Origin of the sequence: Streptomyces sp. NPDC056580, from assembly GCF_042793175.1 — a bacterium.
Classification (GTDB): Bacteria; Actinomycetota; Actinomycetes; order Streptomycetales; family Streptomycetaceae; genus Streptomyces.
This window is the reverse complement of the sequence record NZ_JBHTVE010000001.1, coordinates 398187-451548: the sequence shown is the minus strand read 5'-3', so window position 1 is coordinate 451548 and position 53362 is coordinate 398187. Positions and strand designations below refer to the sequence as shown.

58 protein-coding genes and 1 pseudogene (1 of these 59 running past the window's edge) are annotated in these 53362 nt (G+C 74.7%); 34 read left to right on the top strand and 25 right to left on the bottom strand.

What is annotated here, in order from left to right:
- The first annotated feature begins 249 nt into the window (after positions 1 to 249).
- A complete protein-coding gene (locus ACFQ9Z_RS02120; RefSeq protein ID WP_383009675.1) occupies positions 250 to 432 on the top strand; it encodes a hypothetical protein in 183 nt (60 codons plus the stop codon).
- A 175-nt stretch (positions 433 to 607) separates the two neighbouring features.
- Here the strand turns inward: ACFQ9Z_RS02120 and ACFQ9Z_RS02115 are convergent, their stop codons facing one another.
- Positions 608 to 1030, bottom strand: coding sequence for a pyridoxamine 5'-phosphate oxidase family protein (locus tag ACFQ9Z_RS02115; protein WP_383009673.1), 423 nt, complete (start codon positions 1028 to 1030; stop codon positions 608 to 610).
- Positions 1031 to 2254: 1224 nt separating this feature from the next.
- On the opposite strand from ACFQ9Z_RS02115, the gene ACFQ9Z_RS02110 reads away from it, so the two are divergent.
- The gene (locus tag ACFQ9Z_RS02110; protein ID WP_383009671.1) at positions 2255 to 4639 is read left to right on the top strand and encodes a phosphoketolase; all 2385 of its coding nucleotides are present in this window, start codon (positions 2255 to 2257) and stop codon (positions 4637 to 4639) included.
- A gap of 25 nt (positions 4640 to 4664) precedes the next feature.
- On the opposite strand, the gene ACFQ9Z_RS02105 is transcribed toward ACFQ9Z_RS02110, so the two are convergent.
- Entirely contained in the window at positions 4665 to 6353 is a 1689-nt protein-coding gene (locus ACFQ9Z_RS02105) for a GAF domain-containing protein (RefSeq protein ID WP_383010296.1), read from the bottom strand.
- A 155-nt stretch (positions 6354 to 6508) separates the two neighbouring features.
- On the bottom strand, positions 6509 to 6721 hold the full coding sequence (locus ACFQ9Z_RS02100) for a hypothetical protein (RefSeq protein ID WP_383009669.1): 213 nt from the start codon (positions 6719 to 6721) through the stop codon (positions 6509 to 6511).
- Between the two features lie 551 nt (positions 6722 to 7272).
- On the opposite strand from ACFQ9Z_RS02100, the gene ACFQ9Z_RS02095 reads away from it, so the two are divergent.
- A complete protein-coding gene (locus ACFQ9Z_RS02095; RefSeq protein ID WP_383009667.1) occupies positions 7273 to 8145 on the top strand; it encodes a universal stress protein in 873 nt (290 codons plus the stop codon).
- Between the two features lie 211 nt (positions 8146 to 8356).
- Here the strand turns inward: ACFQ9Z_RS02095 and ACFQ9Z_RS02090 are convergent, their stop codons facing one another.
- Positions 8357 to 9238 (bottom strand): universal stress protein, encoded by an 882-nt coding sequence (locus tag ACFQ9Z_RS02090; RefSeq protein ID WP_383009665.1) that lies wholly within the window; start codon positions 9236 to 9238, stop codon positions 8357 to 8359.
- Positions 9239 to 9528: 290 nt separating this feature from the next.
- Here ACFQ9Z_RS02090 and ACFQ9Z_RS02085 point away from each other — a divergent pair, with 290 nt between their 5' ends.
- A complete protein-coding gene (locus ACFQ9Z_RS02085; RefSeq protein ID WP_383009663.1) occupies positions 9529 to 10347 on the top strand; it encodes a universal stress protein in 819 nt (272 codons plus the stop codon).
- 14 nt (positions 10348 to 10361) lie between these two features.
- Here the strand turns inward: ACFQ9Z_RS02085 and ACFQ9Z_RS02080 are convergent, their stop codons facing one another.
- A complete protein-coding gene (locus ACFQ9Z_RS02080; protein WP_383009660.1) occupies positions 10362 to 10775 on the bottom strand; it encodes a cold-shock protein in 414 nt (137 codons plus the stop codon).
- Positions 10776 to 10957: 182 nt separating this feature from the next.
- Between ACFQ9Z_RS02080 and ACFQ9Z_RS02075 the strand changes: the two genes are divergently transcribed.
- The gene (locus tag ACFQ9Z_RS02075; RefSeq protein WP_383009658.1) at positions 10958 to 11575 is read left to right on the top strand and encodes a chloramphenicol phosphotransferase CPT family protein; all 618 of its coding nucleotides are present in this window, start codon (positions 10958 to 10960) and stop codon (positions 11573 to 11575) included.
- Between the two features lie 72 nt (positions 11576 to 11647).
- Here the strand turns inward: ACFQ9Z_RS02075 and ACFQ9Z_RS02070 are convergent, their stop codons facing one another.
- Positions 11648 to 11842, bottom strand: coding sequence for a DUF2795 domain-containing protein (locus tag ACFQ9Z_RS02070; protein WP_383009656.1), 195 nt, complete (start codon positions 11840 to 11842; stop codon positions 11648 to 11650).
- Positions 11843 to 12020: 178 nt separating this feature from the next.
- Between ACFQ9Z_RS02070 and ACFQ9Z_RS02065 the strand changes: the two genes are divergently transcribed.
- From ACFQ9Z_RS02065 to ACFQ9Z_RS02050, 4 genes are all read left to right on the top strand, one after another.
- Positions 12021 to 12167, top strand: a complete 147-nt coding sequence (locus tag ACFQ9Z_RS02065; protein WP_174266154.1) for a hypothetical protein — start codon at positions 12021 to 12023, stop codon at positions 12165 to 12167.
- Positions 12168 to 12276: 109 nt separating this feature from the next.
- A complete protein-coding gene (locus ACFQ9Z_RS02060; protein WP_383009653.1) occupies positions 12277 to 12600 on the top strand; it encodes a DUF2795 domain-containing protein in 324 nt (107 codons plus the stop codon).
- A gap of 400 nt (positions 12601 to 13000) precedes the next feature.
- On the top strand, positions 13001 to 13129 hold the full coding sequence (locus ACFQ9Z_RS02055) for a hypothetical protein (protein WP_383009651.1): 129 nt from the start codon (positions 13001 to 13003) through the stop codon (positions 13127 to 13129).
- 197 nt (positions 13130 to 13326) lie between these two features.
- Positions 13327 to 13728 (top strand): SseB family protein, encoded by a 402-nt coding sequence (locus tag ACFQ9Z_RS02050; protein WP_383009649.1) that lies wholly within the window; start codon positions 13327 to 13329, stop codon positions 13726 to 13728.
- Between the two features lie 74 nt (positions 13729 to 13802).
- Here ACFQ9Z_RS02050 and ACFQ9Z_RS02045 read toward each other — a convergent pair whose 3' ends face one another.
- The 3 genes from ACFQ9Z_RS02045 to ACFQ9Z_RS02035 all read right to left on the bottom strand — a co-directional run bounded on the left by ACFQ9Z_RS02045 (position 13803) and on the right by ACFQ9Z_RS02035 (position 14957).
- Entirely contained in the window at positions 13803 to 14201 is a 399-nt protein-coding gene (locus ACFQ9Z_RS02045) for a MarR family winged helix-turn-helix transcriptional regulator (protein WP_383009647.1), read from the bottom strand.
- Between the two features lie 72 nt (positions 14202 to 14273).
- Complete coding sequence (locus ACFQ9Z_RS02040; RefSeq protein WP_383009645.1) at positions 14274 to 14624, bottom strand: VOC family protein; 351 nt, start codon at positions 14622 to 14624, stop codon at positions 14274 to 14276.
- Positions 14625 to 14774: 150 nt separating this feature from the next.
- Positions 14775 to 14957 (bottom strand): hypothetical protein, encoded by a 183-nt coding sequence (locus tag ACFQ9Z_RS02035; RefSeq protein WP_383009643.1) that lies wholly within the window; start codon positions 14955 to 14957, stop codon positions 14775 to 14777.
- A gap of 277 nt (positions 14958 to 15234) precedes the next feature.
- Between ACFQ9Z_RS02035 and ACFQ9Z_RS02030 the strand changes: the two genes are divergently transcribed.
- The 12 genes from ACFQ9Z_RS02030 (at position 15235) to ACFQ9Z_RS01975 (ending at position 25942) form a co-directional block, all read left to right on the top strand.
- Positions 15235 to 15525: an ArsR family transcriptional regulator gene (locus tag ACFQ9Z_RS02030; protein ID WP_383009641.1), complete on the top strand. Its 291-nt coding sequence runs from the start codon at positions 15235 to 15237 to the stop codon at positions 15523 to 15525.
- A 6-nt stretch (positions 15526 to 15531) separates the two neighbouring features.
- On the top strand, positions 15532 to 16482 hold the full coding sequence (locus tag ACFQ9Z_RS02025) for an SMP-30/gluconolactonase/LRE family protein (protein WP_383009639.1): 951 nt from the start codon (positions 15532 to 15534) through the stop codon (positions 16480 to 16482).
- 68 nt (positions 16483 to 16550) lie between these two features.
- Positions 16551 to 17012: a fluoride efflux transporter FluC gene (locus ACFQ9Z_RS02020; protein WP_383009637.1), complete on the top strand. Its 462-nt coding sequence runs from the start codon at positions 16551 to 16553 to the stop codon at positions 17010 to 17012.
- Positions 17009 to 17389, top strand: a complete 381-nt coding sequence (locus tag ACFQ9Z_RS02015; RefSeq protein WP_383009635.1) for a DUF190 domain-containing protein — start codon at positions 17009 to 17011, stop codon at positions 17387 to 17389. The genes ACFQ9Z_RS02020 and ACFQ9Z_RS02015 overlap by 4 nt, the downstream gene beginning before the upstream one ends.
- On the top strand, positions 17386 to 17760 hold the full coding sequence (gene crcB / locus ACFQ9Z_RS02010) for a fluoride efflux transporter CrcB (RefSeq protein ID WP_383009633.1): 375 nt from the start codon (positions 17386 to 17388) through the stop codon (positions 17758 to 17760). Before ACFQ9Z_RS02015 ends, crcB begins: the two co-directional genes overlap by 4 nt.
- 75 nt (positions 17761 to 17835) lie before the next feature.
- Positions 17836 to 18672: an undecaprenyl-diphosphate phosphatase gene (locus tag ACFQ9Z_RS02005; protein ID WP_383009630.1), complete on the top strand. Its 837-nt coding sequence runs from the start codon at positions 17836 to 17838 to the stop codon at positions 18670 to 18672.
- Between the two features lie 172 nt (positions 18673 to 18844).
- Positions 18845 to 19522 carry a FadR/GntR family transcriptional regulator gene (locus ACFQ9Z_RS02000; protein WP_383010293.1) on the top strand — a complete coding sequence of 226 codons (678 nt, stop codon included), beginning with the start codon at positions 18845 to 18847 and terminating at the stop codon, positions 19520 to 19522.
- A 73-nt stretch (positions 19523 to 19595) separates the two neighbouring features.
- The gene (locus tag ACFQ9Z_RS01995) at positions 19596 to 20612 is read left to right on the top strand and encodes an asparaginase (protein ID WP_383009628.1); all 1017 of its coding nucleotides are present in this window, start codon (positions 19596 to 19598) and stop codon (positions 20610 to 20612) included.
- Positions 20613 to 20653: 41 nt separating this feature from the next.
- Positions 20654 to 22063 carry an aspartate ammonia-lyase gene (gene aspA, locus ACFQ9Z_RS01990; RefSeq protein ID WP_383009626.1) on the top strand — a complete coding sequence of 470 codons (1410 nt, stop codon included), beginning with the start codon at positions 20654 to 20656 and terminating at the stop codon, positions 22061 to 22063.
- Between the two features lie 46 nt (positions 22064 to 22109).
- Positions 22110 to 23048 (top strand): glutaminase, encoded by a 939-nt coding sequence (locus ACFQ9Z_RS01985; RefSeq protein ID WP_383009624.1) that lies wholly within the window; start codon positions 22110 to 22112, stop codon positions 23046 to 23048.
- 99 nt (positions 23049 to 23147) lie between these two features.
- A complete protein-coding gene (gene mptB / locus ACFQ9Z_RS01980; RefSeq protein ID WP_383009622.1) occupies positions 23148 to 24551 on the top strand; it encodes a polyprenol phosphomannose-dependent alpha 1,6 mannosyltransferase MptB in 1404 nt (467 codons plus the stop codon).
- The gene (locus tag ACFQ9Z_RS01975; RefSeq protein WP_383009620.1) at positions 24548 to 25942 is read left to right on the top strand and encodes a glycosyltransferase family 87 protein; all 1395 of its coding nucleotides are present in this window, start codon (positions 24548 to 24550) and stop codon (positions 25940 to 25942) included. Before mptB ends, ACFQ9Z_RS01975 begins: the two co-directional genes overlap by 4 nt.
- Before the next feature lie 59 nt (positions 25943 to 26001).
- Here ACFQ9Z_RS01975 and ACFQ9Z_RS01970 read toward each other — a convergent pair.
- Positions 26002 to 26835 (bottom strand): annotated as a pseudogene (locus ACFQ9Z_RS01970) (D-alanyl-D-alanine carboxypeptidase family protein); the annotation flags it as partial.
- A gap of 171 nt (positions 26836 to 27006) precedes the next feature.
- Positions 27007 to 28158, bottom strand: coding sequence for a transcription termination factor Rho (gene rho, locus ACFQ9Z_RS01965; RefSeq protein WP_383009618.1), 1152 nt, complete (start codon positions 28156 to 28158; stop codon positions 27007 to 27009).
- Positions 28159 to 28555: 397 nt separating this feature from the next.
- On the opposite strand from rho, the gene ACFQ9Z_RS01960 reads away from it, so the two are divergent.
- Positions 28556 to 29803: a cytochrome P450 gene (locus tag ACFQ9Z_RS01960; RefSeq protein WP_383009616.1), complete on the top strand. Its 1248-nt coding sequence runs from the start codon at positions 28556 to 28558 to the stop codon at positions 29801 to 29803.
- A gap of 19 nt (positions 29804 to 29822) precedes the next feature.
- On the opposite strand, the gene ACFQ9Z_RS01955 is transcribed toward ACFQ9Z_RS01960, so the two are convergent.
- Positions 29823 to 30221, bottom strand: a complete 399-nt coding sequence (locus ACFQ9Z_RS01955; protein ID WP_383009614.1) for a nuclear transport factor 2 family protein — start codon at positions 30219 to 30221, stop codon at positions 29823 to 29825.
- 72 nt (positions 30222 to 30293) lie between these two features.
- On the opposite strand from ACFQ9Z_RS01955, the gene ACFQ9Z_RS01950 reads away from it, so the two are divergent.
- Positions 30294 to 30857, top strand: coding sequence for a PadR family transcriptional regulator (locus ACFQ9Z_RS01950; RefSeq protein ID WP_383009612.1), 564 nt, complete (start codon positions 30294 to 30296; stop codon positions 30855 to 30857).
- A 4-nt stretch (positions 30858 to 30861) separates the two neighbouring features.
- Positions 30862 to 31608, top strand: coding sequence for a class I SAM-dependent methyltransferase (locus tag ACFQ9Z_RS01945; RefSeq protein ID WP_383009610.1), 747 nt, complete (start codon positions 30862 to 30864; stop codon positions 31606 to 31608).
- On the opposite strand, the gene ACFQ9Z_RS01940 is transcribed toward ACFQ9Z_RS01945, so the two are convergent.
- From ACFQ9Z_RS01940 to ACFQ9Z_RS01915, 6 genes are all read right to left on the bottom strand, one after another.
- Positions 31578 to 32321, bottom strand: a complete 744-nt coding sequence (locus ACFQ9Z_RS01940; RefSeq protein ID WP_383009608.1) for a GntR family transcriptional regulator — start codon at positions 32319 to 32321, stop codon at positions 31578 to 31580. The genes ACFQ9Z_RS01945 and ACFQ9Z_RS01940 overlap by 31 nt on opposite strands.
- Before the next feature lie 129 nt (positions 32322 to 32450).
- Positions 32451 to 33617 carry a serine hydrolase domain-containing protein gene (locus tag ACFQ9Z_RS01935; protein WP_383009605.1) on the bottom strand — a complete coding sequence of 389 codons (1167 nt, stop codon included), beginning with the start codon at positions 33615 to 33617 and terminating at the stop codon, positions 32451 to 32453.
- 146 nt (positions 33618 to 33763) lie between these two features.
- Positions 33764 to 34732, bottom strand: a complete 969-nt coding sequence (locus ACFQ9Z_RS01930; RefSeq protein ID WP_383009603.1) for an acetylxylan esterase — start codon at positions 34730 to 34732, stop codon at positions 33764 to 33766.
- A 205-nt stretch (positions 34733 to 34937) separates the two neighbouring features.
- A complete protein-coding gene (locus tag ACFQ9Z_RS01925) occupies positions 34938 to 35522 on the bottom strand; it encodes a hypothetical protein (RefSeq protein ID WP_383009601.1) in 585 nt (194 codons plus the stop codon).
- 191 nt (positions 35523 to 35713) lie between these two features.
- On the bottom strand, positions 35714 to 36481 hold the full coding sequence (locus ACFQ9Z_RS01920) for a ferredoxin reductase (protein ID WP_383009599.1): 768 nt from the start codon (positions 36479 to 36481) through the stop codon (positions 35714 to 35716).
- The gene (locus ACFQ9Z_RS01915; protein ID WP_383009597.1) at positions 36474 to 37079 is read right to left on the bottom strand and encodes a sulfite oxidase-like oxidoreductase; all 606 of its coding nucleotides are present in this window, start codon (positions 37077 to 37079) and stop codon (positions 36474 to 36476) included. The genes ACFQ9Z_RS01920 and ACFQ9Z_RS01915 overlap by 8 nt, the downstream gene beginning before the upstream one ends.
- Before the next feature lie 169 nt (positions 37080 to 37248).
- Here ACFQ9Z_RS01915 and ACFQ9Z_RS01910 point away from each other — a divergent pair, with 169 nt between their 5' ends.
- Together ACFQ9Z_RS01910 and ACFQ9Z_RS01905 are read left to right on the top strand one after the other, a co-directional pair.
- Positions 37249 to 38175, top strand: a complete 927-nt coding sequence (locus tag ACFQ9Z_RS01910; protein WP_383009595.1) for an NADP-dependent oxidoreductase — start codon at positions 37249 to 37251, stop codon at positions 38173 to 38175.
- Positions 38172 to 38924 carry a GNAT family N-acetyltransferase gene (locus ACFQ9Z_RS01905; RefSeq protein WP_383009593.1) on the top strand — a complete coding sequence of 251 codons (753 nt, stop codon included), beginning with the start codon at positions 38172 to 38174 and terminating at the stop codon, positions 38922 to 38924. Before ACFQ9Z_RS01910 ends, ACFQ9Z_RS01905 begins: the two co-directional genes overlap by 4 nt.
- A 27-nt stretch (positions 38925 to 38951) precedes the next feature.
- Here the strand turns inward: ACFQ9Z_RS01905 and ACFQ9Z_RS01900 are convergent, their stop codons facing one another.
- Complete coding sequence (locus ACFQ9Z_RS01900; RefSeq protein ID WP_383010291.1) at positions 38952 to 39359, bottom strand: MarR family winged helix-turn-helix transcriptional regulator; 408 nt, start codon at positions 39357 to 39359, stop codon at positions 38952 to 38954.
- A gap of 423 nt (positions 39360 to 39782) precedes the next feature.
- Here ACFQ9Z_RS01900 and ACFQ9Z_RS01895 point away from each other — a divergent pair, with 423 nt between their 5' ends.
- Positions 39783 to 40589: a putative protein N(5)-glutamine methyltransferase gene (locus tag ACFQ9Z_RS01895; RefSeq protein WP_383009591.1), complete on the top strand. Its 807-nt coding sequence runs from the start codon at positions 39783 to 39785 to the stop codon at positions 40587 to 40589.
- Between the two features lie 6 nt (positions 40590 to 40595).
- On the opposite strand, the gene ACFQ9Z_RS01890 is transcribed toward ACFQ9Z_RS01895, so the two are convergent.
- Positions 40596 to 42674, bottom strand: coding sequence for a SpoIIE family protein phosphatase (locus tag ACFQ9Z_RS01890; protein WP_383009589.1), 2079 nt, complete (start codon positions 42672 to 42674; stop codon positions 40596 to 40598).
- Between the two features lie 319 nt (positions 42675 to 42993).
- Here ACFQ9Z_RS01890 and ACFQ9Z_RS01885 point away from each other — a divergent pair, with 319 nt between their 5' ends.
- The 6 genes from ACFQ9Z_RS01885 to ACFQ9Z_RS01860 all read left to right on the top strand — a co-directional run bounded on the left by ACFQ9Z_RS01885 (position 42994) and on the right by ACFQ9Z_RS01860 (position 48254).
- Positions 42994 to 43881, top strand: coding sequence for a hypothetical protein (locus ACFQ9Z_RS01885; protein WP_383009587.1), 888 nt, complete (start codon positions 42994 to 42996; stop codon positions 43879 to 43881).
- Between the two features lie 118 nt (positions 43882 to 43999).
- Entirely contained in the window at positions 44000 to 44371 is a 372-nt protein-coding gene (locus ACFQ9Z_RS01880; protein ID WP_383009585.1) for a hypothetical protein, read from the top strand.
- A 176-nt stretch (positions 44372 to 44547) separates the two neighbouring features.
- Positions 44548 to 44736 (top strand): hypothetical protein, encoded by a 189-nt coding sequence (locus ACFQ9Z_RS01875; RefSeq protein ID WP_383009583.1) that lies wholly within the window; start codon positions 44548 to 44550, stop codon positions 44734 to 44736.
- Between the two features lie 58 nt (positions 44737 to 44794).
- Positions 44795 to 45358 (top strand): dihydrofolate reductase family protein, encoded by a 564-nt coding sequence (locus ACFQ9Z_RS01870; protein ID WP_383009581.1) that lies wholly within the window; start codon positions 44795 to 44797, stop codon positions 45356 to 45358.
- 257 nt (positions 45359 to 45615) lie between these two features.
- Positions 45616 to 47631 (top strand): FAD-dependent oxidoreductase, encoded by a 2016-nt coding sequence (locus ACFQ9Z_RS01865; RefSeq protein ID WP_383009579.1) that lies wholly within the window; start codon positions 45616 to 45618, stop codon positions 47629 to 47631.
- Positions 47632 to 47669: 38 nt separating this feature from the next.
- Positions 47670 to 48254, top strand: coding sequence for a PadR family transcriptional regulator (locus ACFQ9Z_RS01860; RefSeq protein WP_383009576.1), 585 nt, complete (start codon positions 47670 to 47672; stop codon positions 48252 to 48254).
- A 128-nt stretch (positions 48255 to 48382) separates the two neighbouring features.
- Here the strand turns inward: ACFQ9Z_RS01860 and ACFQ9Z_RS01855 are convergent, their stop codons facing one another.
- Entirely contained in the window at positions 48383 to 48922 is a 540-nt protein-coding gene (locus tag ACFQ9Z_RS01855; protein WP_383009574.1) for a hypothetical protein, read from the bottom strand.
- A gap of 193 nt (positions 48923 to 49115) precedes the next feature.
- Complete coding sequence (locus ACFQ9Z_RS01850) at positions 49116 to 50099, bottom strand: fibronectin type III domain-containing protein (RefSeq protein ID WP_383009572.1); 984 nt, start codon at positions 50097 to 50099, stop codon at positions 49116 to 49118.
- A gap of 375 nt (positions 50100 to 50474) precedes the next feature.
- Between ACFQ9Z_RS01850 and ACFQ9Z_RS01845 the strand changes: the two genes are divergently transcribed.
- Positions 50475 to 51173, top strand: a complete 699-nt coding sequence (locus tag ACFQ9Z_RS01845) for a glycoside hydrolase family 75 protein (protein ID WP_383009570.1) — start codon at positions 50475 to 50477, stop codon at positions 51171 to 51173.
- A 194-nt stretch (positions 51174 to 51367) separates the two neighbouring features.
- On the opposite strand, the gene ACFQ9Z_RS01840 is transcribed toward ACFQ9Z_RS01845, so the two are convergent.
- The 3 genes in view from ACFQ9Z_RS01840 to dhaK are tightly spaced (at most 46 nt apart) and all read right to left on the bottom strand, a layout consistent with a single transcriptional unit that may run on beyond the window.
- Positions 51368 to 51778: a PTS-dependent dihydroxyacetone kinase phosphotransferase subunit DhaM gene (locus tag ACFQ9Z_RS01840; RefSeq protein ID WP_383009568.1), complete on the bottom strand. Its 411-nt coding sequence runs from the start codon at positions 51776 to 51778 to the stop codon at positions 51368 to 51370.
- Positions 51771 to 52385 (bottom strand): dihydroxyacetone kinase subunit DhaL, encoded by a 615-nt coding sequence (gene dhaL, locus ACFQ9Z_RS01835; RefSeq protein WP_383009566.1) that lies wholly within the window; start codon positions 52383 to 52385, stop codon positions 51771 to 51773. The genes ACFQ9Z_RS01840 and dhaL overlap by 8 nt, the downstream gene beginning before the upstream one ends.
- A gap of 46 nt (positions 52386 to 52431) precedes the next feature.
- On the bottom strand, positions 52432 to 53362 hold the 3' portion of the coding sequence (dhaK, locus tag ACFQ9Z_RS01830; protein WP_383009564.1) for a dihydroxyacetone kinase subunit DhaK. 62 nt of this gene lie beyond the right edge of the window; only the last 931 of its 993 coding nucleotides appear in the window; the start codon falls outside the window, past its right edge; the stop codon is at positions 52432 to 52434.

Sequence of the window (53362 nt, the reverse complement as noted above, 5' to 3'; positions counted from 1 at the left end):
GCCCCCGGCCCGGCCGACCCTCTCTCCCGGAGCCCTCTCGCCCGGAGCCCTCTCGCCCGGGGCGGTCCCGCCCTGCGGTGGGTGAGTGATCGCCGGATCCGACGGAGGAGAACACGTGGAGATCGTTGCCTGCGGCGTCCCCGCCGACGAGGAGCCGCTGCTGAGGGAGGCGTTCGACAGCGCGTTCTCGGCCGCCACGAGCTGCGTTGCCTGCGGCTGTTCCTGGCCCAGGACCCCGCGCCGACCGCCATGGGCCACGAGATCGTGCTCAGCGGCGTCAGCGACTCCGGCAACGTCCTGGTCACCTCCCACCAGGCGCACTTCACCAGGGACGCCGTCGGGCAGATCGCCCGGACCACGGTGACCGACATCGAGGACTACGTCGCCGGCCGCTTCGGCGAGAACGTGCTCGTCGTTCCCGGCACGGACTGACCCGCCCCGGCGCGGCCCGGCCTCCGGGAGGGGACCGACAGGCCCTGGGCACAGGGCGGTTCGGCCCCAACTCGCCGTGACCGCCCCACCGTGATGATCGAAACGCCGGTCCGGTCCGCACCCCGGCCGGGACGGATTCCGGCCGGAGCACCCGGTGGCACGCGGCCGCTTCGCCTCAGTGCGCGCCCGGGCTGCCCGCCAGCTCCCGGCCGGTGACCAGTTCCGCCTCGATGCGCACGAAGACTCCGCCGCGGGTGACCACCCAGGAGCGCGGACCGGTGCGTGACAGGCGTTCGTGCTCGGCTGGCTCGGTCACCACCGTCGCGCGGCCGGTGACGACCACGCTCCACCCGGTTCGGACCTCGGCGTCGAAGTCGTCCGCCTCGAACGCCACCACCACCCCGTCGATGGCCCGGACGAGGTCCGAGTCCCCCGAGGTGCGCAGCACGACGGAGGAGTCCGTGTCTAGGGAGAAGTTGACCGGGAGCGCCGTGGGCAGCGCCCGGCGGGTGTACACGACCCGGCCCACCGGCACCCTGGCCAGCAGGCGCAGGCACTTCTGCCGGCCGAGCACGCGGAAGCCGTCGGTGGGGAACACCCGTCCATGGTCCCTCCCGGACGCCGAAGACCGTTAGGGCCGGACGGCCCTTGAGGCCGTACCCGGACCCGGGCGGCCACGGGGACCGCGCACGGCCGCCGGGTGCCTCCCCGCCGGACCCGCCCGTCGGTGCAGCCGGACGCCCGGCACCCGCAACCGGAGCCGGGACGCCCGCCGTCCGGTCCGCACGCCGGGGACGGACGGGCCCGGTGCGGGGGACGTTCGGCCCTCTCCGGCGAAGGGCCCGGGCGCGGACAGTGGAACGGGGCGACCGGCGCGCCCGCGCGGCGGGGGACCCCTCTGTTCTTGCCCGGTCCAGGCCACGACGAGGGGAACCGCGTGATGCGCGAGCACTGCGGCTGTCGGTTGCCGGCTGCCGAAGCGATGAGCCGGTTCCGCGTGACGCCCACCGGGACGGCCGCCTCACGCGGATGGCGGAAGCCGCCCAGGAGAACGCCGACGTGCCGGACCCGGCACCCCCGGAGTCGCGTAGAGGGGCCGTCGAGGCCGTACGCGCCCGGCCCGGCACCCGTTTGCAGCAGCAGCAGCCGTCCGCCCGGCCCGCCGTCCGCCCGGCCCGGCGTGCGCTCAGGGCATGGGCCGCACCCCGTGAAAGGCGCGGCCCGGGGTGTCGGTGCCGGGATTGTGGCAACACATGCGATGGCGTTCCCTGGACAGGGACCGAGGCGCACATCCGAAGGGCCCTCAGGTCCGGGAAGGAGCGAAGCGGTGGCCAGGAAGAGGGAGCCGGCGCCGCACGGGTCGTCCGGTGTTCTCCGCCACCACCCGCAACGACAAGGCCATGTACGTCTCGCTCGCCGCGACCGTCGTGCTGGGCCCGCCCGCCACCGTCGACGCCGCCACCGTCGACGCCGACATCGCGGGCGGGGGCACCGCTACTACGGGGCCGTCTCCGTCTGGTTCCGCTCGATCTTCTGCCTTGAACCGGACGCCGGCCTCGTGGCCGGCGCCCCGCTGCTGTACAAGCCGCACGCGGTCAGCGCGCTCGCGCTGTCGCGTTCCGGCCCTTCACCCGCCCGGTCCACGTGCTCACCGCGCCGGTCGGCCACCTCACCCGCTCTCACATCGTCCACCGCAGCCGCGACACCGGCACCCGCCCGCCCCGCCGCGGCTGGGCATGCCCCGGATGTCACCCCCTCAGCCGAGGACCAGGTCCGGGCCCGGCCCCGCCCCGGCCCCGGCAAGGAAAGGAAAGGACCCCCGATGTCCGTCGACACCCAGCAGGCGGCCGACCGCCTCACGCAGGACGAACTGCGGTCGCTGGACGCCCACTGGCGCGCCGCGAACTACCTGTCCGTCGGCCAGATCTACCTCATGGCCAACCCGCTGCTGACCGAACCGCTGCGTCCGGAACACGTCAAGCCCCGGCTGCTCGGCCACTGGGGCACCTCGCCCGGCCTGAACCTGGTGCACACCCACCTCAACCGCGTCATCAAGTCCCGCGGCCTGAACGCCCTGTGTGTCTGGGGACCCGGCCACGGCGGACCCGCGGTGCTGGCCAACTCCTGGCTGGAGGGCTCCTACTCCGAGACCTACCCCGACGTCACACGCGACGCCGCCGGCATGGCGCGGCTCTTCAGGCAGTTCTCCTTCCCCGGCGGAGTGCCCAGCCACGTGGCCCCCGAGACGCCCGGCTCGATCCACGAGGGCGGCGAACTCGGCTACGCGCTCTCCCACGCCTACGGCGCCGCGCTGGACAACCCGGATCTCGTCGTAGCCTGCGTCATCGGCGACGGCGAGGCGGAGACCGGACCGCTTGCCGCCTCCTGGCACTCCAACAAGTTCCTCGACCCGGTCCACGACGGCGCCGTCCTGCCGATCCTGCACCTCAACGGCTACAAGATCGCCAACCCGACCGTGCTCGCCCGGATCCCCGAGGCCGAACTCGACGACCTGCTGACCGGCTACGGCCACGACCCGATCCACGTCACCGGCGACGACCCGGCCGCCGTGCACCGCGCCATGGCCGACGCCATGGACACCGCCCTCGACCGCATCGCCGCCGCCCAGCGCGCCGCCCGCGAGGACGGCGCCACCGAACGGCCCCGCTGGCCGGTGATCGTGCTGCGCACCCCGAAGGGCTGGACCGGGCCCGCCGAGGTCGACGGACTGCCCGTCGAGGGGACCTGGCGGGCCCACCAGGTCCCGCTGGCCGCCGTCCGGGACAACCCCGAGCACCTGCGGCAACTGGAGCGGTGGCTGCGCTCGTACCGGCCCGAGGAACTCTTCGACGAGCGGGGCGTCCCTCGCCCGGAGGTACTGGCCTGCGTCCCCGAGGGCGTCCGCCGGCTCGGCGCCACCCCGCACGCCAACGGCGGCCTGCTGGCGCGCGAGCTGCCGCTGCCGCCGCTGGAGCGGTACGCCGTCGCCGTCGACAAACCAGGCGCCACGCTGCACGAACCGACCCGCGTCCTCGGCGACATGCTCGAGGACGTCATGCGGGCCACCGCCGAACGCCGGGACTTCCGCCTCGTCGGCCCGGACGAGACCGCGTCCAACCGCCTCCAGGCGGTCTACGCGGCCAGCGGCAAGGCGTGGCAGGCCGGCACCCTCGGCGTGGACGAACACCTCGACCGGCACGGCCGGGTGATGGAGATCCTCTCCGAACACACCTGCCAGGGCTGGCTGGAGGGCTACCTCCTCACCGGCCGGCACGGACTGTTCTCCTGCTACGAGGCCTTCGTCCACATCGTCGACTCGATGGTCAACCAGCACGTCAAGTGGCTGCGCACCACCCGCCGGCTGTCCTGGCGCGCCCCCATCGCCTCCCTCAACTACCTGCTGACCTCGCACGTCTGGCGCCAGGACCACAACGGGTTCTCGCACCAGGACCCCGGATTCGTCGACCACATCCTCAACAAGAGCCCCGAGGCGGTCCGGGTGTACTTCCCGCCGGACGCCAACACCCTGCTGTCCGTGGCCGACCACGCCCTGCGCAGCCGCGACTACGTCAACGTGATCGTCGCCGGCAAACAGCCCTGCTTCGACTGGCTGCCGATGGAGCAGGCGCGCGTGCACTGCGCGCGCGGCGCCGGCGTCTGGGAGTGGGCGGGCACCGAGGACGGCTCACGGGACCCGGACGTGGTGCTGGCCTGCGCCGGCGACGTACCCACCCAGGAGGTGCTGGCCGCCGCCCAGTTGCTGCGCCGCCACCTGCCCGAACTGGCCGTGCGCGTGGTCAACGTGGTGGACATCGCGCGGCTGCTGCCGAAGGAGGAACACCCGCACGGGATGACCGACTTCGAGTACGACGGGCTGTTCACCCCGGACAAGCCGGTCATCTTCGCCTACCACGGCTACCCGTGGCTGATCCACCGCCTGGCCTACCGGCGCACCGGCCACCGCCACCTGCACGTGCGCGGCTACAAGGAGATCGGCACCACCACCACGCCGTTCGACATGGTGGTCAGCAACGACCTCGACCGCTACCGCCTGGTCATGGACGTCATCGACCGCGTCCCCGGACTCGCGGTGCGCGCCGCGGCCGTACGCCAGCACATGGAGGACACCCGCCAGCGCCACCACGTGTGGGTCCGCGAGCACGGGACGGACCTGCCCGAGGTGGCCGACTGGACCTGGGACGGCTGAGCGCCGGCCGGCACGCCACGGGCGGCTACGGAGCCAGCGGCACGGTCCACTCGACGACCGTGCCGCTCGGCTCGTTCGCGGACAGCGAGAACGAGCCGCCCAGTTCCTCCGCGCGCCGGCGCAGGTTCGCCAGACCGCTGCGCCGGGTGGCCGCCGGATCGACGCCCCGGCCGTCGTCTGCCACCCGCAGCCTGAGGACGGCGTCCGTGACCTCGACGCCGACGTCGACCGCCGTGGCGTGCGCGTGCCGGGCCGCGTTGGACAGCGCCTCGCCGAGCACGGCGAGCAACTGCTCGCCCTGTTCCGCGGAGACGACGGTGTCCAGCAGCCCGGTCATGCGCAGCGCCGGGGCGAAGCCGAGCGACTCGGTGGCCCGCTCGGCGGCCGCGACGAGCTGGGAGCGCAGCCCGCTGCCACGGTGCGCCTGGTCGCGCTCGCGCAGCGCGTAGATGGTGGAACGGATGATCTTGATGGTGTCGTCCAGGTCGTCCACCACCCGCTGGATCCGCTCGCTCGCCTGCGGCCGGTCGGAGACCCGGCCCAGCGTCGACTGCAGCGACAGCGCCCCCGCGAACAGCCGCTGGATGACCAGGTCGTGCAGGTCCCGGGCGATCCGGTCGCGGTCGTCGAGCACCACCATCCGCTCGGTGTCCCGCCGGTGCTCGGCGACGTCGAGGGCCAGCGCGGCCTGGTTGCCGAACCCGGTCACCATGTCGCTCATGGCGTCCGCGAACGGGGCGCCGCCGGGCACGTTCGCCACCTGCAGCACCCCGCGGACGTGCTCCGGGGTGCCGAGCGGCACGAAGAAGGCCGGCCCGAGCTCCACCACCGAGGCGCTGCCGCCCTCCGAGCGCGGGTCGGCGCTCAGGGCGTCGCTGGTGATCGTCTCACCGGAGGTGAAGACCTTGGCGGCCAGTGCCGAAGGGGGCAGCACCAGGCCGCGGACCTTCTCCGCCCCCGTTCCCGAGGCGGCCTCGATGACCAGCTCACCGCGATCGCCGACCGGCACCGCGAGGGTGACCAGATCGGCGCCGGCCACCTCCCGCACCTTGCCGGTGAAGGACTCCAGCACCTCGCCGGGCTCGGCGCCGGACAGCAGGCTGCGGGTCAGTTCGTTGCTGGCCGCCAGCCACCGCTGCCGGCGCTGCGCGTCCTCGTACAGCCGGGCGTTGTCGATCGCCACGCCGGCCGCCGCCGCCAGGGTGCGCAGCACCGCCTCGTCGTCGGTGTCGAACTCCGCCCCGCTGCGCTTGTTGGTCAGGTACAGGTTGCCGAAGACCTGCTCGCGGACCCGGACCGGGGCGCCGAGGAAGCTGTTCATCGGGGGGTGCCCGCCGGGGAAGCCCACGGACGCCGCGTGCTTGTGCAGGTCCGCCAGCCGAAGCGGCTCCGGATGACGGATCAGCAGGCCCAGGATGCCCTCGCCCCGCGGGTAGTGCCCGATCCGGGCGATGGTCTCCTCGTCCATGCCGACCGTGACGAACTGCTTGATCGTGCCCTCGTCGCCCAGCACGCCGAGCGCCCCGTACTGGGCGTCCACCAGGGCGACGGCCGACTCCACGATGCGGTGCAGCACCACTTCCAGGTCCAGGTCCGAACCGACGGCCAGGACGGCGTCGAGCAGCGTGTGCACCCGGTCCCGTGCCGCCCGGACCTGCGCCACCTGGCTCTGCAGATCGTCCAGCAGCACGTCCAGGCGCAACTGCGGGGACATCCCGGACGCCGCCGCCTCACGCCCGTCCTGCGCGCGCTCGTCCACCACGGATCCCCTCACCGTATCGCCGACTCACCCTCAGGATGCCCGACGGCGCAGGCTCGCTCCACGGCAACCCGGGGTTCCGGCCGACGGCCAGGAACGCCGCTCGAACCTCAGCCGAACAGGCTCGGCACGCGGATCGTCCGGACGTGCCGCCAGGTGCCGCCGGGCAGCAGCATCCAGTCGCCCGAAGCGCCCCGGGACGTCCTGGTGCCGTGACCGTCCTTCGCGCGCCCGGCCGCGAGGCGCGCGTTGCCGCGGGACGGCAGCCGGGCGCCGCAGCGCTCGGACTCGATGCGGGGCAGGGTCAGGGCACGCTTGCTCACTTGTTCCTCCCTGGGCGTGCGCCGGACCGGTGTCACGCGCCCGCGTTTCGCCGCGGGCCGCCGTGCCGTACCGGGCGGTGGGGCATCCGGGAGCGGGGGAGAACCACCGCTCCTTCCATGGAAGTCCCACTGCGGCCGGGCTGCCAGTTCCCAGGGCCCCGGGTCGTGGCGCCGGGCGCGGAAAGGACTCAGGGGCCGGGAAGAAGGGCTGTTCGGCCCACGTGCGGCTCCGTCGCACGCGCTGCACTGGAGTTGTCGCCTCCGTCGGCGGCCGCCGGCGAGGCCACGGCGACGGGCGGCCGGCGCCCCGCGCTGCCGCTTGGCGCACCGGCGAGCGGCGCGCCGACGAGGACGACGTCAGGCCGGCCGTACCGGCGTCCGCGCCCACCGCCGGTGCGGGCCCGGACGCCGGGAAGGAGGAGGCACGTCGGGCTGCGGCGCGGCCGGCGCCGGCCGCGGGCTCCCGCCCCCCGTGGCCGTCGTCCCGCACACCTGACCGACCTGACTGCCGAGCGCACCCGCACGCCCGACACCGAGCGAAGGAGAGCCCGATGGACCTGCCGATCGTGGTCGGCGTCGACGGATCCGAGCCGAGCCTGCGGGCCGTCGACTGGGCGGCCGACGAGGCCGCCCTGCGCGGCGCGCCGCTGCGCCTGGTGTACGCCTCGCTCTGGGACCGCTACGAGGGCGCCCTGCTCGCCCAGGAGCTGAACCGCCCCAAGGAGGAGGTCATGGCGCAGGACGTGGTCGGCACCGCCGGGCTGCGCGCCCGGCGCCGCCGGCCCGAAGTGCCGGTCGCCACCGACGTGCTGCCCGAGGAGGCGGCGGAGGGGCTGGTACGGGAGAGCCACGTCGCGCTCGCGGTGGTGCTGGGCTGCCGCGGCCGGGGAGGCATGGCCGAGGCGCTGCTCGGCTCGGTGAGCCTCACGGTCGCCGGGCGGGCGCAGTGCCCGGTGGTCGTGCTGCGCGGCGGCCACGACGACCGGGACCCCTCCGCACAGCACGGCCCGGTCGTCCTCGGCGTCGGGGAGAAGCCGACACTCTCGGCCGCCGCGCGCTTCGCGGCCGAGGAGGCGCTGCTGCGCGGGGTGCCCCTGAAGGCCCTGCGGGCGTGGCGGCATCCCGCGCACGCGGCCGCCGGGCACCCCCCGCGCGCCGGTGAGCCCGCCCGGTTCGAGGAACAGCGGGCCGCCGAGGCGGCGGCGGAGGCCCTGACCGACACGCCGGCCGGTCTGCGGGTGGACCACCTCGCCGTCGAGGGCCACGCCCGGGACGTCCTGCTCACCGCCTCCCGCGAGGCCGGCCTGCTCGTCGTCGGCGCCCGGCGCCGGCACGGACCGTTCGGGCTCCACCTCGGCCGTGTCGTCCACGGCGTCCTGCACCACGCGGCCTGCCCGGTGGCCGTCGTCCCCGAAACCCCCTGACCGGGCCCGAACCCGTGAGGAGTGCGGCCCGCCCCGCCCGTCGGCCGGGGGGACCCGCGCCTCAGCGACCCCGGCCCGCCGGACGCCGCAGCCCGCGCCCTCGCCTGTCCCAGCCCCCGCCCCCGTGCCGCTGCCCCCGCCCAGGGCCTGCGTCCCCGCGGACCCGCCCAGCCCAGTGACGGCCCGGCCCCGCCGTGCTCCGAAACACCTGTCAGGACCCCGCAGGGCCCCGTACCACGGCGACCGGGCAGTGGGCGTGGTGCAGCAGGGCCTGGCTCACCGAGCCCAGCAGCAGGCCCGTGAAGCCGCCGCGGCCGCGGGCGCCGGCGACCACCAGTTGCGCCTCGCCGCTTGCCTCGATCAGTGCCGGGCGCACTCTGGAGAACTCCACCCGCCGCTCCACCAAGACGTCCGGATGCAGCTCCTGCCACGGGCACAGCCCCTCCTCCAGCGCCCGCTCCTCCAGCGACTGGACCCGATCGACGTCCACCACCACGTCCAGCGGATGAGTGAGTTCGTCGGCGGCCTCGGTCCAGGTGTTCCACGCCCGCAGCGCCACCAGGTCCGCGCCGCGCAGCGACGCCTCGGCGAAGGCGAAGCCGACCACCGCCCCGCCCGCCGGCGAACCGTCGAACGCCAGCAGCACCGGACCGTCCGGATCGGGCCGCCCGCGCACCACCAGCACCGGGCAGCGGCCGTGCGCGGCCAGGTGCACCCCGGTGGAGCCGAGCAGCAGGCCGCCGAACCCGCCCAGCCCCCGGCTGCCGACCACGACGAGCGAGGCGGTGTGCGACTCGATCTCCAGCACCATCAGCGGCTCGCCGACGGCCACTTCGCGGGCGACGGCCAGCTCCGGCACGGTCTCCCGGGCCCGCTGTTCGGCCTGCTCCAGAGTGCCGTCCACCATCTCGCGCATCCCCGCCGCCGCCGGACTCCACGGGGGCCCGCCGGGCGGCAGGCGCATCGACGGCCGGCCGAAGGCGTGCACCAGGCGCAGTTCCGTGCCGTGCAGCCCCGCCTCACGGGCGGCCACCTCGACCGCGACCAGACTCGACGGCGAGCCGTCCACTCCGACGACGACCGGGTTCGTCATGACACACCTCCGGACAGCCGGGTGTCCCTCCCGGCGCCGACCCCGGCACGGACGGAGCCGGGGGCCGCCCGCCTCTCGCGAACCCTGATCGCACGGCGTGCGGTTCCGCTCGCTTCACCGTGTCTCCCAGCGGCCTCCGGCTCAACTCCAGGACACCGCGTCCGCCCGCGCTCCCCGGGGCCGCGAGGCCCGGCCGGCCCGCGCCGCCGGTCGCGTGGCGGCCGTACTCCTCCCGTAAGAAGCTGGAGACCCGGGCGGCCGGTCCGCCGGCCCGAGAGGAGACGACGGCGGTGGCGATACCGCTGGTGGTGGGCGTCGACGGCTCCGAGGCGAGCCTGGACGCGGTCGACTGGGCCGCCGGCGAGGCGGTCCTGCAGGGTCTGCCGCTGCGTCTCGTGCACGTGGCGGCGAGGGACGAGGACGTCCCCGGTCCGCTCGGCACCGCGAAGGAGCGTGCCGGGCGGCACGCCCGCGCGGTGCCGGTCTCCGGCGAGGTGCTGCGCGGCGACCCGGCCACGGCCCTGGCCGGAGCGGGACGCGACGCCTTCGCGCTGGTCCTCGGCTCACGGGGCCTCGGCGACTGGGACGGAATGCTTCTGGGATCGGTCGGGCTGGCCGTGGCGGCCCGGGCGGACTGCCCGGTCGTCGTGGTGCGCGGCGGCGCCGGGCACCGGGGGACCGGGTTCGGCAGCGTCGTCGTGGGCGTCGAGGACGGGCAGGGCAGCGGCACGGCGGTGGCGTTCGCCTTCCGCGAGGCGCAGGTGCGGCACAGTGGGCTGGTCGCGGTGCACGCCTGGACCGCGCCGCTCGACGCGCACACCACGGCGCAGGCGCCCTCGTGGCCCCTCGAAGCACACCGGCGCCCGCCCGCGCAGGTGCTCGACGACGCCCTGCGCGAGATGACGGAGCGATACGCCGACGTTCCGGTGACCCGCAGGGTGACCGAGGGTCCCGCACGCCGGGAACTGCTCGACGCCGCCTCCGGCGCGGACCTGCTGGTCGTCGGCGCTCCCCGGAGGCACGCGCACCCGGGTCTCCAACTGGGCCTGATCAGCCACGCGATGCTCCATCACGCGCCGTGCCCGGTGGCGGTCGTACCCCGGGCGTGACCGGAGCCGGGACGTCAGTCCTCGGTCCACCCGTGGTTCCGGCCGAACTGCAGCAGCCCGAGCCGGACCTGGAGGATCTGGGCCCCGGTCAGGGTCGGCGCGGCGGCCAGCAGGATCTCGGTGACCTCGTGGAGGTACTCGTCCGGGGTGAGGACGTCGCACAACGAGTCGTCGCCGTCCGGCTGCCTTGCGGCGACCGGGAAGGACACCGCGCTCCCGGCCCTGGTCGCCGCCAGCTTCACCGCCGAGGCCTTCAGACCCCGATCGCCCTCCTCGACCTCGAACTCCACCGCGAGCCCCGGACGCAACTGCTGCTCGGGAATGAGCAGGTCGTTCACGTGCAGGAAGACGTCCTCGGTACCGTCGTCCGGAGCGATGAACCCATACCCCCGGGAACCGTCGAACCGCACCACCCGACCAGCGACCATGCCACCAACCCCCCCAGAGAACCCATCCCGTTGCCCGGGCCGTCACCAGCGCGAAGACTAGGCCACCCCGAGCCACCGGGGCGAGCCGAGCCCGGCCCCGCCCGCCCGCGCGGACCGCCTGCCGCAGTGCGATGATCATGGCGTCACGCCCGGCTCAGCCCTCGCGGACGGAAGGACGATCCATGGCCACCGAAGCGGCTCCGCACCCCGCCGACCCGGACCACGCGCGCATCCCGGACACCCCCGTCGGCGGCACGGTCGTCCTGCTCAACGGCACGTCCAGCTCGGGCAAGTCGAGCATCGCCCGGGAGTTGCTGAAGGTGCTCGACGGCACCTGGTTCCACATGCCCGTCGACGCCTTCCACGCCATGCGCGGCGGCCGGCCGGCCCCAGGCGCGGACCTCCAGGCCGAGATCGACCGCACCGTCAAGGGCTTCCACCGCGCCGTCGCCGGGATGGCGGCGGGCGGCAACAACCTCGTGGTGGACCATCCGCTCAGCCGTCACTGGCGCCTGCTCGACCTGCTCGGCCTGCTGGTGCCCGCCGACACCGTCCTGGTCGCGGTCCGCTGCCCGCTGCCCGAGCTGGAACGCCGGGAGCGCGCCCGGGGCGACCGGCAGCCGGGGCTGGCCGCCCTGCAGTACGAGCACGTCCACGCGCACGCACCGCACGACGTCGAGGTGGACACCAGCGTGCTGTCCCCGGGCGACTGCGCCCTGCGCATCGCCGGCTTCGTGCGGGACCGGCCGAGCCCCACCGCCTTCGAAAGGCTCCGGGCGGCGTCGCACCAGGGGGACTGACCCCGGCCGGCGGCCGGTGCGCGACGCGGCGGCCGGAGCGGGAGGCCCCGGCCGCCGCGCGCCCTCGACGGGCTACTCGTTGCGGAAGACCGCCTTGCTCACCTCGGCGGGATTGTGGAACTCCTTCTTCCCGAGGTGCGCGATGCGCTCGGTGACCTCCTTCGGCGCGTGGTTCTCCTCGGCGACCTTCCGGAGCTGGGTGGAGTCGCACGGGTACTCCGCGCCGGACAGGGCCTTCTGCAGATCGGTGGGGCTGACACCCGCCATGGTTCCTCCAGGGCGGCGAGAAGGGATCTACGGTTCGGCCGGCGTCCACTTCACGCCGGACCGCTCAGGTACCCCGTCGCAAGTGGCGGATTCATCACGATTTATCCCGTCATGGGATCCGGTGCGCGCGGGTACCCGGGATGCCCGAACAGGCTCGCGACAGGCGTGGAGGCACGGAATGACCGAGCAGACCCCCTCCCAGGCCGAGGGCGAACGGGACGACGACGACTTGACGCCCGGACCGCCGCACACCACTCCCTCGCAGGCCGAGGGTGAACGGGACGACGAGGAGAGCGAGCAGGACGTCTCCGGCGGCGGCGAGTGACGACGAAGAGGCCGTACGACGAAGAGGCCGTACGACGAAGAGGCCGTACGACGAAGAGGCCGTAGAAGGAGACCGCGGACCGGATGAGGAGACCGGAGGAGGAGACCCGATGGCCCACACCGGCGTTCCCGCGGTGCTGGCCGCGATCGAGGGCGTCGACTTCCCCGCTGGCAGGGACCGGCTGGTGACGGCCGCCCGTGCGTCCGGCGCGCCGGAGGAAGTGGTCGACACCCTGCGCGGCATCCCGCCCGGGAGGTACGCCGACCGCGAGGCGGTCGCCGGGTCGGTCCGTGCCGCGCGCGGCCAGGATCGCGGGCGCCACGTCGCACGACGGCCCGAGCGGGCACGGCCGCGGCACGGCGGCAGACCCGAACTGGTCCAGCACCTGCGCGAAGAGCCCAGGACGCCGATCCAGGAGGAGTTCGGCCGCTGACCCCCACACTCGTGCTGAACGCCCCTGGGCCGTGCCGCGCTGCGCCGGGGCTGCCGCTGGGGTGCGCCCGTCTGCTGCCGGCCTGCGGCGACCGCGTCGTCTTCACCCGCTTCCTGGCGCCCCGGCGGGCCGCCAGGGCGCCTACCCGGCGCCGGCGCGCCTACTGCGCCCGATGGCCCTTCGCCCTCCAGCCTCCGGGACGCGGCGTTGCGGGAGCTGACGGACGAGTCCGCCTGCCGCACCGCGCACGTCGTGGACGCCGCCACCTTCGGCAAGCGCGCCCCGCAGCTCGCGGGCCGGCTCGGAGCGGACGTCCGCCTTGGTCCAGGCCGGGATCAGCACCGACCGCTGAGCGCCGTCCACCGCCCTGGCCGCCGCCGGCGCCGGCGCCGAGGTCCTGGTGGTCGCGGACGCCTGCGCGGGCGCGGACGACGACTCGTACGCCCGGGCCCTGCCGGCGATGGACCTGTACCGGCCGCTGGTCCGGGTCACCACCAGCGGCGGACTGCTCGCAGAGGCCCCGCGCTGACCGGCGGCCTCACCGGACGCCGGCGGGGGGCGTGCGCCGGTGCGCGCCGCCCACCCGGAGGCGCGTCCTCACCGGCCGGCCGCCGGTCCTCCCCTGAATCCGCACGCATGGCCCGAATCGGAACCGGGTACGCGAGGCGGAAGCACGCCCGGGCCCCCCGGCCGTGTGCCCGTACCGCCGCTACCTGGGGATCTGCCATGGAGACACCCGCCCACGACGACCGACTGCCCACGCCGGCCCAGCAGGCGCTCGACGCGCTGGCCGTGAACGCCGAGGACCAGATCGCCCTGGACACCCTCGCCCACAGCGAGGTGCTCGTCCCGGTGCCGGACGAGGCGGTGGACGGGGAGGGCGCAGACGGCTCGACCCTCGCGCTGCCCGTCCTCGAACAGAGCGAAGGGGATCCGGTGGTGCCGGTGTTCACTTCCGAGGGGGCGATGGCCGAGCTGCTGCCGTTCGTCTCCCGCTACCGTCTGATACCGCTCGGCGCCCTGGCCTCGCAGTGGCCCGAGGAAGACCTCTCCCTCGCCATCGACGGCAGCTCCGCCCACGGGCTGACGCTGACCTCACAGGGCGTGCGCACGCTGCTGGCCCGCTGAGCGGCCCGTGCACGACGCGCCCGCGGGGCGCACGAGAGTGCCCCGCGGGCGGTGGAAGGGCCGGCCGGGACCGGTCACCCGGCCCGTTCGGCCAGCATGCGCTCCAGGACGGCCCGCTGCAGCGGCAGCACCTCGGCGTGCAGCTCTCGTCCCTTGCGGGTCAGCGCGACCCACACCCCGCGCCGGTCCTCCGCGCACACCGAGCGCTCGACCAGCCCGTCCTTCTCCAGCCGGCCGATCAGCCGGGACAGCGCGCTCTGGCTGAGATGGACCCGTCCGACCAGGTTCTGCACCCGGCACTGGTCGCCCTCCGCGGGCGACTCGGCGGCGAGGATGTCCAGCACCTCGAAGTCGCTGGCGCCGAGCCCGTGCGGATGCAGGGCACGGTCGATCTCGCACATCGTGCGCGCGTGCACCGCGAGGATGTCCCGCCAGCGTTCCTCGAGCCGGGCGTCGGCCGTCTTGACTGCCATACCCGCACGGTAGCACCGATCCGGCCAATCGTTGAGTGTGCAACTAGTACGGGTGCCGGGGCCGGTGGCGGCTCAGGCGGCCGGGTCCTGGAGCAGGCCCACCAGGTTGCCGTCGGCGTCCCTGACGAACGCGATCAGCCGGCCGCCGCCGACGTCCTGCGCGTCCTGCAGCAGCTCGGCGCCTGACGACACCAGCGCCGCCAGCCGCTCCCGAAGGTCGGTCACGTGCCAGTAGGGGACCGGACCCGTCATGCCCTTGGCATGTCCGTTCGGATCGAGACCGACGTCCTGCCCGGCGGCCTTGAAGCCCACGTAGTACGGCTCGTCCGCGTACGGCTCGACCCCCAGCAGCGCCGCGAACAGCGCCTTGGCCCGCTCCAGGTCCTTGACGGGGTAGATGATCGTCTGCACACCGGCGGTCATGGCACTCACTCCTCGAAGACGACGGTCACCGGCGGCTTCCCGCCGGTGACTCCCACGCTAGGGCGGGTGGGCCTGCCACCGCTTCTCCGATCCTGACCGGTTGACCGGGTCCCGGCCGGTGGCCGCGGGCGGGCCGCCGGGTGGGGACGCTCACTCGCCGTGCAGCACCTCCGCGAGGGTGAGGCGTGCCCCCCGCCGGGCGGGGACGTACGCGCCCATGACCGTGATCACGAGCCCCGCCGGCGCCGGACCGGCCGGCGTCGGAACGTGCCAGACGTCCCTCAGGTACGACGGCAGTGTGACGTCGATGCCCGCCGCCGTCCGCGGTACCACCAGTTCGCAGGCGCCGATGTCCAGGGGGCACCGAGGACGGAACCCACCGCGCCGAGCACCGCCGTCTCGGCCACGACGGCAGGCGCGCCGTCCCCGGCGGCCTGGTTCCGCCGCCGCCGGACCACGCCCGGCGGGCCCCGCCCCGCACCGGTCGACTCCCGCCGCGGCAGGAGCCGTTCGGTACCGGTCAAGGACCGGCGAGTTCCGCACGGGACGTGTCCGGCCGCGTCACAGTGGGAATGCCGCGCACGAGGAGACGGGGGACGGAGGCGGACGGATGACGGGGACTCCCTCGGGCCGCGTACGGCAGACCATCCTGGAGTGGCTGAAGGACCCGGCGGCGCACTTCCCGGCGGGGCGCGCGCACGGCGACCCGGCGGAGACGGGCGTCACCGCGCGGGCCGTGGCCGCCGGGCTCGGCGTGTCCCGCCGGACCGCCGCCGCCCACCTCGACCTCCTGACCCGCCTTGGCCTGCTGCGTACCCGGCGGATCCGGTGTCGCACCCACTACCGTCGCGACGAGATACGCATCGCCGAGGTGGCCCGCATGTTCGAGAAAGGCTGGTGAACAGGTATGTCCACGGCACTCGTCCCGCTCCACTGCGTCGCCCTCGGCGGCAGCGGCCCCGAGGACGTGGTGACCGACGCCCGGGGCGACGTCCTGACCGGCACGGCGGACGGCCGCGTCCTGCGGATCCGTCACCTCACGGACCCGCACACGGCCCGGGTCGAGACGGTGGCCCACACCGGCGGCCGCCCGCTCGGCCTGGAACCGCTGCCCGACGGCGGCCTGCTGGTGTGCGACGCCGAGCGCGGCCTGCTGCGGGTCGGCCCCGACGGCGCGGTGCGGGTGCTCGCGGACTCGGTGGCGGGGGAGCGGCTGCGGGTGTGCAGCAACGCCGTGGCGCAGGCCGACGGCAGCGTGTACTTCACCGCCTCCAGCCGCCGCTACCCCCTCGAACGGTGGATCGGCGACATCGTGGAGCACACCGGCACCGGTCGGCTGCTGCGCCTGCCGCCCGGCGGCGGCGGCCCCGAGGTGCTGCTGGACGGCCTCCAGTTCGCCAACGGCCTCGCGCTGAGCGGCGACGGTTCCTTCCTGGTGGTGGCCGAGACCGGCGCCTGCCGGCTCACCCGCTACCACCTCACCGGGCCACGCGCCGGACAGGCCGAACTCTTCGCGGAACTGCCGGGCATGCCCGACAACATCTGGCGGGAGGGCCCGGCCGGCCCGATCTGGGTGGCCCTGGCCGGGCCCCGCCTCCCCGCGCTCGACCTGCTGCACCGCGCCACGTCAGGCGTCCGCCGCGCCGCCGCCCGGGCGGCCGTCCGCGCCCCGTACCGCCCGAGCGGCACGATCGGCGTGCTCGCGGTCGACGACCACGGCCGCACCGTGCACCACCTGACCCGCCGGCGCTCGCGCTTCCGCATGGTCACCAGCGTCTGCACGACCGGCGGGCTTCTGGTCCTCGGCAGCTTCCGGGAGCCGGGCGTCGCCGTCTGCGCTGCTCCGGCCACCGGGTGACCCGGCGGTACCCTGGTGCCCGGCCGTGATCACCAGCCGTGGTCCGGCCGAACAGGAGATCCACGCGCATGACAGCCCCGGAAACCGAGAGCCTCCGCGCCCGCCCCGCGTCGCGGCGGCGGTCCGCGTGGCGCACCCAGGCCCCCGTCGTCGCGGTGGTCGCGGCCGGCGGCGCCCTCGGGGCGACCGTCCGCTACGCCTTCACCCTGGCCTGGCCCACCCCGCCCGGCGGCTTCCCCTGGGCCACCTTCTGGACCAACGTCACCGGCTGCGCCGTGATCGGCGTCTTCATGGTGCTGATCACCGATGCGTGGGCCGCCCACCGCCTGGTGCGCCCCTTCTTCGGCACCGGCGTGCTCGGCGGTTACACCACCTTCTCCACCTACGCCGTCGACATCCAGAAACTGGCCGACGGCGGGCACCCGCGCACCGCGCTCGCCTATCTCGCCGTGACCCTGCTCGCGGCCCTCACGGCGGTGTGGGCGGCCTCGGCCGCCGCCCGGGCCCTGCTCACCAGGAGGCAGCGATGACATCCCTCACCGGCCGGGCCCTGCGGCTGACCGTGTACATCGGCGAGGACGACACCTGGCACCACAAGCCCCTCTACTCCGAGATCGTGCACCGCGCGCACGCCGCCGGTCTCGCCGGGGCCAGCGTCTTCCGGGGCGTCGAGGGCTTCGGCGCCTCCTCGCGCATCCACACCTGCCGGCTGCTGTCGCTGAGCGAGGACCTGCCCGTCGCGATCGTCGTCGTGGACACCGAGGAGCGGATCCGGGCCTTCCTGCCGCAACTGGACGAACTCGTCGCCGAAGGCCTGGTCACCCTGGACGAGTGCGAGGTCGTCCGGTACACCGGCCGGACCCCGGAACCGGACGGAACGGGCCCCGAGGGTAAGAGGTCGTTGTGAACTGGCTGCTGGTCGTCCTGGGCGCACTGGTCGGGGCGCCGCTGCGCTATCTCACCGACCGGGCCGTCCAGGCCAGGCACGACTCGCTCTTCCCCTGGGGCACCTTCGTGGTGAACGTCACCGGCTGCCTGGCCCTGGGCCTGCTCACCGGCGCCGCCTCCGCCGGAGCCGCAGGTCAGCACCTTCAGCTGCTGCTGGGCACCGGCCTGTGCGGGGCCCTGACGACGTACTCCACCTTCTCCTACGAGACGCTCCGACTGACCGAGGCCGGTGCGAGCCTCTACGCTGCGGCCAACGCCGCGGCGAGCGTGGTGGCCGGCCTGGCGGCGGCCTTCGCCGGGGTATGGCTCGCCGGAGCCCTGTGGGCGTAGCGACCGGTCCCGCGGACCGGGCATAGTAGGGGCGTCTACAGCCTTGTCGACCAACTCTTCTCAGAACTGGATCCCATGAGCGCCATCTCCGTCGGTCAGGCCGTCGTCCTCGGAGTCGTCGAGGGGGTGACAGAATTCCTCCCCGTGTCGTCCACCGGCCACCTCAAGATCGTCGAAGGCCTCATGGACATCCCCGTCGACGACAAGTCCGTGGTCGGGTTCTCGGCCGTCATCCAGGTCGGCGCCATCGCGGCCGTGCTCGTGTACTTCTTCAAGGACATCAAGCGGATCGTCTCCGCCTGGTTCCGCGGGCTGACCAAGCCCGAGGAGCGCTACCACCACGACTACAGGTTCGCCTGGTGGGTGATCGCCGCCACCGTCCCGATCGTCGTCGTGGGCCTGGCGGCGAAGCCGCTGATCGACGGGCCGCTGGCCTCGCTCTGGGTCGTCGCCGGCTCCCTGATCGCCGGGTCCGGTGTGATGTGGGCGGCCGACCAGATGGGCCGGCACAAGCGCGGTGAGGACGACACCTCCTTCAAGGACGCGATGCTGGTCGGCTGCTCGCAGATCCTCGCGCTGCTCTTCCCCGGCTTCTCCCGCTCCGGCGCCACCATGTCCACCGCGCTCGTCCTCGACCTGGACCGGGTCGCGGCCACCCGGCTGTCCTTCTTCCTCGGCATCCCGGCCCTGACCGGCGCCGGCGTCTACGAGCTGAAGGACGCCCTCGGCGCCGGCGTGGGCGCCGCCCCGCTGGCCGTCGGCACGATCGTGTCCTTCGTCGTCGCCTACGCCTCCATCGCCTGGCTGCTGAAGTTCGTCGCCAAGCACTCCTTCAACGCCTTCGTGATCTACCGGATCGTGATCGGCGTGGCGCTCCTCGGTCTCCTCGCGACCGGCACGCTCAGCGGCTGAGCGCGGTCACCGGCCACCCGCGGGGTGCGGCAGCCCGGCCACGGGCGCCGCACCCCGTGTCCGTTCCCGGGGCCGGCCCGCCTTGACAGGCCGCTCCCGCTAAGCGCAGGATCGCTCCGTGAACCTGTCAGACAGCCAGACAGGTGGTTCCGGTCCGCGCCGCGTCAGCGCCATGGAGGCGGTCCTCGGCCACCTGCGCGGCGCCATCGAGAACGGCGAGTACGCGGTCGGCGACAAGCTGCCCTCCGAGGCCGAGCTGTGCCGCACCCTGGAGGTCTCCCGGCCCGTGCTCCGCGAGGCACTGCGCGCCCTGCAGACCATGGGCCTGACGGTCTCCCGGACCGGCAAGGGGACCTTCGTGGTCGCCGACGCCGTCGACGAGCCCACGTTCGGCGACTACACGGCCGGCGACCTGCTCGAGGTCCGCCGCCACGTCGAGATCCCGGTCGCCGGGTACGCGGCCGTCCGCCGCACCCCCGAGAACCTGGACCACCTGCACCGGCTCCTCGACCGCATGGAGCGGGAGACGGACACCACCGCGTGGGTCGCCATGGACAGCCTCTTCCACCTCGCCGTCGCCGAGGCCGCCCAGAACCCGGTGTTCCGCCGGGTCATCGAGGAGATCCGCGACGCGCTGGCACGCCAGTCCGCCTTCCTCAACGAGCTGGGCGGGCGCCGGGAGCAGTCCAACCGCGAGCACCGGGCGATCGTCGAGGCGCTGGTGGACGGCAGCGAACACGACGCCGTCCAGGCCATGAGCCACCACCTCGACCGCGTCGAGACGACCCTCACCGACATCGTGCGCGCCGGCCGCCCCGGCCCGTCCGCCGGCGGCGGCCCCGGCGCGTGACCCGCCTCCGGCTCGCCGGTCCCCGCCCCGGCCCCGTCCTCCCCGCCCGCACCGACCACCGATTCAGGCAGTGATGTACAGCAGCTCTCCCGCGCCCGCACCAGTCGTCCGTGAACCCCTGCACGCCCCCGTCGCCCACCTCGTGCGCGGTGGCGTGGTCGAGGGCGTCCACTACGGCTCGGTCGTCGTCCTCGGCGCCGACGGCCGCGTCCGGCTCCAGCTCGGCGACGTAGAGGCCGCGTTCTACCCCCGTTCGGCCCTCAAGCCGCTCCAGGCCGTGGCCATGCTGCGCGCCGGGCTCCCGCTGGACGGCGCTCTGCTCTCCCTGGCCGCCGCGAGCCACTCCGGCGAGGAGCGCCACCTCGCCGGCGCCCGGCGGATCCTCGAACTCGCCGGGCTCGGCGAGGACGACCTGCGCAACGTGCCCGACATGCCCTACGGCCCGCAGGTCCGGGACGCCTGGATCCGGGAGGGCCGGGGGCCCTCCCGGCTCGCCCAGAACTGCTCCGGCAAGCACGCGGCGATGCTGTGGACCGCGAAGGCCAACGGCTGGTCCCTGCCCGACTACCTGGATCCGGCCCACCCGCTGCAGCGGGCCGTCGCCGCCACGATCGAGGAGCTCACCGGCCAGCGGATCGCCCGGGTCACCGTGGACGGCTGCGGCGCGCCGCTGTTCTCGGTCTCGCTGCACGGCCTCGCCCGCGCCGCCGCCCGCCTCACCACCGCGGCGCCCGGCACCCCGGAGGGCCGGGTGGCCGACGCGATGCGCGAGCACGCCGAGATGGCCTCCGGCGCCGGCCGGGACGTGGCCGAGCTGATGCGGGCCGTGCCCGGTCTGCTCGCCAAGGACGGCTTCGAGGGCGTCCAGGTCGCCGCGCTCCCGGACGGCCGCGCCGTCGCCGTCAAGATCGCCGACGGTGCGAACCGGGCGCGGATACCCGTGGCCGCCGCCGCCCTGGCCCTGGCCGGCGTCGACCCGGCCCCGCTCACCGCGTTCGCGGGCGAGTCCCTGCTCGGCGGAGGGCAGCCGGTCGGCCGGGTGCGGCCGGTACCGGCACTCGACCCGGCGCCGCTCCCGACCTGCGCCTGACCCCCTCCCGCCCCCGCACCTCCGAAAGAGGGCCGCACCCCATGACCGCCGCCACCCGAAGCGAGCACGACCTGCTCGGCGACCGCGACGTGCCCGCCGACGCGTACTGGGGCATCCACACCCTGCGCGCGACGGAGAACTTCCCCATCACCGGCACCCCGATCTCCGCCTACCCGCACCTGATCGACGCCCTGGCCGCCGTGAAGGAGGCCGCCGCCCTCGCCAACGAGGAACTCGGCCTGCTGGAGCCCCGGAAGGCGGCCGCGATCATCGCCGCCTGCCGGGAGATACGCGCCGGCGAGCTGCACGACCAGTTCGTCGTGGACGTCATCCAGGGCGGCGCCGGCACGTCCACCAACATGAACGCCAACGAGGTCGTGGCCAACCGCGCGCTGGAACTGCTCGGCCACGGCAAGGGCGAGTACGCGCACCTGCACCCCAACGAGGACGTCAACCTCGGCCAGTCCACCAACGACGTCTACCCGACCGCCGTCAAGGTCGCGACGGTGTTCGCGGTGCGCGGCCTGCTCAGGGCCATGGCCGTCCTGCAGGACGCCTTCGCCAACAAGGCCGTCGAGTTCCGCGACGTGCTCAAGATGGGCCGCACCCAGCTCCAGGACGCCGTGCCGATGACCCTCGGCCAGGAGTTCTCGGCGTTCGCCGTCATGCTCGACGAGGACCGCGGCCGGCTCGCCGAGGCCGTGGAACTCATTCACGAGATCAACCTGGGCGCCACCGCCATCGGCACCGGCCTCAACGCCCCGGCCGGCTACGCCGAGGCAGCCCGCCGGCACCTCGCCGCCATCACCGGGCTGCCCCTGGTCACCGCCGCCAACCTGGTCGAGGCCACCCAGGACTGCGGCGCCTTCGTGCAGATGTCCGGGGTGCTGAAGCGGGTCGCCGTCAAGCTCTCCAAGAGCTGCAACGACCTGCGCCTGCTCTCCTCGGGCCCGCGCGCGGGCCTCGCCGAGATCAACCTGCCGCCGGTGCAGGCCGGTTCGTCGATCATGCCGGGCAAGGTCAACCCGGTGATCCCCGAGGTCGTCAACCAGGTCGCCTTCGAGGTCATCGGCAACGACGTCGCCATCACCATGGCCGCCGAGGCGGGACAGCTCCAGCTCAACGCCTTCGAGCCGCTCATCCTGCACTCCCTGTCGGAGAGCATCACCCACCTGCGCAGCGCCTGTCTGACCCTGGCCGAGCGGTGCGTCACCGGCATCACCGCCAACACCGAGCGGCTGCTCGCCGCCGTGGAGAACTCCATCGGGCTGGTCACCGCCCTCAACCCCTACATCGGCTACACGGCCGCCACCGACATCGCCAAGGAAGCCCTCGCCACCGGCCGGGGCGTGGCCGAACTCGTCCTGGAGAAGGGCCTGTTGCCCGCCGACCAGCTGGCCGGCCTGCTGCGCCCCGAGATCGTCGCGGGCAGCGGGGCGCCCGCCGCCTGATCCACGCGGGCACGCGACGGAGTGCCGGGACGGGCCCGGCGGCACAATGGCGGTCATGGCAACGACGTCGCCCCCCGCCTTCCTGCCGGTCCTGGAGCGCATCGCCCAGGAACTGGGCCGCACCCCCGGCCGCGGGCGCCCCGCCGACTACATCCCGGCCCTCGCGGCCCGCGATCCGCGCAGCTTCGGCATGGCGGTCGCCGAACTGGACGGCACGGTGTACGGGGTGGGGGAGTGGCGGCAGCCGTTCTCCACGCAGTCCATCACCAAGGTGTTCACCCTCGCCCTCGACCTGGCCCGCGAGGGCGACGAACTCTGGGAGCACGTGGGCCGCGAGCCGTCCGGCAACCCGTTCAACTCCCTGGTGCAACTGGAGTACGAGAACGGCATCCCGCGCAACCCGTTCATCAACGCGGGCGCGCTGGTCGTCACCGACCGCCTGCAGACCCGCACCGGGGACGCCGCCGGCGAACTCCTCGCCTTCCTGCGCGCCGAGAGCGGCAACCCCCGGCTGGACCTCGACCTGGAGGTCGCCGCCTCCGAGACCGCGCACGGCGACCGCAACGCGGCCCTCGCCCACTTCATGGCGTCCTACCACAACATCGACAACGAGGTGCCGGTGCTGCTCGACCAGTACTTCCGGCAGTGCTCCGTCGCCGCCTCCTGCGCCGACCTCGCCCTCGCCACCGGCTTCCTGGCCCGGCACGGCATCCGCGCCGACGGCACCCGGCTGCTCACCCGCAGCCAGGCCAAGCAGGTCAACGCGGTGATGCTGACCTGCGGCACGTACGACGCGGCCGGCGACTTCGCCTACCGGGTCGGACTGCCCGGCAAGAGCGGCGTCGGCGGCGGGATCATCGCGGTGGTCCCGGGCCGCTGCACGCTGTGCGTGTGGAGCCCGGGCCTCGACGAGCGGGGCAACTCGGTGGCGGGCGTGGCGGCCCTGGACCGGTTCACCACGCTCACCGGCCTCTCGGTGTTCTGACCCGGCGGCGCCCGCTTCGCACACGCCGGTCACGCAGGGGCCGCCCGGCGGTGCCGGAAGCGTCGCTCCCCGGCCACCCGGCGTTGCCAGGCTGACCGCGTGCCGGCCCTCACCGCTCCCCTCGATCTGCGCCGCTGCCGGCTGCTCGGGCTGGCCGGCACCGCCGTCCTCGCGCTGGGCGGCAAGACGGCGGGCGCCCTGCCCGTGCGCGACCTGCTCGCCCCTGCCTCCGCGCGGGCCGCGCTGGGCCTGGTCGGGGTCTACTGCGGCGTCGTGCTGCTCACCGCGGCCTGGGCCCTCCTCGGCCGGCTGGTGCGCGGCCCGCGACCGCCCGGCGTGCGCGCCCTGCTGACGGTGCTCGCCGTCTGGGCGGCCCCGCTGCTGCTCGCGCCCCCGCTCTTCAGCCGGGATGTCTACAGCTATCTCGCGCAGGGCGCCATGGTCGACGCCCACATGGACGTCTACGCCCACGGGCCGGCCCGGCTCGGCGGCCCGCTCGCCGAGGAGGTGGCCCCGGTGTGGCGGCACACGGCCGCCCCCTACGGCCCGGCGTTCCTGGGTCTGGCCTCGGCGCTGTCCGCCCTCACCCGCGGCGAACTGCCCGCGGGCCTGGTCGGCATGCGTCTGGTCGCCGTGCTCGGGGTGGCCCTGATGGCGGCGGCGCTGCCCCGCCTCGCCCGGCACAGCGGCGCCGACCCGGCCGCGGCACTGTGGCTCGGCGCCCTCAACCCGCTGGTCCTGCTGCACCTGGTCGCGGGCGCCCACAACGACGCGCTCATGCTCGGCCTGCTCGGGCTCGGCCTGGTCGCGGCCCTCGGCCGGTGGCCCCTGCTCGGCACGGTGCTCATCACCCTCGCCGCCCTGGTCAAGGCGCCCGCCGCGCTGGGCCTGCCGGCGGCGCTGCTCCTCCAGGTCCACTCCGGCCGCGGCCCGCTGCGCGCCACGCTGACGACGGCGGCCGGCGCCGCGGCGACCACGGTCCTGGCCACCGCCCTGGCCGGCACCGGATACGGCTGGATCGGCGCCCTCGACACCCCTGTCTCCGCGCACAACTGGGCCCTGACCAGCCTGCTCGGCCGGGCCACCGGCGCCCTGCTCGAACACCTCGGCAGCGGCCTCGCCCCGTTCGCCGTGCCCGCCTGGCACCTGCTGGGCCTGGTGGCCACCGGCGTCGCCGTGACGCTGATCTGGCTCCGGCTGCGCCCGCTGCCGGTCTACGCGCTCGGACTGAGCCTGCTGACGGTCGCCGTGCTCGGCCCGGCGATCCGGCCCTGGTACGTCCTGTGGGGCCTGTTCCTCGTCGCGGCCGCCGCGCCCAGCACGCCGGTACGGCACCGGGTGGCCGCCCCGACCGCCGCCCTGGCCCTCGCGGTGCTGCCGAGCGGCGGCCCGCCCGGCCCCGGCCAACTCGCCCTCGCCGTCTGCGGCGCGGCCCTGGGGCTGGTCCTGCTGGGACAGGCGCGCCTGGCGGCCGGGGCGCCGGCGGCGGGACGCACGGCATGAAGGGCCCCGCGCTGCCGCGCACCGACCGCGGGCGCCTGCTGCTGGTGGTGGCCCTGGCCGCCGCGGTGACCGTCTTCACGGCCACCGTGCCCCTGCTGCGGGACTTCTTCGACCTGCGCGTCTACTACGGGACCGTGCACACCTGGGCCGCGCACGGCGGCCGGATCTACGACTACCGGGTGCCGGGGACGTCCTACGGCTTCACCTATCCGCCGTTCGCCGCGCTGGCCATGCTGCCGCTCGCCCTGGTGGGCCGGCACACCGCGATCGCCGCCTCGCTCCTGGTGAACCTGGCCGCGCTGGCCGTGGTCCTGCGCGTCCTGGCCGGGCCCGGTTGGCGCCGGCACGGCTGGTTCCGCTGGTCGCTGGCGCTGTGCGCGCTCGCGCTGTTCGAGCCGCTGCGGGACACCGTCAGCTTCGGGCAGGTGAACCTGGTGCTGCTGGCCCTGGTGCTCGGCGATGCCTGGCTGCTCGGGACCGGCCGCGGCCGGTGGGCCGGCGCCGGGATCGGGCTGGCCGCGGCGGTGAAGCTCACGCCCGCCCTGTTCATCGCCCTGCTGCTGCTCGCCCGGCGGTGGCGGGCGGCCGCCGTGTCCGGCTGCGTGGCACTCGCGGCGACCGGGCTGGCCGCCTGGGCGGACCCGGGCGCGTCCCGCTTCTACTGGACCGGGGCGCTGTGGGACACGAGCCGCGTAGGCCGGCTCGACTACGTGTCGAACCAGTCGCTGCAGGGCGTCCTGGCCCGCCTCGGCGAGCCGGACCGCGCCCTGTGGGCCGGCGCTGTGCTGCTGGTGCTGTGCGGGTGGGCGTGGCGGGCCCGCAGGGCGGTGGCGGCGGCCGACTGGCCCGCGGCCTTCGCGCTCACCGGCGCGGCGGCCTGCCTGGTCAGCCCGGTCACCTGGGTGCACCACCTGGTGTGGCTGCTGCCGTCGCTGGTGGTGCTGGCGCGCGCCGGGCGCCCGCGGCTCGCGGGAGCCCTGTACGCGGTGCTGTGCACCAGCGTGGTCTGGCTCTGGGTACGGGATGCCTCCGGCCCGGGCGGCTTCCTGGGCGGCAGCGCCTACACCTGGGTCACGCTCGGTCTGCTGCTGGGCCTGCCGGCCGGTCAGCCGCGGGCGCCCCGGCTGATCCTGGCCCGCAGCACCAGCGCCAGCGCCGCCGCGCCGAGCCCGGAGAAGCCCACGACGGCCGCGGTGGGCGCCCAGTCCGAGTCGTCGTCCGGCGCGGGGGAGGCGGGCGCGGCGGCGGCGGGGGCGGCGGCCGCGGCGGGGGCGGCCGGGGGGCGCAGCGCGTCCAGCGATCCGACCGGGTCCACCCATCCGGCCGCGGCGAAGCCCCAGTCGAGCAGTTGCCGGGCCTCCTCGTACACGGCCAAGCCGCCGCCTTCCTGAGGGTTCATCACGGTCACCACGAGGGTGCGGCCGTCCCGGCGCGCCGCGGCGACGAGGGTGTTGCCCGCGTTGCTGGTGTAGCCGTTCTTGATCCCGATCAGCCCCGGGTACGGGGTCACACCGTCCTCGCCGGTCAGCAGGCGGTTGGTGTTCTGGATCTGGTACGGGTATCCGTCGCCCGGGAACTCGGACCGGGCGGTGGAGCAGTACCGGGCGAAGTCGGCGTTGCGCAGCCCCGCCCGTCCGAAGACGGCCAGGTCGTACGCCGAGGACACCTGGCCGTCGGCGTCGTAGCCGTCGGGGGAGACGACATTCGTGTCCAGGGCGCCCAGGGACCGCGCCTCGGCCTGCATCTTCCTGGCCGTGGCCTGCCAGCCGCCGCCGCCCAGCGAGGCCAGCACGTGCACGGCGTCGTTGCCCGAGCTGAGGAAGACCCCGCGCCACAGGTCGGCCACCTGGTAGCTGTGCCCCTCCTCGACGCCGACCAGGCTGCTGCCCTCGCCGACGTCCTCCAGTTCCCGGTAGTCGACGGTGTGCCGCATGCCGGCGGGCAGGCCGGGCAGCAGGGTGAGGGCGAACAGGGTCTTCATGGTGCTCGCGGGCGGCAGTGGGCGGTGCGCCTCGTGCGCGGCCAGCACCTTGCCGCTGTCGGCGTCGGCGACCAGCCAGGACAGCGCGGAGACGGCCGGCAGCCCGGGGGCGCCCCGCTGGGGTCTGACCTGTGTGCCGGAGTGCTGGAGCAGGGACGGCGGCGGCACCGTGGTGCGTGGACCGGGCGGTGCGGGATCCTCCGCACGGTGTGCGGCGGAGGCGGCCGGTGCGAGGGCGAGGACGCCCACCGCACACAGGGAGCAGGCCGTGACGGCGACCCGACGAGAGAATCCGGTGATCATAAGATCAACATAGGAAGGCGGGGCGGCCTCGGCGGGCTGCCCGCGCCGGACGGCCTACGGGAGCAACCCGGATGCCGCACCGGCGGGTGGGTCGGGAGCGGTTCGGCCGCCGGGCGCGCGGGCGGGCGGGGAGCGATCCGGCCGTCGCCCTCGGTGGTGGTCCCGAGCGGCTCAGCCGACGGCGGGCAGGGTCGGCTGGACGCGGCGCAGGAACGTGGCGTTGTCAGGGGTGTCCCGCATCCGCCCGAGCAGCGTCTCCAGGGCGGCCGGTCCGCCGTCGCGGGAGCGCAGGGCCCGGCGCAGGCCCCGGGTGGCCGCCGACTCCGCCGGGGTGAGCAGGAGTTCCTCGCGCCGGGTGCCCGTGGCGTCGATGTCCACGGCCGGGAAGAGCCGGCGGGCGGCGAGTTCGCGGTCCAGCCGCAGCTCCATGTTGCCCGTGCTCTTCAGCTCCTCGAAGAAGTAGCCGTCGGCGCGGGAGCCGGTGTCCACCAGGACGGTGGCGAGGATGGTGAGCGAGCCGCCCTCCTCGGCCTGCCGGGCGGCGCCGAAGAACCGCTTGGGGCCGAGCAGCGCGCCCGCGTCGACACCGCCGCTCAGGGTGCGGCCGCCGGCGGCGGAGGCGTTGTTGTGAGCCCGGCACAGCCGGGTCAGCGAGTCCAGCAGGACGACGACGTCCTCACCGGCCTCGACCAGCCGCTTGGCCCGTTCCACGACCAGTTCCGCCAGGGCGATGTGCTCCCTGGCCGCCCGGTCGAAGGTGGAGGCGTACACCTCGCCGCGCACCGAGCGACGCATCTCGGTGACCTCCTCGGGGCGCTCGTCCAGCAGCAGGACCATCAGCCGGCTGCCGGGGTGGTTGCCGGCGACGGCGGCGGCCAGTTGCTGCAGCAGCACGGTCTTGCCGCTCTTCGGCGGTGCCACGATCAGCCCGCGCTGGCCCTTGCCGACCGGCGCGAACAGGTCGGTGACCCGCCCGGCCAGTCCGGACGCCGGGTGTTCCAGGCGCAGCCGCTCATGGGGGTGCACCGGCGTGAGGTCGTGGAAGTGCGGGCGGGAGCGGAGTTCGGCCGGGGTGCGGCCGTCGACCAGCGTGATGCCGGTCAGGCCGTGCTGCGCCGTGCTCTCACCCTGCACGAGGTCGCCCCGGCGCAGGCCGTGACGGCGGATCAGCGCTGGGGAGACCTGGGGGTCGGTGGGGGAGGGCAGCAGGTGCGCGGCCCTCAGGTGCCCCTTCCCGCGCGCGTCGACGTCCAGGACGCCGGTGACGGGCCGGGTGGTCCGGGGCCGCTGTGCGACAGGGGGGTGTTCGAGTGTGGTGGTCATGCCGGGAGGTCCTTTCACGGACGGACGAAGGAGACAGGAGGGGAACGGGCCGCGAGCGGGAGACGGACACACGGGTGTCTCCGGGCGGCGGGAACGGCACCTCGGGTACGTCGAAGAGGCCTGGTCACGAGGTGGCGCCGGGAAGCCGGTGCGCCGGGAGCCGGAGAGACCGGCGGGCGGATCGGCGCGATGAGGGAGAACTGGCACCGGCGTCCGCGGAGGGACGTGCACGGGTGCTGTCGGCACAATACCACCCGGTGGAGCGGCCTGTCCGTGACCGAGTCAACACGCCGCCGCGGCCGGACATTCCCGCCGGTGCGAAACCCCAGGCCAAGCGGCCTCGGGAGGCCTACGATCGTCGGCGTCACCCTCGTCGTACGAGCGTCAGGAGCTGCCGGTGGAGACCTCGCCCGCCATGCCGCCGCACCGTCTGGACCCCGCCGGCGGCTGCCCGCACGCCGGCAACGCGCGACTGCTGGCCCGCGGCGCCGTGACCCCGGTCGAACTGCCCGGCGGCATCGTGGGCGCGGCCGTGCTCGGGCACGAGGCGCTCAGGGAGTTCCTGCAGCATCCCGACGTGGCCAAGAACGCGCGACACTTCACGGCGCTGCGCGAGGGGCGGATAGCGCAGGGGTGGCCGCTGCTCACCTTCGCGACCGTGGCGGGCATGACCACCGCCGACGGGGCTGACCACCGGCGGCTGCGCTCCCTGGTCAGCCGCGCCTTCACGCCGCGGCGCGCCGAGGAACTCCGGCCGCGCGTCGAGGAGTTGACCGAGTCGCTGCTGGACGCACTGGCGGTGGCGGCCACGGCGGGCGGAGGCGTCGCGGACCTGCGCCGCCACTTCGCGCTGCCGCTGCCGATGGGCGTCATCTGCGAACTCCTCGGCGTGGAAGCCGGGTTCCGGGACCGGCTGCACCGTCTCAGCAGCCGGATCGTGGCCACCGACACCGAGCCCGCCGAGGCCGTCGCGGCCAACCGCGAACTGCTCGCCGTGCTCGGGGAGATCGCCGCCGCGAAGGCCGCCGCCCCCGGGGACGACCTGACCAGCGCGCTCATCGCGGCCCAGGACGAGGACGGCGACCGGCTCAGCCCGCAGGAGCTGATCGGCACGCTCGTCCTGATGATCATCGCCGGGCACGAGACCACGCTCAACCTGATCACCAACGCCGTACGCGCCCTGTGCGGCCACCGCGACCAGCTCGACCTGGTGCGCGCGGGCGGTGCGAGCTGGGCCGACGTCGTCGAGGAGACCCTGCGCTGGGACGCGCCGGTCAGCTACTTCCCGTTCCGCTATCCGGTGCGCGACCTCACCCTGGCCGGCACGCTCATACCCGCCGGCACCCCGGTCCTGGCCGGCTACTCCGCCGCGGGCCGGGACGAGGCGGCGCACGGCCCGGATGCCGGCCGGTTCGACGTCACCCGGCCCGCCCGCCCCGGCTCCGTACGCCACCTCTCCCTCGGGCACGGCGCCCACTACTGCCTCGGCGCACCGCTGGCCCGCCTGGAGGCGACCGTCGCGCTGGAGCGGTTGTTCACCCGCTTCCCCGGACTCGAACTCGCCGTCCCCGACGCGGAACTGAGCCCGCACGCCGGGTTCGTCGGCAACAGCGTGCGCGCCCTTCCGGTGCGTCCGGCGCCCTGAGGCGCGGCGGCCGCCGCGGTCAGACCGGACGCGTCCGGGCCTCCCGCTCGATCGAGTCGAACCGGGCGCCCATGGCCGCGGCGAGCGCCTGGGCGCCCGAGAGCGGACGCACCATCACCGTGAGCCCGTCGATCAGGCCCTCGTCGTCGAGGTGGATGAAGTCGCAGCCGGTCAGCTCCCGGTCGCCCACCCGCGCGCGGAACACCAGAGCGTGGTCGCGGCCGTCCGCACCGGCCAGCTCCCGCTCGTAATGGAAGTCCTCGAAGACCTGGGAGACCCCGCGCAGGATCGCCGCGGTGATCGCCCGGCCGGAGTACGGCTTGAAGACGACGGGACTGGTGAAGACGACGTCGTCGGCCAGCAGCGCCTCGACGGCGTCCAGGTCGCCCGACTCGACCGCCTCGCGGAACGCGCGCATCGGATCTCCCCGCATAGTCAACTAGTTGAATAGGTGCGGATGAGGGTAATCACCTGCTGCTAGCGTGTCCACATGTCGCTCAAGTACGCCGTCCTGGCCGCCCTGCTGGAGGGGGAGGCCTCGGGCTACGAGCTGTCGAAGGTGTTCGACGTCTCGCTCGCGAACTTCTGGCCCGCCACCCCCCAGCAGCTCTACCGGGAGCTGGAGCGCCTCGCGCAGGACGGGCTGGTCGAGGCCCGGACGGTGCCGCAGGAGCGGCGGCCCACCAAGCGGATGTTCAGCCTCACGGAGGCGGGCCGGAGCCGGCTGCGGGCGTTCGCGGACGAACCGCCGAAGCGGCCCACGGCCGTCCGGGACGAACTCCTCATCAAGATCCAGGCCATGGACGGCGGCGATCCCTCGGTGGCCCGCGCACTCGTGGAGGAGCGCAGGGGCTGGGCCCGCGGCAAGCTCGACCGCTACGAGCGGGTGCGCGCCCGTCTCCTCGACGGGCGGACCGAGGAGGAGTACCTGCGCACCGCCGACCGGATCGGCCCGTACCTCACGCTCATGGCCGGCATCGCCTTCGAGGAGGAGAACCTGCGCTGGTGCGAACGCGTTCTGCGCGTCATCGAGCAGCGTGTGCCCCTAGGCTGAGGCGATGTTCAGCCCCGAAGGCCCCAGCCTGCGCGAACTCGCCGTCCAGGCCTTGTCGTCCGTCGAGCACGGCTACGACCTGCTGGCCCCGAAGTTCGACAGCACCCCCTTCCGCACGCCCCGCTCCGTGCTGGAGTCCGTCGCCGAGGCGCTGGGCCCGCTCGGGCCGTTCGAGGACGGCCTCGACCTGTGCTGCGGCACCGGAGCGGGCACGGAACTGCTGGCGGGGCTGTGCGGCCGGAGCGTCACCGGTGTCGACTTCAGCGCCGGCATGCTCGACGTCGCCCGCCGCCGGGAGCCGTCCGGCGGCCCGGACGTCGCCTGGGTCCGCGCCGACGCCCGGGCGCTGCCCTTCGCACCCGCCTTCGACCTGGTGGTCAGCTTCGGCGCGTTCGGCCACTTCCTGCCCCGCGAACTGCCGGGGCTCTTCCGCGGGGTCCGCTCGGTGCTGCGGCCGGGCGGCAGCTTCGCCTTCCCGCTCTTCGCGCCGCCCCGTCCCGGCAGTCCCGCGTTCTGGACGCTGCTCGGCTTCGACTCGGTGATGCGGGTGCGCAACGCCCTCTGGCGGCCGCCGTTCGTCATGTACTACCGGACCTTCCGGCTCGGCGACGTCCTCGGCGGGCTGGCCCGCGCCGGCTTCGCGGTCGGACTGCGTCCGCTGCCTGAGTTCGGCCGGCGCGGTGACGGCGCCCCGAGGGCACGTCTCGTCGTGGCCCGCGCTCAGCCGGCCGCCGGCAGCGTGAACTCGTAGACCAGCGCGTCCCGTCCGGAGTCGACCACCAGGTCGGTGATCTCCAGCGGGCGCGCGTACTGGTCGTGCACCCGGCGCGTCACCCGGACCGAGGAGGCGTCGCCGGTCTGGGAGATGGAGTCCCGGTGGTGCAGGGTGAGCCCGGCCTTGCGCATCCAGTCGTAGGCCCGGCGCAGCTCCGCCGGGGTGGCCCCGTCCGCCCGGTCGCGGTAGCGGCCCAGCTCCGCGACCTCGCTCAGCGCCACCGTGGAGAACGTTGTCACCGCCGTGCGCAGCGAGTGGCCGTCGGGCGCGGCCGACCGGTAGTGGTGCACCAGCGTCGGCCGGTGCGGGGCCAGCCCGAGCGCCCGCGCGTGCTCCGGGGACGGCGCCTCCCAGGTCACCGTCGCCCGGTCCACCGCGCACGGGTCGGCCGGCCGGGCGCCCACGGGGAAGGTGAGCGAGAGCGGGTCCTCGACCGGGCGGCCGGGCAGCGTGGCGTGGCTGCCCCGCCGGTCCGTGGCGACCTGGCCGTCACGGCGCAGCACCTCGAGCGCCTGCCGTACGGTCTCGCGGCTGACGCCGAAGTGCCGGGCGAGGTGCCGCTCGCTCGGCAGCCGGCCGCCGGGCGGGACGGTGCCGTCGTGCAGCTCGGCGAGGAGCAGAGCCGCGACCCGCCGGTACAGCGGCAGGTCGTCGGTCTGCGGGGGGTCGAGCGGGGTGGTGCGGGCCATGCCGCGCCTCCTGTTGGTGACAAGACGTAGCCGGATGGGCTCATTGCGCGACCACATCTAGCATTGGTCTAAACCACAAGGGAAGAGCGGCCTGCCGGTTCGGCCGAAACCCACCCGCCCGGCCTGTCCTCACAGGGCGCTGTAGACCGCCTTCACCAGGGCGCACTTGCGCGGGTCGTCCGCGATGTGCGGCCCCATCCGGTTCATCACGTAGCCGAGCGAGACCCCCGCCTCCGGGTCCGCGAGGCCGCAGGAACCCCCGAACCCGTCGTGTCCGAAAGCGCGCGGGTTCGGTCCGTAGGAGCCGTGCGGTCCGCTCAGCCACACCCCGAGCCCGACCTCCGTCTCACCCCCGAGGCCCGCCCCCAGCACCAGGTCGCGGCAGCGGCCCTGCCCCTCGCGCACCTGCTCGACGGCCCGCTGCGACAGGACGCGCCGGCCGCCGTGGGAGCCCCGTCCGGCGAAGACGCCGTACAGCGCGGCGACCGCACGGGCCGTGCCGTGCCCGTTGGCCGCGGGAATCTCCGCCGCCCGCCACTCGGCCGTGTTCGCCTGCGCCGCGCCCACCGGCGGATTGGCCAGGGCGGCGATCGCGGCCGGCGGCAACCGGGCGAAGGCGGCGGCCCGTTCGCCGTCGTCCCCGGACCGCGCGTGGACCAGCTCGGCCGCCCGGCCCGCCTCCTTCTCCGGCAGGCCGATCGTGAAGTCCAGCCCGAGCGGCCCGGTCACCTCCCGCTCCAGGAGTGCGCCGGGCAGCAGCCCCGACACCCGCCGCATCACCTCGCCGATCAGGAAGCCCCAGGTCAGCGCGTGGTATCCGGACCGGGTGCCCGGCTCCCACCAGGGCTCGGTGGCCGCCAGCCGCGCGGTCGTCAGCTCCCAGTCGTAGAGCTGCTCGACGGAGTGCGGCTCCCGCAGGCCGGACAGCCCGGCGCGGTGCGAGAGCAGGTCCCGCACCCGGACGTCCGCCTTACCCGCGGCCGCGAACTCCGGCCAGTACGCGGCCACCGGCCGGTCCAGGTCGAGCAGGCCCCGGTCGGCGAGCAGATGCGCGCACAGGGCCACCGGCCCCTTGGTGGTGGACCACACGTTGACGAGGGTGTCCCGCTCCCAGGGCCGGGTGCGGGCGGCGTCCGCCCAGCCGCCCCACAGATCGGCCACCGTCTCGCCGCCGACGGTCACGGTCACGGCGGCGCCCAGTTCGTCCCGCTCCCGGAAGTTCTCCTCGAACGCCTCCCGCACCGCGGTGAAGCGCGGATCGCAGTGGCCGTGAACCGGTGCCTCGTGCGCGGACATCCAGCCTCCGTCGTCGTCGCCGGGAACCCGGGACGGCGGCAGCACGGCCCGGGGCGCACCCGAACGTACCGACTGGTCGGACCGGAGGGAAGACGGCGGGCGTCGCCGGTCCGGCCCGTGCCGGCCAGGCCCGGCGCGACCGCAGGTCAGGCGTACGCGCGCAGCCAGCGCAGCTTGCGCTCCTCCTGGAACGGCCCGCCGCCCTCATGGTCGTTGAAGTCGTACACCTCGATCGCCTTGTCCTGGTGCGCCCAGGCGTTGAACGCCGCGAACACGGTCGACGGCGGGCAGGTCTGGTCCTCCAGCGCGGCCGAGAAGAGGGCCGGGGCCCGGCCGCGGGCCGCGAAGTGCACGCCGTCGAAGTAGGCCAGCGTGCGCAGCGCCTCCTCGGCCCGGCCGCGGTGCGTCTTCAGGAACAGGCCTATCTCGCGGTAGGGATGACGGTCCGTCAGCGTCGTGGCGCGCGGGAAGTCGCACAGGAACGGCACGTCGGGGGCGACCGCGACCAGGTCGGGCAGCAGACCGCCGACGGCCAGCGAGATGCCGCCGCCCTGGCTCCCGCCGGTCACGACGGTCCGCGCCGCGTCGGCGAGCGGATGCGAACGGGCCGCCTCCACCGCGCGCACGGCGTCCGTGAACACCCGGCGGTAGTAGTAGTTCTCGGGTGCGTCGATGCCCCGCGTCATGTACCCCGGGAAGGCGGGCGCGGCGCCCACCGGGTCCGCCGTGCCGCCACCGCCGCCCCAGGCGCTGCCCTGGCCGCGCGTGTCCATCACGAAGTGCGCCCGGCCCGACGACGCCCACAGCAGGTCCTGGTGCGCGAGGCCGCGCCCGCCGCCGTAACCGATGAACTCCACCACCAGCGGCAGCGGTTCCGCGGCGCCGGCGGGCAGCCGCAGCCAGCCCTTGACCGGGTGGCCTCCGAAGCCGGCGAACGTCACGTCGTACACCTGGACCGTGGACAGCCCGGTGTCCACCGGCTCGAACCGGGCGTCCAGTTCGTACCCGCGCGCCTCCTGGAGGGTCTTGTCCCAGAAGGCGTCGAAGCCCTCCGGCGCGGTGGACGCGCCGCGGTACTCGCGGAGTTCGTCGAGGGGGAGGTCGAACAGGGCCATCGGGAACCGCCTTCGCCAACGGGAGGACTGCGTCGGCTCACGGTACGAGGGTGGTCGGAGGACTGGCCAGGCCCGTTCGGGACACGGTTTCCCGATGCCCGCGCGACGATCGGTCCCTGTGCAGGTCACCGCGGTGAAAGCGGTTGCCGCCGCGGTCGGTTCACGGCGGTACGGACGGCCGAGGCGGCCGGGTCACCTCACCCGCTCAGGTGCGCGGCCGGGTCCACTTCGGGCCGGTGCGCGCCCATTCCCGCTCCCACTCGTCCATCCGGTGGCGCAGCGCCGACCGGCGCTGCACGGCGTATCCGAGGAGGACCACGGCCACCGAGCCTCCCGCCGCGCACAGGCCCACCGTGACGGTGTGCTGCCAGACCGCGACGTCGTTCGGCGGCGGGGCGACGGCGCGGCCCCGGGCGTCGAACCACACGGTCACCACGTCACCGGCCCTGCTCCCGGCGGGTACGCGGGCCACGGCGGTACGCGTACCGGCGCCTGGCTCGGTCCAGCGGACCTTGGCCTGATAGGGGTGCCCGCGGTCGCCCTCGACCGGGCGCGGCCGCCGGGACACGTCGCCGGTCAGCGTGGCGCGCACCTCGTGCCGCTCGGTCCGCAGCGCCGTCGCGCGCGACCGTGCCTGGTCGTGGGCGTACAGACCGGCCGCCACCCCGGCCAGCGGCGTGACGACGAACAGCAGGACGGCGACGACCAGGACCGTCCAGGCCTCCATGACGTCCGACCTGCGCCGCAGCGGATTGTGCCGCCAGCGCCAGCCGCGCACCCGGGTACGCATGCTCCACCTCCTCGCCGCAGCCGGAGGGCCACCGGGCCGGGGGCACCGGCGGGCCGCCCTCCGTCGCCTCCCGCGAGGCGTCCGCACCCGTCTGGTACCCCGCTACGGTGCGCCCCGCGCACGCCGCCCACCGCGAGTTCAAGCCCTCTTGGAGCCCGGCGCGGCGCGCCCCTCGCCGCCGTGCGGGCGGCTCAGCCGAAGCGCTCGATACGGATCCGCTCGACCGGCTGGCCCGCCGCGACCAGCAGCCTGGAGGCGTGCTCGGCGAAGCCGTTGGAGCCGCACACATAGGCTTCCCAGCCACCCGGAGGCTGCCCGGCCAGGAGCGGCGCCACATGGGCGGCGGCCATACGACCCACCGGCGTCCCCGCGTGGGCGCTCCGTGTGAACACGGCCGTCGTCTCCTCGCCCAGTTCCCCGGCGTAGATCAGCTCCTCGGGGCTGCGCGCCGAGACCAGCATCCGCAGCGGCACATCGAGACCCCGTGCCCGGTGGTGGCGCACCATCGACATCAGCGGCACGACGCCGGAGCCGGCGCCGAGCAGCAGGGCGGGCCGGTCGCCCGGCCAGGCGAAGAAGCCGCTCAGCGGGCCGCGCATCTCCACCGTGTCACCGGGCCGGGCCGTCGTGTGGAACCAGCCCGAGACCTCGCCGTCCCGCACGTGGTCCAGGGTCAGCTCGATGTGGCCGGAGTCGTCGGGGGCGGACGCGATCGAGTAGTGGCGCTGGGCCACGTAGCCGTCCGGCGCGGTCAGCCGCAGCAGCAGGTGCTGCCCTGGCAGGTGCCCCGCCCAGTCCGGCACCGCGAACCGGAAGGTGGCCGCGTGCGGGGTCTCGCGGCGGATCCCGGTCAGCGTGGCCGTCTGCCACACCGACGCGGCCCGCTCGCTCACCGCGATGCGCCCGGGCACGGCGAAACGCGTCGCGGGGACGCGGGCCGCGGTCACTGTCTCAGTCACCGGAGTACCGCTGCTCCTCCCAGGGGTTGCCCCGCTCGTGGTAGCCGTTGCCCTCCCAGAAGCCCGGCTCGTCGTGGTCGAGCAGCGTGATGCCGGCGATCCACTTGGCGCTCTTCCAGAAGTACAGGTGCGGCACCAGCAGCCGCGCCGGGCCGCCGTGCTCCGGCGCCAGCGGCTCGCCGTCGGACTCCCAGGCGATCCAGGCCCGCCCGCCGGTCAGATCGGCGAGCGGCAGGTTGGTGGTGTAGCCGGTGTGCGAGTAGGCGACCGCGTGGGTGGCGCCCGCGTCCGGCCGCACCGCGTCGAGGAACGCGTCCAGCGAGACGCCTCCGAAGCGCACCCCGAACTTCGACCAGCCGGTCACGCAGTGGATGTCGCCCTCGTACACCGAGGCGGGCAGCGCCCGGGCCTCCTCCCAGCCCCACGTGTGCGGCCGCTCCACCAGCCCGTCGACGCGGAAGGACCAGTCGGCGGGGGCGAGGTCCGGGGTGACCTCGGCGGACAGGACGGGCCACTCGTCCCGCGCGTCGTACTGCCCCGGCGGCAGTCCCGGATCGGTGACGCGCGGACGACCCGTGAAGCCTCGGGTGACGTTCATGGTTTCCACCGTACGCTGTCCGCGCGCGTGCTCCGCCCCAGGTCAGTACCCCGTTCGTTACAGCCGTGCGAACTCCTTCCGCGGCCGGGAATAGCCTCGGTCCGCTCCGTCTTGCCGCTGAGTGCCGGCCGGTGCGCCGGCGACGGTACGACGGAGGAGAGGACACACGATGCCCAAGGCGTACGTCTTCACGCGGTACGGCGGCCCGGAGGCCGAGGCGCTGACCGACGTGGACCGGCCGAGCCCCGGTCCGGGCGAGCTGCTGGTCGCGGTGCGCGCGGCCGGGGTGAACCCCGTCGACTGGAAGCTGCGCGAGGGCCTGCGCCGCCCCGGCGACCCCGCGGAGCGCGCCTTCCCCGCGGTGTTCGGCAACGAGGCGGCCGGCGTCGTCGAGGAGACCGGGCCGGGAGTGACCGGGTTCGCCGCGGGCGACGCCGTGTTCGGCAACACCGTCGACGGGGGGTACGCCGAGTACGCCCTGCTGAGCGCCGCCGTGACCGCGCACAAGCCGGACGGGCTGTCGTTCACCGACGCCGCCACCCTGCCGGTCGCCGCGGCCACCGCCTACGACGGCCTGAGCCAGCTCGCCCTGCCCGAGGGCGCGACGCTGCTGGTGACCGGCGCGGGCGGCGGGGTCGGCGCCGCGGCCCTGCAGCTCGCCCGCGCCTTCGGGGTGCGGGTGGTCGGCGTGGCGGGCGAGGCCAAGAAGGACTTCGTCGAGTCGCTGGGCGCCGTGCACGTGCCGGGCGGCCCGGGCCTCGCCGAACGGGTGCGCGCCGCCGCTCCCGGCGGGGTGGACGCGGTGTACGACCTGGTGGGCGGCGGCACGCTCGCCGAAGCGGCCGGCCTGCTCGCCGACCGGACGAGACTGATCACGGCGGGCGCCCCGCCCGCGCAGGCCGCCGCGCTGGGCGGCTCCCGCGTCGCCCGGGCCCGCACCGCCGCCGTGCTGGACGAGCTGGCCGACCTCGTGCTGCGCGGCGTCCTGGCCCCGCACGTCACCCGCACCTTCCCACTGGAGCGCGCGGGGGCGGCCCTGCGCGCCGTGGAGGACGGGCACGCCCAGGGGAAGATCGTCATCGAGGTGGGCGGATGAGCGCCGCGACCGGCGCGGTCCCGGAGGCGTCCGCGGCCCGGCACGTCCTCGACAATCCCGCCCTGGCCTCCCTGACCGGCCCGCACGCGCACTTCGCCGAGCGGCGCGGCCGTGTGCTGCGCTACCCGCTCGACGTGTCCCCGTGGCTGGCGATGCCCGACGACCCGGACGCGGACGACTGGGCGGACCTCGCCGCACTGGCCGGTCCGGGCGCCGAGGTGCCCCTGTCGGGCTACATCGGGGAGCTCCCGGACGGCTGGGAGGTGACCTTCTGGACGGAGGGCGTGCAGCTCGTGGACGACGGCCTGGCCGCCGCGCCGGACCCGGAGGCGGTCCGCCTCGGCCCGCGCGACGTGCCCGAGATGCTCGACCTGGTGCGGCGCACCCGGCCGGGCCCCTTCCTGGCGCGCACCGTCGAACTGGGCACCTACCTCGGCATCCGCCGCGAGGGCGCCCTGGTCGCCATGGCGGGGGAGCGGCTGCGTCCGCCGGGCTGGACCGAGATCAGCGCCGTCTGCACCGACCCGGCCCACCGGGGCGAGGGCCTGGCCGGCCGGCTGATCCGCGCCGTCGCGCACGGCGTCCGGGAGCGGGGCGAGATCCCGTTCCTGCACGCGAGCGCCCGGAACACCGGCGCCCTGCGGCTCTACGAGGCGCTCGGCTTCCGGCTGCGCCGCGGCACGGCGTTCCTCGCGGCCCGCGTGCCGGAGCGGATGACGGACGGCCGGGCGGCCATACCGGTGCCGTAGGGCCGGCAGGCGCTGCCGGGGCCGGCCCTATGCGCCGCCGGGGCCGGCCGCCGGGGCCGGCCCAGCGTTGTACCGCTCCAGGTAGCGTGCGAAACGGACCAGGTCCTCCTCGGGCCACTCGGCGAGCCGCTCCCGGAAGGCGGCCCGGCGGCTGCGCGTGACCTGGGCGAGGATCGCCCGGCCGGCCTCCGTCAGGTCCAGCACCTGGACGCGGTGGTCCTCCGGGTCGGTGCGGCGCTCGATGAGCCCCGCCCGCTCCAGCGCGGCCACCTGGCGGCTGACCGTGGACTTGTCCAGGGCGTAGTGCGCGGCCAGATCGGTGGCCCGGCAGCCGCCGCTCTCCTCCAGATGCCCGAGCAACGTGTACGACACCAGTGACAGTTCGGGATGCATCCGGCCCGCCGAGGCCCGAGCCCGGCGGGCGAAGATGGTCATCTCGCGCTGGATGGTCTCGACGGCCGTCTGCGCTGCTGCAGTCACGGAATACCTCCTGCGTTCCAGTTGCACAGTACAACTCGGGGAAGAAAGTTGCCTAGGTCAACCTTTGGCCCGCCGGGTGCCGGGACACCGAGGAAGGGGCGGAGAAAGGGGGCGAGGAAGGGGCGGAGGAAGGACCCCAGGGAGGGGCGGACGAAGGGCCCAGGAAGGGGCGGAGGAAGGGGGCCGAGGGGGCGGTGGGGGTCCGAACGGGCTGGGGTAAGGTGGCCGTCCGGTCGCGGGATGTCCGCGGCCTGACGGTTGTTGAGGAGGTGAGACCCATTACCGCTGTGTCAGCCCGGGTGCTCCCTCCCCGTGACCGCTTGCTGTGAGCGTGGGAGCGCCCTTCGGCTCCGGTTCTCCGAAAGGCTCTCGGCCCGCATGTCCTCGCTGCCCTCCCTTCCCTCCTCGTCTCCGCTCTCCCGTCCCGCAGTCGTCTCCGCGTTGCGCGCCGCCGGGTGCGTCTTCGCCGAGGAAGAGGCGGAGTTGATCCTCGGCACCGCCCGCACCCCCGCCGAACTGGCCGCGATGGTGGACCGGCGGGCCGCCGGCCTCCCGCTCGAGCACGTCGTCGGCTGGGCGCGGTTCCACGGTCTGCGGATCGCCGTGGAGCCGGGTGTCTTCGTGCCGCGCCGCCGTACCGAGTTCCTGGTCGACCAGGCCCTGGCCCAGGCCCCGGACGCCACGGTCGTGGTTGACCTGTGCTGCGGATCCGGTGCGCTCGGCGCGGCCCTGGCCGACGCGCTCGGACCCGTCGAGGTGCACGCCGCCGACATCGACCCGGCCGCGGTGCGCTGCGCCCGCCGCAACCTCGCCCCGTACGACGGCCGGGTCCACGTGGGCGACCTGTTCGACGCCCTGCCGCCCGCGCTGCGCGGCCGGGTCGGCATCCTCACCGCCAACGTGCCCTACGTTCCCAGTGCCGAGGTGCCGCTCCTCCCGGCGGAGGCCCGCGACCACGAGCCGCCGGTCGCGCTCGACGGCGGCGCGGACGGACTGGACGTTCTGCGCCGGGTGGCCGCCGCGGCCGCCGGCTGGCTGGCGCCGGGCGGCTGCCTCCTGGCCGAGACCGGCGAGCATCAGGCCCGGACAGGGGTCCAGGCGTTCGCCGACGCCGGTCTGACGGCCCGTACGGCGGCGTCCGAGGAGCTGTACGCGCACGTGGTGATCGGCGTGCGGGAGCGGTGACGCGGCCTACGGCAGCTCCTGCGCACGGGCGATGAGCAGCGCCACGTCGTCGTGGTTGTCCGGGTGGTGCAGCGTGCGCAGGAGCAGGTCGCAGGTCTCCTCCAGCGGGCGGCCGGGGTCGTCCAGCAGGGACAGCAGCAGGTCCAGGCGCTCGTCCAGCGAATGACGGCGGGTCTCGACCAGGCCGTCGGTGTAGAACACCAGCTCGTCGCCCGGCTCGAAGTCGACTGTGACGGTCGAGAACCCCACCCCGCCCACCCCCAGCGGCACCCCGGTGGGCAGGTCGAGCAGCTCCGGCGGCCGGCCCGGGCGCACCCGGGCCGGCGGCAGGTGCCCGGCGTTCGCGATCCGGCACCGGCGCAGGTGCGGGTCGTGCACGGCGTACACGCAGGTGGCGATGGAGTGGTCCAGGGCCGAGGTCGTCCTGTCCAGGTGCTCCAGCAGCATCGCCGGGTCGAGACCGAGTGACGCCAGCGTGGTGGTCGCCGTGCGCAGCCGGCCCATGGTCGCGGCCGCGCCGATGCCGCTGCCCATCACGTCGCCCACCACGAGCGCGGTCCTGCCGCCCTCCAGCGGGATGACGTCGAACCAGTCGCCGCCGACCTCGCTGGTGGCGCCCGCCGGCTGGTACCGGGAGGCCACCTCGAGGCCGGTCGTCACCGGTGGCCGGCCCGGCAGCAGGCTGCGCTGGAGGGTGAGCGCGGTGTCGCGGGCGTCCTGGTACCAGCGGGCGTTGTCGATGTGCACGGCGGCGCGGGCCGCCAGCTCACGGGCCAGCAGGACGTCGTCCTCGTCGAAGGGCGCGGGGTTGCGGGTCCGCTTGAGATCGAGGGCGCCGAGCACCTCCCCACGCGCGATCAGCGGCACGGCCAGATAGGAGTGCAGGCCCGCCCGGCCCAGCAGGGCGGCCGCCTCCGGGGAACGGGCGATCCGGGGCAGGTCCTCGTCCGCCACCCGTGACACGAGCAGCACCTCACCGGTGCGCACGCACTCGGTGACCAGCCGGTCCGGGCCGTACCGGGCGACCTGGCCGGGCGGATCGGCGGCGCCCACGGCGTCCGAGCCGTTCGCCGGGCGCACCGCGAGGGCCCGGAACACCGCCTCGTCCGAGGGGCCCAGTGTGCTGGGCCGGCCCGCCACCACCGCGTCCAGCAGATGCACGGCGGCGACGTCGGCCAGTGCCGGGACCGACACCTCGGCCAGCTCGCAGGCGGTGCGCTCCAGCTCCAGCGTGGTGCCGATCCGTGCGGAGGCGTCGGCGACGAGCGCGAGCCGGCGCCGCGCGGTCTCCGCCTCCAGCGAGGCGCGGTGCTGCTCGGTGATGTCGACGAGGGAGACGGCGACCCCGAGCACGTTGCCCGTCGCGTCCTCGAGCCGGTACAGCGACTGCGACCAGGTGCGGTCCCGGTCCGGGTCGGCAGGGGTGCGGCCGACCAGCGGCGAGTCGATGAGCGGGACGCCGGTCTCCAGCACCCGGCGGGTCGCGGCCTCCAGGGCCTCGGTGTCCAGCATCGGCAGCACGTCGCGCAGCCTGCGCCCCATGTGCTCCTCGGCCGGCACGCCGTTGTTCCGGGCCAGGGCGGGGTTGACGGTGACGAACCGCAGATCGGTGTCGAGCACGGCGAGCCCGATCGGCGACTGCTGCACCATCCGCTCGGACAGCGCCACGTCCTGCTCCAGGCGCCGCACGGTCGACTGGTCGGCGGCGAGCCCCAGCGCGTAGACGTCGCCCCGGTCGTCCAGCAGCCGCATGTTGCGGAACTCGACCAGCCTGGTGCTGCCGTCCTTGTGGCGGACCGGGAAGCCGCCGGCCCAGCTCCGGCCGGTGCGCATCACATCGGCGAACAGCCTGCCGACGAGCTCGATGTGCCGCTCGTCCACCATCAGCCGGGCGGCGTACTGGCCGAGGGCCTCCCGCGCCGAGTAGCCGAACAGCTCCTCGGCCTGCGGGCTCCACAGCACGATGCGGCCCCTGTCGTCCAGCACCACCGACGCCACGCGCAGCACGTCGAGCAGTCCGCCGGCCCGCACCGGCCCGCGCGCCGGGACGTCGCCGTCCGCCGCCGGGGCCCCGGCTGCACTCATGCCACGCACCGCCTTCGCACGATCGCGCGGCACGCCGGCCCCCGTGCCGACTCCCCTCGACCTGCCGCGCTCACTCCGATTCTCCGCGCCGTCGCACCTGTCTCCACCATCTCTCAGCCGGGCGGCGGACGTACGCCGAAGGCACCGGGCCGGCGGCGCGGACGGGGGAGGCCGTCGCCCACGGGGGCCGCGCAGGACGGTGCCCGGAGCGGGGAGAGTTCACGCTCATGTTGCTCCATTGGCCTGTACATGACCACCCGTCCGGGCCAGACTGTCCGCCGACCGAGTGCACCCACCCCCCTCCACCGAGGAGCCGGCCATGCCCGCGTCCCCCTCCGTCAGGCAACGTTGTCACGCAGCCCTCACCGGACTCGTCATCCTGGCCACCGCCGCAGTCGTGTCCCTCGCCGCGCCCGCCCCGGCCCACGCCGCGGACACCTGGACCGAGACCGGTTCCGACCGGGCCGATCCGCTCACCGAGAGCCAGGGGCTGACCTCGGTGGAGGTCCCGGCGAACAGCCCCAACCGGTACACCGGCATCGGCACCATACCGATCGGCGTCTCCAGCCGCGGCTGGAACCACGTGGGCGACCCCGACGCCTCGTACGACGGCCACTACATCGAGCCCTACCAGCGCGACTCGGGCAATTCCAAGATGTTCCGCGTGCAGGCGCCGGGCGGCGGCTGGTCGGAGTACGTCCACACGCTGAGCCCCGGCGAGGCCCTGAACAACTCCTGGGCGGCCGTCTCCCCGGACGGCCAGTGGATGCTGTCGGGCGAGTGGGGCACCATGAACCGCCTGCTGGTCTTCCCGACCCCTGGCGTGAACCCGGCCACCTCGCCCTCGGCGAACCTCCCGCAGGTCTCCGCGGTCGCCCTCGACCACGCCGTGCGCGACGTCCAGGGCTGCGACTTCTCGGGCCCCACCACCCTGCTGTGCTCCTCCGACGACCCGGACGGCTCCCTCTTCGGGATCACCAAGCCGCTGCTGCGGATCGACCTGTCGGCGGCGCCGAACGGCACGGCGGACGTCACCGGACACGTCACAGCCCTGCGCCAGCTGCCGCTGCGCAGCTCCTGCTCGGGGGCCTTCGAGGCGGAGGGTGTCGACTACGACCGCCGGACCGGGATCCTGCGCGTCATCGTCGTCTCGCCCGGCTTCTGCGTCCTCACGGACAGCAAGACGTACAAGTTCACCCGCGGCTGAGCGGGCCGGGCCTCCCGCCGCTGAGGTGTGCTCACCGGTCCGTGGTGCTTTGCTGAGGATGGACGCGGTTCGGCGGGGTACCCCGTTCCACCGCAGCGCGGCCAGGAAAGGAGCGATCATGGAGAACACGGACCAGTCGCACCAGGAGACCGTCTCGGTGGAGATCAGCGGCTCCAAGGAGGACGCACGCCTCGTATTCGACGCTCTGAACAGTTGTTTCGCGTCGGACCGGGCGCCCGACGAGATTCCGAGGCAGCTCGACGAGGTCCGTCCGATGGTGTGGCTCGGCACGTACGACGTCGCGGACACCCGCGGGTCCGGCTGTCCGCCCGTCCACCTCGACTCGTCCATCCTCGCGGACGTCCAGGGCAGCTACTGGGCCGTGGACCGGTTCCGCAAGACGCTGGACTCCATGTTCACCGTCGAGGAGACCTGCACGGCCTCCGGCGACCAGGAACGGGACCTGCACCTGCGGCTGGCGAGCCGCTGACGGCCTCCGGCGGGACCCGGAGGACGGGACAGGACCCGCGGCGCCCCGGCCGGCTCCATGCCGGCCGGGGCGCCTTCGCGTCCGCGCGAAACGGGGCGCCGGTGAGAAGGGCCCGCACCAGCAGCGAACGAGGGGCGTCACGTCCGGCGACGTGCGGCGGGGGCACCCTCGGCGACATGACGGGCGACGGCATCGCCCGCGCCGCCGCCGGTTCGGCCGGCACTTCCGGCAGCGCCGGGTCGTCGATCGCGGCGAAGGGGCCGGGCGTGCGGCAGCCGGAGCGCGCCCGCGCTTCCGAGTCCGGTCACCTGTTCGTGCGGTGCTTACTGCGGCAGCGTGGTGCGGCAGTGTGGCCTGACCGGTGATTTTTCCGCGCCGTGCTGGTCTGTACGCCGACCACCGACTCCCGGGAGGCACGACGCCATGCGGAAACTGACCTTTGCCATGAACATGAGCCTGGACGGCTACATCGCCGCGCCCGGCGACGACCTCGGCTGGAGCGTGCCGGGCGACGAGCTGTTCCAGTGGTGGTCCGACCGGGTGGGCGCGACGGCCCTGGCGCTGTACGGGCGCAAGCTGTGGGAGACGATGAGCTCCCACTGGCCGACCGCCGACGAGCAGCCGGGTGCCACTCCGGCGGCCATCGAGTACGCCGGCCGCTGGCGGGACATGCCGAAGGCGGTGTTCTCCTCCACGACCAGCACGGTCGACTGGAACACCCGTCTGGTCACCGGCGACGCGGTCACCGAGATCACCAGGCTCAAGGGCGACGGCGACGGCCCCATGGACATCGGCGGTGCCACACTCGCCGCGGCGGCCATGCGGGCCGGGCTGATCGACGAGTACGCGATCGTCACCCATCCGGTCCTGGTGGGCGGCGGCACGCCGTTCTTCACAGCCCTGGACGAATGGGTGAACCTGAGCCTGGTGGAGACCCGGACGTTTCCCGACGGCGTGGTCCTGACCAGGTACGAGACCAAGCGCTGAGCGCTCGACGTCGGGTGGGCGCGGGCTCCGAGGCGTCCGAGGATCTCTCGGCGCTGTGTTCCGGGGCGATCGTGGTACCGGCCGTACCGCGTACAGAACTCGTCGTCCGGGTCCGAAGGGGCACGCGCCACGGTTGTCGGTCGTCACCGGCACCCGGAAGTGTCCGGGCTCACCTCCGCCTGTTTATGCAACTAGTTGCACTAAGGGTCGCGCGTCCTCTACAACAAGAGGCGACCGCACCCTGCACGGAGGCCCCGATGAGCCGTTACCCCCACCTGATGTCCCCGCTCGACCTGGGCTTCACCACGCTGCCCAACCGCGTGCTCATGGGCTCCATGCACGTCGGCCTTGAGGAGGCCGAGCGCGGCTTCGAGCGGATGGCGGCCTTCTACGCGGCCCGCGCACGCGGCGGAGTGGGCCTCATCGTCACCGGCGGCATCGCGCCCAACGACGAGGGCCGGCCCTACGAGGGCGGCGCCAGGCTCACCACCGAGGCGGAGGCCGAGCAGCACCGCACCGTCACCGCGGCCGTGCACCGCGAGGGCGGCCGGATCGCCATGCAGATCCTGCACTTCGGCCGGTACGCCTACCACCGGGACCTGGTCGCCCCGAGCCCCGTGCAGGCCCCCATCAGCCCCTTCGCGCCGCGCGAGCTGAGCGACGCCGAGGTCGAGCGGACCGTCGAGGACTACGCCCGCGCCGCCCGCCTGGCCCGGCGGGCCGGATACGACGGCGTCGAGATCATGGGCTCCGAGGGCTATCTGATCAACGAGTTCACCGCCGCCCAGACCAACCACCGCACGGACCGCTGGGGCGGCTCGTACGAGAACCGGATGCGCTTCCCCGTCGAGATCGTCAGGCGGGTGCGCGAGGCCGTCGGCGAGGACTTCATCATCATCTACCGGCTGTCCATGCTGGACCTGGTCCCGGGCGGCTCCTCCCTGGACGAGGTCGTCACCCTCGCCAGGGCCGTCGAGGCCGCCGGGGCGACGATCATCAACACCGGCATCGGCTGGCACGAGGCGCGCATCCCCACCATCGCCACCTCGGTGCCGCGCGGCGCCTACACCTGGGTCACCAGGAGGCTGATGGGCGAGGTGTCCGTCCCGCTGGTCACCACCAACCGCATCAACACCCCCGAGCTGGCGGAGGAACTGCTCGCCGGCGGCGCCGCGGACATGGTCTCCATGGCCCGCCCGATGCTCGCCGACCCCGACTTCGTCGCAAAGGCCGCCGCCGGGCAGCCCGAGGCCATCAACACCTGCATCGGCTGCAACCAGGCCTGCCTCGACCACACCTTCAGCGGGCAGATCACCTCCTGCCTGGTCAACCCGCGCGCCTGCCACGAGACCGAGCTGGTGCTCTCCCCGACCCGGCTGGCCAAGCGGGTCGCGGTCGTCGGCGCCGGACCGGCCGGACTCGCCTGCGCCGCCAGCGCCGCCGAACGCGGCCACTCGGTCACCCTGTTCGACGCCGCCGACGAGATCGGCGGCCAGCTCAACGTGGCCCGCAGGGTCCCGGGCAAGCAGGAGTTCGACGAGACGCTGCGCTACTTCCGCCACCAGCTCGACGAGCACGGCGTCGACGTACGGCTCGGCGCCTGGGTCACCCCGGCGGACCTCGACGGCTACGACGAGGTCGTCGTCGCCACCGGCGTCACCCCGCGCGTCCCCGACATCCCCGGCGTCGACCACCCCCGCGTCCTCGGCTACCTCGACGTGCTGCGGGACGGCGCCCCCGTCGGCGACCGGGTGGCCGTCCTCGGCGCCGGCGGCATCGGCTTCGACGTCGCCGAGTACCTCACCGACGGCGGCGACGGCGCCGGCGAGGATGCGGAGACCTACTTCCGCAACTGGGGCGTCGACATGGACTACCGGGCGCCGGGCGGCCTCACCGCCCCGCGGCGGTCCGCCCCGCCCCGCACGGTCCACCTGCTGCAGCGCAAGAGCACCAAGGTCGGCGCCGGACTGGGCAAGACGACCGGCTGGATCCACCGCACCGAACTGAAGCACCGGGGCGTCACCATGGTCCCGGGCGTGCGCTACGACCGGATCGACGACGCCGGACTGCACATCACCGTCGGCGGGGAGAGCACCGTCCTCGAGGTCGACACGGTGGTGCTGTGCACCGGCCAGGAACCGCGCCGGGACCTGTACGAGGAACTGGTCGCCGCGGGCCGCAGCGCCCACCTGATCGGCGGCGCGGACGTCGCGGCCGAACTGGACGCCAAGCGGGCCGTGAAGCAGGGCACCGAGCTGGCGGCGGCACTGTAGGGGCCGGGGGGCCCGGCGCGCGTCCCTAGGATGAGCCCATGTCACTCCCGCACGCCATCCTCACCGCCCTGCTGGAGAAGCCGTCGTCGGGCCTGGAGCTGACCCGCCGGTTCGACCTGTCGATCGGCTACTTCTGGTCCGCGACGCACCAGCAGATCTACCGCGAGCTGGGCAGGCTCGAGGGGGAGGGGTTCATCCGCGCGCTGCCGGCCGAACAGCCGGTGCGCGGGCAGAAGAAGAGCTACGAGGTGCTGCCCGCGGGCCGCGCCGAACTGGCCCGCTGGACCGCCGAGTCCCAGGACCCCAGGCCGCACCGGGACGCCCTGTTCCTGCGGCTGCGCGCGGCCGCGGTCGTCGGCACGGCGGGCCTCGAGGCCGAGCTGGGCCGCCATCTGGAGCTGCACCGACGGCAGTTGGCGGAGTACGAGGAGATCGAGGTGCGCGACTTCCCGCCCGGCCGGGACACCCCCGAGGACCGGTTGCGCCACCTCGTCCTGCGGGCCGGCATCGATCTGGAGACCTTCTGGACGCAGTGGCTCGGCCGGGCGCTGGCCGAGTTCGCCGAACTCGCCGGCCCCGCGGGCGAGAACGGCACACGGCCGGCGGACGGCACGTCCCGCTGAGCGGCGGCGCCGGCCGCGGGGCCGGACAGGGGCTTGCGGCCGGAACCGGCCGTGCGCGGGGGCCGGCCGCGCGGACGGGGCCGCCGTGCGCAGGGGCCGACGTGCGAGGGGCCGCGCCGAACGCCGGCTCAGAACCGGTAGGGCTTCGAACTGCGGCGCAGGAACCAGACCGTGGCGGCCGCGGCGCCCGTCACCAGGGTCGCGCCGATGCCCAGGGTGACCGGGCCGTAGTCCTGGGCGGCGCCGCCGAGGCCGCCCTGCACTCCGCGCGACGGCGCGGGCGAGTACGTCGAGGAGACCGTGGGCGCGCCGGGCGCGGAGACGATCACGGACTGGGTGCCGGCGGTCGTGCCGTTGGAGCACCTAACGACCACCGTGTACGTCCCGGGGCTCACTCCCGACCACGCGGCGGACTGGCTGACGGTGGTGCCGGACAGGGCGACCTGCCGCCCCTGGGCGAAGTTCGCCTGGCGGCTGCTGATGAGCGAGGCATTGCCCCAGCTGCCGTTGGTCTGGGTGCAGGCGCTGGTGACGACCGAGACCGTGGAACCGGTGGTGCTCACCGATATGCCGGAGGCCGCGGCCGACGGCCCGGCGAGTGAGGCCGGAAGCGCGGCGGCGGCCGCCAGGGTCAGACCGGAGCGGAGGCGGAGTCGGGAGTTGCGCATTGGCTGGCCCTCCGGCGGCACGGTTGGCGGTACGTCCCATGCGCCGCCTGGGGTCGGGAAACGTCCGTGCTGCCTCAACGGCAGCCAACGCGGCCCCGGTCCCCGCCGCACTCGTACCGCGCCCAGTCGGGTGACCGGTACCCCGTCCGGCGTGCCCCGGCGCGCACCGCGCGCCGCGGTGCCCTACGGCCCGTCAGCCCCCGGCCCTGCCGCCGAGGACGACCGTCCGCTCGGCCGAGAAGCCGCCCCAGGTGCCGTCCGGCAGCCGCGCCCCGAGCCGTACCCGGTGCCGCTCGCCCGCCTTCCGCCCGGCGAAGAAGCTGTAGTGCGCGCGGCCGCGCGGCGGCTCGCCGCCCCACACCAGGGAGGTGGCCGTGGCGCCGTCGAGCTGGATGCGGTACTCGGTGACCACCCCGTCCACGGCCGGCGGGTCCCACGACAGGTCGAAGTAGTACGCCCCGCCGGCCCGGTGGCTCGAGGCGGTGAAGGCGGTCGGCGCGGTGTCCCGGCCGTCGCCGGCGCCCGGCGTGGTGACGCGGACCGGCGCGCTCGCGGGGGACAGGTTGTCGGCCGCGTCGCGGGCCCGCACGGTGAAGACGTAGCGCGTGCCCGGGCGCAGCCCGGTGACCACGGCCGCGCTCTGGCCGCCGCCGACGCTGTGGATCCTGGCGCCGCCCTGCTCTATCTCGTAGGACACCACGCCCCGGTCGTCCCGGGAGGCCGACCAGGAGAGCTGGACCGCGCGGCTGCCGGCCGCACGCCCGGCGGGCCCGCCGGGGCGGGTCGGCGCCGAACGGTCGGCAGCCGTGGCGGCCGGGGTCCGCGCCCGCACCGCCCGGCTCGGCGGCCCGAGGCGGCCGTCCGTGTCCCGGGCCCGGACGGTGAAGGCGTACACGGTGGACGGCCTGAGCCTGGTGACGTCCACCATGTGCTGTGAGCCCGGTACTTCGCCGGCCTTCGTCCGGCCGCGGTACACCTCGTAGACGCGCACCCCGGAGCCGCCCGTCACCGCGTTCCACATCACGTGCACGCTGGAGGCGCTGCCGGCCGCCGCGGTGACGCCCGTCGGGGCGCCGGGCGCCCGGCCGCCGTCGTCCTCCGCCCCGCCCCAGCCGCAGGAGGCGACCAGTAGGAGCGCCGCGGGGACCAGCAAGGGCGGAAGGGGAACGCGTCGCACGGCTCTGCCTCCCGGGTACGGCGCCACAGCAAAGGTCCGGACCAATATGGCCTGACGGTGCGGGCGTGGCAAGGGGGCCGTGCCGGTGCCGCGCGGGTGCTGCTCATGCTGTTCACCCCGACTGAACTGCCGCATGGTGCCGACCGGTTGGCGTCGACGGCGCGGACGCGCCAGCGACGCCGGACCCGCGCCCGCGCGGGCGGCCGGGGGGTCGGGACCCATAGTGATTTCCCACTCTCCGGCCCCATTCGGCTTTTCATCCGACGAACGCGTCAAGGCGCTGCTCCATCCGGACCCAAAGGAGTGTCGCACTCGCCGATTGGTGCCGTTTTAGGCATGGTGTCCGGAATGTTCCCGAGGAGAGGGTTCCCCAGAGTGCGTGTCCAGACGCTGACGCTGGCCGCGGCCGGTGCCGCCCTGCTCGCCCCGACAACGCCGCCTGCCGCGGCCGTCCCGCCCCGGGAGAGACCACCGGCGGCGCGGGGCGAGGGCGCCGTGACCGCCGCCGACCTGCTGGACCGGGTGCGCACCTGCGACCGGGTCTCCCGGGGCCGGTACCGCACCGACGACGCCTCGTCGGCGAAGGTGCCGGTGTGCGGCACCCGCGGGGCGGTGTTCTGGAAGGCGGACCTGGACATCGACTGCGACGGGCGGCCCACCGCCCGCTGCAACCGCCGCACGGACCCGCTGTTCACGGCCGCCACCGCCTACCAGCAGTCCGACGGCCGTCATCTGAACGCCGCGTCCCTGCCCTACATCGTGCTGCCGGTCCCGAGCCGCATCTGGGACCACCGCGACTACGGCATCCGCGGCGGCTCCGTGGCGGCGGTGATCTACCGGGACCGGGTGCAGTACGCGGTCGTCGGCGACGCGGGCCCGCGCGACATCATCGGCGAGGCCTCCTACGCCACCGCCCGCGGCCTCGGCATCCACGCCGACCCGATCAGCGGCGGGGCGGCCTCCGGCGTCACGTACATCGTCTTCAAGGACTCGCACGTCACCCCGATCGAGAACCCCCGTGCGGCGGTGCAGGCGGGCGAGCGCCTGGCCCGCCGCTTCGTCGAACCCGACTGAGCACCGCCCCGCGGGCGCCCGGAGCGGGTGCCGCTCCGGGCACCTGCGAGCGGGCGGCGGCCCACCGGTCACGGCCGACGGCGGGCCTGTGCCGTCGGCGGCCCGCGCCGGCGGCCGTTCGCCGGACCGTGCCGTCGGCGGCGGCCCGCCGGCGTCAGGGTGCCGGCGCCGCTGTCGGACCTCCGGGCCGGGGCTCACACCTTCCGGTAGCTGTACGCCTCCGTCGCCGCCGCCTCGACCGCGTCCAGGTCGGCGCCCGTGGCCGCCGTGACCACCGCGGCGACCGCGCCCTCCACGAACGGGGCGTCCACCAGGCGTGCTCCGTCCGGGAGTTCGTCGCCCTCTGCGAGCAGTGCCTTCACGGTGAGCACCGCGCTGCCGAGGTCGGTGAGGAGGGCGACACCCGCACCCCGGTCCACGGCCGCGGCCGCGGCGGAGATCAGCTCGGCACTGGTGCCGAGCCCGCCGCCCTCGGTACCGCCCGCCGGGGCGACCGGCACCGCCGTGGCGCCGCCCGCCAGGCCCTTCGCCAGCTCGGCGACGGAGGCCGCGACCTCCGCGCTGTGCGACACCAGCACGACCCCCACCAGCTTCTCGTCACTCATCGCGGGCCTCCCCGCCGGTCGCTTCCCCGAGTGCGGCGATCAGCAGCGCCGAGGACGTGGCGCCCGGGTCCTGGTGGCCGATGCTGCGCTCGCCGAGGTAACTGGCCCGGCCCTTGCGGGCCTGCAGCGGGATGGTGGCCACCGCACCCTCCTCGGCGGCGGAGCGCGCCGCGGCGAACCCGTCGCCGAGCGCGTCCACCGCCGGGACCAGCGCGTCGATCATGGTCTTGTCGCCGGGTGCCGCCTTGCCGAGCGTCATCACCCCGTCCACGCCCGCCCGCAGCGCCTCGGCGAGTTGCCCCTCGCTCACCTCGGCGGCGTCCCCGAGCGCCTTGCCGGTCCGGCGCAGCAGGGTGCCGTACAGCGGCCCGGACGCCCCGCCGACCGTCGAGATCAGCAGCCGGCCGGCCAGGACGAGCACGGCCCCGGGAGTGTCCGGCGCCTCCTTCTCCAGGGCGGCCGTGACCGCCGTGAACCCGCGCTGCATGTTGCTGCCGTGGTCGGCGTCGCCGATGGCCGAGTCGAGGGCGGTGAGCCGCTCCGCCTCCCGGTCGACCGAGGCGGCGGCCGCGGTCATCCAACGGCGGAAGAATTCGGCGTCGAGCACTGGATCTCCTTGCGTGGTAGGGAGGCCGGCCGCTTCGGCCGGCCGGTCACATCCCCCAGCGCAGCCCTGGGGTCTTGACCGGCGCGTCCCACAGCCGCAGCAGTTCCTCGTCGACCTGGCACAGTGTCACCGAGGCGCCCGCCATGTCGAGGGCGGTGACGTAGTTGCCGACGAGGGTGCGGGCCACGGTCACGCCCCGTTCGGTGAGCACCCGCTGCACCTCGGCGTTGAAGCCGTACAGCTCCAGCAGCGGGGTGGCGCCCATGCCGTTGACCAGGACGAGCACGGGGTTGCGCGGGGGCATGTCCTCCAGGATGGCGTGCACCGCGAAGTCGGCGATCTCCCCGGAGGTCATCATCGCCCGCCGCTCCCGGCCGGGCTCGCCGTGGATGCCGACGCCCAACTCCAGCTCCCCGTCCGGCAGATCGAAGGTGGGGCTGCCCTTCGCCGGGGTGGTGCAGGCGCTGAGCGCCACACCGAAGCTGCGCGCGTTCTCGTTCACCTGGCGTGCGATGGCCTCCACCCGCTCCAGGGGCTGGCCCTCGGCAGCGGCGGCGCCCGCGATCTTCTCGACGAACAGCGTCGCGCCGGTGCCGCGCCGCCCGGCCGTGTACAGGCTGTCGGTCACCGCCACGTCGTCGTTGACCAGCACCTTCGCGACCTGGATGCCCTCGTCCTCGGCGAGTTCCGCGGCCATGTCGAAGTTGAGCACGTCACCGGTGTAGTTCTTCACGACGAACAGCACGCCGGCCCCGCTGTCGACGGCCGCCGCGGCCCGCGCCATCTGGTCCGGCACCGGCGAGGTGAACACCTCTCCCGGGCAGGCCGCCGAGAGCATGCCCGGACCGACGAACCCGCCGTGCAGCGGCTCGTGCCCCGACCCGCCGCCCGAGACCAGCGCGACCTGACCTGCCACGGGGGCGTCCCGGCGCACGATCACCCGGTTCTCCACGTCCACGGTCAGCTCCGGATGGGCG

Excerpts from the sequence above, each read along its gene's own strand:
- ACFQ9Z_RS02020 (WP_383009637.1), top strand. The coding sequence starts at position 16,551 with ATGACAGCCCCGGAAACCGAGAGCCTCCGCGCCCGCCCCGCGTCGCGG.
- ACFQ9Z_RS02075 (WP_383009658.1), top strand. The coding sequence starts at position 10,958 with ATGGCCACCGAAGCGGCTCCGCACCCCGCCGACCCGGACCACGCGCGC.
- rho (WP_383009618.1), bottom strand. The coding sequence starts at position 28,158 with ATGACCACCACACTCGAACACCCCCCTGTCGCACAGCGGCCCCGGACC.
- ACFQ9Z_RS01930 (WP_383009603.1), bottom strand. The coding sequence starts at position 34,732 with ATGGCCCTGTTCGACCTCCCCCTCGACGAACTCCGCGAGTACCGCGGC.
- ACFQ9Z_RS02045 (WP_383009647.1), bottom strand. The coding sequence starts at position 14,201 with ATGGCAGTCAAGACGGCCGACGCCCGGCTCGAGGAACGCTGGCGGGAC.
- ACFQ9Z_RS02070 (WP_383009656.1), bottom strand. The coding sequence starts at position 11,842 with ATGGCGGGTGTCAGCCCCACCGATCTGCAGAAGGCCCTGTCCGGCGCG.
- ACFQ9Z_RS01945 (WP_383009610.1), top strand. The coding sequence starts at position 30,862 with ATGTTCAGCCCCGAAGGCCCCAGCCTGCGCGAACTCGCCGTCCAGGCC.
- ACFQ9Z_RS02090 (WP_383009665.1), bottom strand. The coding sequence starts at position 9,238 with ATGACGAACCCGGTCGTCGTCGGAGTGGACGGCTCGCCGTCGAGTCTG.
- ACFQ9Z_RS01840 (WP_383009568.1), bottom strand. The coding sequence starts at position 51,778 with ATGAGTGACGAGAAGCTGGTGGGGGTCGTGCTGGTGTCGCACAGCGCG.
- ACFQ9Z_RS02060 (WP_383009653.1), top strand. The coding sequence starts at position 12,277 with ATGGCCCACACCGGCGTTCCCGCGGTGCTGGCCGCGATCGAGGGCGTC.
- ACFQ9Z_RS01950 (WP_383009612.1), top strand. The coding sequence starts at position 30,294 with ATGTCGCTCAAGTACGCCGTCCTGGCCGCCCTGCTGGAGGGGGAGGCC.
- ACFQ9Z_RS01865 (WP_383009579.1), top strand. The coding sequence starts at position 45,616 with ATGAGCCGTTACCCCCACCTGATGTCCCCGCTCGACCTGGGCTTCACC.
- ACFQ9Z_RS01940 (WP_383009608.1), bottom strand. The coding sequence starts at position 32,321 with ATGGCCCGCACCACCCCGCTCGACCCCCCGCAGACCGACGACCTGCCG.
- ACFQ9Z_RS01925 (WP_383009601.1), bottom strand. The coding sequence starts at position 35,522 with ATGCGTACCCGGGTGCGCGGCTGGCGCTGGCGGCACAATCCGCTGCGG.
- ACFQ9Z_RS01885 (WP_383009587.1), top strand. The coding sequence starts at position 42,994 with ATGCCCGCGTCCCCCTCCGTCAGGCAACGTTGTCACGCAGCCCTCACC.
- ACFQ9Z_RS02110 (WP_383009671.1), top strand. The coding sequence starts at position 2,255 with ATGTCCGTCGACACCCAGCAGGCGGCCGACCGCCTCACGCAGGACGAA.
- ACFQ9Z_RS01995 (WP_383009628.1), top strand. The coding sequence starts at position 19,596 with ATGTACAGCAGCTCTCCCGCGCCCGCACCAGTCGTCCGTGAACCCCTG.
- ACFQ9Z_RS01955 (WP_383009614.1), bottom strand. The coding sequence starts at position 30,221 with ATGCGCGCGTTCCGCGAGGCGGTCGAGTCGGGCGACCTGGACGCCGTC.
- ACFQ9Z_RS01915 (WP_383009597.1), bottom strand. The coding sequence starts at position 37,079 with ATGAACGTCACCCGAGGCTTCACGGGTCGTCCGCGCGTCACCGATCCG.
- ACFQ9Z_RS02065 (WP_174266154.1), top strand. The coding sequence starts at position 12,021 with ATGACCGAGCAGACCCCCTCCCAGGCCGAGGGCGAACGGGACGACGAC.
- ACFQ9Z_RS01890 (WP_383009589.1), bottom strand. The coding sequence starts at position 42,674 with ATGAGTGCAGCCGGGGCCCCGGCGGCGGACGGCGACGTCCCGGCGCGC.
- ACFQ9Z_RS02105 (WP_383010296.1), bottom strand. The coding sequence starts at position 6,353 with ATGTCCCCGCAGTTGCGCCTGGACGTGCTGCTGGACGATCTGCAGAGC.
- ACFQ9Z_RS01910 (WP_383009595.1), top strand. The coding sequence starts at position 37,249 with ATGCCCAAGGCGTACGTCTTCACGCGGTACGGCGGCCCGGAGGCCGAG.
- ACFQ9Z_RS01905 (WP_383009593.1), top strand. The coding sequence starts at position 38,172 with ATGAGCGCCGCGACCGGCGCGGTCCCGGAGGCGTCCGCGGCCCGGCAC.
- ACFQ9Z_RS02005 (WP_383009630.1), top strand. The coding sequence starts at position 17,836 with ATGAGCGCCATCTCCGTCGGTCAGGCCGTCGTCCTCGGAGTCGTCGAG.
- ACFQ9Z_RS01870 (WP_383009581.1), top strand. The coding sequence starts at position 44,795 with ATGCGGAAACTGACCTTTGCCATGAACATGAGCCTGGACGGCTACATC.
- ACFQ9Z_RS02050 (WP_383009649.1), top strand. The coding sequence starts at position 13,327 with ATGGAGACACCCGCCCACGACGACCGACTGCCCACGCCGGCCCAGCAG.
- ACFQ9Z_RS01935 (WP_383009605.1), bottom strand. The coding sequence starts at position 33,617 with ATGTCCGCGCACGAGGCACCGGTTCACGGCCACTGCGATCCGCGCTTC.
- ACFQ9Z_RS02000 (WP_383010293.1), top strand. The coding sequence starts at position 18,845 with ATGGAGGCGGTCCTCGGCCACCTGCGCGGCGCCATCGAGAACGGCGAG.
- ACFQ9Z_RS02030 (WP_383009641.1), top strand. The coding sequence starts at position 15,235 with ATGACGGGGACTCCCTCGGGCCGCGTACGGCAGACCATCCTGGAGTGG.
- ACFQ9Z_RS01895 (WP_383009591.1), top strand. The coding sequence starts at position 39,783 with ATGTCCTCGCTGCCCTCCCTTCCCTCCTCGTCTCCGCTCTCCCGTCCC.
- ACFQ9Z_RS02025 (WP_383009639.1), top strand. The coding sequence starts at position 15,532 with ATGTCCACGGCACTCGTCCCGCTCCACTGCGTCGCCCTCGGCGGCAGC.
- ACFQ9Z_RS02120 (WP_383009675.1), top strand. The coding sequence starts at position 250 with ATGGGCCACGAGATCGTGCTCAGCGGCGTCAGCGACTCCGGCAACGTC.
- ACFQ9Z_RS01860 (WP_383009576.1), top strand. The coding sequence starts at position 47,670 with ATGTCACTCCCGCACGCCATCCTCACCGCCCTGCTGGAGAAGCCGTCG.
- ACFQ9Z_RS01880 (WP_383009585.1), top strand. The coding sequence starts at position 44,000 with ATGGAGAACACGGACCAGTCGCACCAGGAGACCGTCTCGGTGGAGATC.
- aspA (WP_383009626.1), top strand. The coding sequence starts at position 20,654 with ATGACCGCCGCCACCCGAAGCGAGCACGACCTGCTCGGCGACCGCGAC.
- ACFQ9Z_RS01855 (WP_383009574.1), bottom strand. The coding sequence starts at position 48,922 with ATGCGCAACTCCCGACTCCGCCTCCGCTCCGGTCTGACCCTGGCGGCC.
- ACFQ9Z_RS02015 (WP_383009635.1), top strand. The coding sequence starts at position 17,009 with ATGACATCCCTCACCGGCCGGGCCCTGCGGCTGACCGTGTACATCGGC.
- ACFQ9Z_RS02095 (WP_383009667.1), top strand. The coding sequence starts at position 7,273 with ATGGACCTGCCGATCGTGGTCGGCGTCGACGGATCCGAGCCGAGCCTG.
- ACFQ9Z_RS01975 (WP_383009620.1), top strand. The coding sequence starts at position 24,548 with ATGAAGGGCCCCGCGCTGCCGCGCACCGACCGCGGGCGCCTGCTGCTG.
- ACFQ9Z_RS02080 (WP_383009660.1), bottom strand. The coding sequence starts at position 10,775 with ATGGTCGCTGGTCGGGTGGTGCGGTTCGACGGTTCCCGGGGGTATGGG.
- ACFQ9Z_RS02040 (WP_383009645.1), bottom strand. The coding sequence starts at position 14,624 with ATGACCGCCGGTGTGCAGACGATCATCTACCCCGTCAAGGACCTGGAG.
- ACFQ9Z_RS01900 (WP_383010291.1), bottom strand. The coding sequence starts at position 39,359 with ATGACCATCTTCGCCCGCCGGGCTCGGGCCTCGGCGGGCCGGATGCAT.
- ACFQ9Z_RS01875 (WP_383009583.1), top strand. The coding sequence starts at position 44,548 with ATGACGGGCGACGGCATCGCCCGCGCCGCCGCCGGTTCGGCCGGCACT.
- ACFQ9Z_RS01985 (WP_383009624.1), top strand. The coding sequence starts at position 22,110 with ATGGCGGTCATGGCAACGACGTCGCCCCCCGCCTTCCTGCCGGTCCTG.